53 protein-coding genes and 1 pseudogene (2 of these 54 running past the window's edge) are annotated in these 57,671 nt (G+C 32.6%); 14 read left to right on the top strand and 40 right to left on the bottom strand.

From position 1 onward, the window contains the following. The 3 genes from LQ675_RS04415 to LQ675_RS04425 all read left to right on the top strand — a co-directional run. On the top strand, nucleotides 1-223 hold the 3' portion of the coding sequence (locus LQ675_RS04415; RefSeq protein WP_048541671.1) for an aggregation-promoting factor C-terminal-like domain-containing protein. Its footprint begins 218 nt before the window's first position; the window shows 223 of its 441 coding nt (coding positions 219-441); its start codon lies beyond the left edge, outside the window; the stop codon is at nucleotides 221-223. A gap of 132 nt (nucleotides 224-355) precedes the next feature. Further along, the gene (locus tag LQ675_RS04420; RefSeq protein ID WP_048541669.1) at nucleotides 356-985 is read left to right on the top strand and encodes an NAD(P)-dependent oxidoreductase; all 630 of its coding nucleotides are present in this window, start codon (nucleotides 356-358) and stop codon (nucleotides 983-985) included. 69 nt (nucleotides 986-1,054) lie between these two features. Next, nucleotides 1,055-1,468 (top strand): Rrf2 family transcriptional regulator, encoded by a 414-nt coding sequence (locus LQ675_RS04425; protein ID WP_049319572.1) that lies wholly within the window; start codon nucleotides 1,055-1,057, stop codon nucleotides 1,466-1,468. A 394-nt stretch (nucleotides 1,469-1,862) separates the two neighbouring features. Here LQ675_RS04425 and LQ675_RS04430 read toward each other — a convergent pair whose 3' ends face one another. Beyond that, nucleotides 1,863-2,516, bottom strand: a complete 654-nt coding sequence (locus LQ675_RS04430; RefSeq protein ID WP_119649210.1) for a CPBP family intramembrane glutamic endopeptidase — start codon at nucleotides 2,514-2,516, stop codon at nucleotides 1,863-1,865. A 208-nt stretch (nucleotides 2,517-2,724) separates the two neighbouring features. On the opposite strand from LQ675_RS04430, the gene LQ675_RS04435 reads away from it, so the two are divergent. Continuing rightward, a complete protein-coding gene (locus LQ675_RS04435) occupies nucleotides 2,725-4,227 on the top strand; it encodes a glycosyltransferase (RefSeq protein WP_239726575.1) in 1,503 nt (500 codons plus the stop codon). Between the two features lie 53 nt (nucleotides 4,228-4,280). Here the strand turns inward: LQ675_RS04435 and LQ675_RS04440 are convergent, their stop codons facing one another. The 6 genes from LQ675_RS04440 to LQ675_RS04465 form a co-directional block, all read right to left on the bottom strand. Beyond that, nucleotides 4,281-5,321, bottom strand: coding sequence for a HAMP domain-containing sensor histidine kinase (locus tag LQ675_RS04440; protein ID WP_048541661.1), 1,041 nt, complete (start codon nucleotides 5,319-5,321; stop codon nucleotides 4,281-4,283). Continuing rightward, a complete protein-coding gene (locus tag LQ675_RS04445) occupies nucleotides 5,322-6,002 on the bottom strand; it encodes a response regulator transcription factor (protein WP_239372231.1) in 681 nt (226 codons plus the stop codon). Between the two features lie 5 nt (nucleotides 6,003-6,007). After that, on the bottom strand, nucleotides 6,008-6,445 hold the full coding sequence (locus tag LQ675_RS04450) for a DoxX family protein (RefSeq protein WP_048541657.1): 438 nt from the start codon (nucleotides 6,443-6,445) through the stop codon (nucleotides 6,008-6,010). A 71-nt stretch (nucleotides 6,446-6,516) separates the two neighbouring features. After that, a complete protein-coding gene (locus LQ675_RS04455; protein WP_152291848.1) occupies nucleotides 6,517-6,963 on the bottom strand; it encodes a DM13 domain-containing protein in 447 nt (148 codons plus the stop codon). 92 nt (nucleotides 6,964-7,055) lie between these two features. Further along, nucleotides 7,056-7,763 carry a ribose-5-phosphate isomerase RpiA gene (gene rpiA, locus LQ675_RS04460; RefSeq protein WP_275590016.1) on the bottom strand — a complete coding sequence of 236 codons (708 nt, stop codon included), beginning with the start codon at nucleotides 7,761-7,763 and terminating at the stop codon, nucleotides 7,056-7,058. A gap of 104 nt (nucleotides 7,764-7,867) precedes the next feature. After that, complete coding sequence (locus LQ675_RS04465) at nucleotides 7,868-9,010, bottom strand: NADH-dependent flavin oxidoreductase (protein WP_075577677.1); 1,143 nt, start codon at nucleotides 9,008-9,010, stop codon at nucleotides 7,868-7,870. 317 nt (nucleotides 9,011-9,327) lie between these two features. Between LQ675_RS04465 and LQ675_RS04470 the strand changes: the two genes are divergently transcribed. From LQ675_RS04470 to LQ675_RS04485, 4 genes are read left to right on the top strand one after another with little or no spacing between them, the layout of a single operon-like run. Beyond that, nucleotides 9,328-9,774, top strand: coding sequence for a PTS sugar transporter subunit IIA (locus tag LQ675_RS04470; protein WP_078355076.1), 447 nt, complete (start codon nucleotides 9,328-9,330; stop codon nucleotides 9,772-9,774). A 10-nt stretch (nucleotides 9,775-9,784) separates the two neighbouring features. After that, nucleotides 9,785-11,197, top strand: coding sequence for a PTS fructose transporter subunit IIC (locus LQ675_RS04475; RefSeq protein ID WP_239726574.1), 1,413 nt, complete (start codon nucleotides 9,785-9,787; stop codon nucleotides 11,195-11,197). Further along, entirely contained in the window at nucleotides 11,197-12,060 is an 864-nt protein-coding gene (locus LQ675_RS04480; RefSeq protein ID WP_078355074.1) for a ketose-bisphosphate aldolase, read from the top strand. The genes LQ675_RS04475 and LQ675_RS04480 overlap by 1 nt, the downstream gene beginning before the upstream one ends. Before the next feature lie 23 nt (nucleotides 12,061-12,083). Continuing rightward, a complete protein-coding gene (locus LQ675_RS04485; RefSeq protein ID WP_078355073.1) occupies nucleotides 12,084-12,854 on the top strand; it encodes a DeoR/GlpR family DNA-binding transcription regulator in 771 nt (256 codons plus the stop codon). A 272-nt stretch (nucleotides 12,855-13,126) separates the two neighbouring features. Here the strand turns inward: LQ675_RS04485 and LQ675_RS04490 are convergent, their stop codons facing one another. From LQ675_RS04490 to LQ675_RS04565, 16 genes and pseudogenes are all read right to left on the bottom strand, one after another. Continuing rightward, nucleotides 13,127-14,485, bottom strand: a complete 1,359-nt coding sequence (locus LQ675_RS04490) for a PTS ascorbate transporter subunit IIC (protein WP_239726573.1) — start codon at nucleotides 14,483-14,485, stop codon at nucleotides 13,127-13,129. A gap of 19 nt (nucleotides 14,486-14,504) precedes the next feature. Further along, nucleotides 14,505-14,789, bottom strand: a complete 285-nt coding sequence (locus LQ675_RS04495) for a PTS sugar transporter subunit IIB (protein ID WP_025906341.1) — start codon at nucleotides 14,787-14,789, stop codon at nucleotides 14,505-14,507. A 1-nt stretch (nucleotide 14,790) separates the two neighbouring features. Further along, on the bottom strand, nucleotides 14,791-15,231 hold the full coding sequence (locus LQ675_RS04500; RefSeq protein WP_048541650.1) for a PTS sugar transporter subunit IIA: 441 nt from the start codon (nucleotides 15,229-15,231) through the stop codon (nucleotides 14,791-14,793). A 2-nt stretch (nucleotides 15,232-15,233) separates the two neighbouring features. Continuing rightward, on the bottom strand, nucleotides 15,234-17,177 hold the full coding sequence (locus tag LQ675_RS04505; protein WP_239726572.1) for a BglG family transcription antiterminator: 1,944 nt from the start codon (nucleotides 17,175-17,177) through the stop codon (nucleotides 15,234-15,236). A 193-nt stretch (nucleotides 17,178-17,370) separates the two neighbouring features. Then, nucleotides 17,371-18,825: a glycoside hydrolase family 1 protein gene (locus tag LQ675_RS04510; protein WP_107610777.1), complete on the bottom strand. Its 1,455-nt coding sequence runs from the start codon at nucleotides 18,823-18,825 to the stop codon at nucleotides 17,371-17,373. Nucleotides 18,826-18,852: 27 nt separating this feature from the next. After that, the gene (locus tag LQ675_RS04515; RefSeq protein ID WP_239372236.1) at nucleotides 18,853-20,280 is read right to left on the bottom strand and encodes a 6-phospho-beta-glucosidase; all 1,428 of its coding nucleotides are present in this window, start codon (nucleotides 20,278-20,280) and stop codon (nucleotides 18,853-18,855) included. 13 nt (nucleotides 20,281-20,293) lie between these two features. After that, nucleotides 20,294-22,205 (bottom strand): annotated as a pseudogene (locus tag LQ675_RS04520) (beta-glucoside-specific PTS transporter subunit IIABC). Between the two features lie 188 nt (nucleotides 22,206-22,393). Then, nucleotides 22,394-23,224 carry a BglG family transcription antiterminator LicT gene (gene licT, locus LQ675_RS04525; protein WP_048541640.1) on the bottom strand — a complete coding sequence of 277 codons (831 nt, stop codon included), beginning with the start codon at nucleotides 23,222-23,224 and terminating at the stop codon, nucleotides 22,394-22,396. A gap of 631 nt (nucleotides 23,225-23,855) precedes the next feature. Further along, nucleotides 23,856-24,833: a Delta(5) desaturase DesA gene (gene desA / locus LQ675_RS04530; protein WP_153653649.1), complete on the bottom strand. Its 978-nt coding sequence runs from the start codon at nucleotides 24,831-24,833 to the stop codon at nucleotides 23,856-23,858. Between the two features lie 244 nt (nucleotides 24,834-25,077). Then, nucleotides 25,078-25,635 carry a histidine phosphatase family protein gene (locus tag LQ675_RS04535; protein WP_048541638.1) on the bottom strand — a complete coding sequence of 186 codons (558 nt, stop codon included), beginning with the start codon at nucleotides 25,633-25,635 and terminating at the stop codon, nucleotides 25,078-25,080. 104 nt (nucleotides 25,636-25,739) lie between these two features. Then, nucleotides 25,740-26,816, bottom strand: a complete 1,077-nt coding sequence (locus LQ675_RS04540; RefSeq protein ID WP_239726571.1) for a M42 family metallopeptidase — start codon at nucleotides 26,814-26,816, stop codon at nucleotides 25,740-25,742. 72 nt (nucleotides 26,817-26,888) lie between these two features. Then, a complete protein-coding gene (locus LQ675_RS04545) occupies nucleotides 26,889-27,554 on the bottom strand; it encodes a uridine kinase family protein (RefSeq protein ID WP_239726570.1) in 666 nt (221 codons plus the stop codon). Beyond that, complete coding sequence (locus LQ675_RS04550; RefSeq protein WP_048541632.1) at nucleotides 27,547-28,134, bottom strand: YdeI/OmpD-associated family protein; 588 nt, start codon at nucleotides 28,132-28,134, stop codon at nucleotides 27,547-27,549. The genes LQ675_RS04545 and LQ675_RS04550 overlap by 8 nt, the downstream gene beginning before the upstream one ends. A 118-nt stretch (nucleotides 28,135-28,252) precedes the next feature. Beyond that, nucleotides 28,253-28,993 carry a GTP pyrophosphokinase gene (locus LQ675_RS04555; RefSeq protein WP_048541628.1) on the bottom strand — a complete coding sequence of 247 codons (741 nt, stop codon included), beginning with the start codon at nucleotides 28,991-28,993 and terminating at the stop codon, nucleotides 28,253-28,255. A gap of 184 nt (nucleotides 28,994-29,177) precedes the next feature. Next, nucleotides 29,178-30,503: a 6-phospho-alpha-glucosidase gene (locus LQ675_RS04560; protein ID WP_239726569.1), complete on the bottom strand. Its 1,326-nt coding sequence runs from the start codon at nucleotides 30,501-30,503 to the stop codon at nucleotides 29,178-29,180. A 20-nt stretch (nucleotides 30,504-30,523) separates the two neighbouring features. Continuing rightward, nucleotides 30,524-32,101, bottom strand: a complete 1,578-nt coding sequence (locus tag LQ675_RS04565) for an alpha-glucoside-specific PTS transporter subunit IIBC (RefSeq protein WP_048541624.1) — start codon at nucleotides 32,099-32,101, stop codon at nucleotides 30,524-30,526. Between the two features lie 150 nt (nucleotides 32,102-32,251). Between LQ675_RS04565 and LQ675_RS04570 the strand changes: the two genes are divergently transcribed. Then, nucleotides 32,252-33,001, top strand: coding sequence for a MurR/RpiR family transcriptional regulator (locus LQ675_RS04570; protein ID WP_048541622.1), 750 nt, complete (start codon nucleotides 32,252-32,254; stop codon nucleotides 32,999-33,001). A gap of 48 nt (nucleotides 33,002-33,049) precedes the next feature. After that, nucleotides 33,050-34,006: a 2-hydroxyacid dehydrogenase family protein gene (locus LQ675_RS04575; protein ID WP_152291855.1), complete on the top strand. Its 957-nt coding sequence runs from the start codon at nucleotides 33,050-33,052 to the stop codon at nucleotides 34,004-34,006. 23 nt (nucleotides 34,007-34,029) lie between these two features. Here the strand turns inward: LQ675_RS04575 and LQ675_RS04580 are convergent, their stop codons facing one another. Next, on the bottom strand, nucleotides 34,030-35,469 hold the full coding sequence (locus LQ675_RS04580) for an aminotransferase-like domain-containing protein (RefSeq protein ID WP_239372238.1): 1,440 nt from the start codon (nucleotides 35,467-35,469) through the stop codon (nucleotides 34,030-34,032). Nucleotides 35,470-35,565: 96 nt separating this feature from the next. Between LQ675_RS04580 and LQ675_RS04585 the strand changes: the two genes are divergently transcribed. Beyond that, nucleotides 35,566-36,177, top strand: coding sequence for a LysE/ArgO family amino acid transporter (locus LQ675_RS04585; RefSeq protein ID WP_107602131.1), 612 nt, complete (start codon nucleotides 35,566-35,568; stop codon nucleotides 36,175-36,177). Nucleotides 36,178-36,358: 181 nt separating this feature from the next. Here LQ675_RS04585 and fba read toward each other — a convergent pair whose 3' ends face one another. From fba to LQ675_RS04630, 9 genes are read right to left on the bottom strand one after another with little or no spacing between them, the layout of a single operon-like run. Beyond that, a complete protein-coding gene (gene fba / locus LQ675_RS04590) occupies nucleotides 36,359-37,198 on the bottom strand; it encodes a class II fructose-1,6-bisphosphate aldolase (RefSeq protein WP_152291857.1) in 840 nt (279 codons plus the stop codon). A 24-nt stretch (nucleotides 37,199-37,222) separates the two neighbouring features. Continuing rightward, nucleotides 37,223-38,242, bottom strand: a complete 1,020-nt coding sequence (gene iolG / locus LQ675_RS04595; RefSeq protein WP_048541614.1) for an inositol 2-dehydrogenase — start codon at nucleotides 38,240-38,242, stop codon at nucleotides 37,223-37,225. A 13-nt stretch (nucleotides 38,243-38,255) separates the two neighbouring features. Continuing rightward, on the bottom strand, nucleotides 38,256-39,845 hold the full coding sequence (locus LQ675_RS04600; protein ID WP_048541613.1) for a solute:sodium symporter family transporter: 1,590 nt from the start codon (nucleotides 39,843-39,845) through the stop codon (nucleotides 38,256-38,258). Between the two features lie 54 nt (nucleotides 39,846-39,899). Next, nucleotides 39,900-40,784 (bottom strand): myo-inosose-2 dehydratase, encoded by an 885-nt coding sequence (gene iolE / locus LQ675_RS04605; RefSeq protein ID WP_048541612.1) that lies wholly within the window; start codon nucleotides 40,782-40,784, stop codon nucleotides 39,900-39,902. 10 nt (nucleotides 40,785-40,794) lie between these two features. Further along, nucleotides 40,795-41,814, bottom strand: a complete 1,020-nt coding sequence (locus LQ675_RS04610; RefSeq protein ID WP_075577663.1) for a Gfo/Idh/MocA family protein — start codon at nucleotides 41,812-41,814, stop codon at nucleotides 40,795-40,797. A 16-nt stretch (nucleotides 41,815-41,830) separates the two neighbouring features. Continuing rightward, entirely contained in the window at nucleotides 41,831-43,744 is a 1,914-nt protein-coding gene (gene iolD / locus LQ675_RS04615; protein WP_152291860.1) for a 3D-(3,5/4)-trihydroxycyclohexane-1,2-dione acylhydrolase (decyclizing), read from the bottom strand. Nucleotides 43,745-43,757: 13 nt separating this feature from the next. Continuing rightward, nucleotides 43,758-44,717: a 5-dehydro-2-deoxygluconokinase gene (gene iolC, locus LQ675_RS04620; RefSeq protein ID WP_075577661.1), complete on the bottom strand. Its 960-nt coding sequence runs from the start codon at nucleotides 44,715-44,717 to the stop codon at nucleotides 43,758-43,760. Nucleotides 44,718-44,730: 13 nt separating this feature from the next. Next, nucleotides 44,731-45,549, bottom strand: a complete 819-nt coding sequence (gene iolB / locus LQ675_RS04625) for a 5-deoxy-glucuronate isomerase (protein WP_048541603.1) — start codon at nucleotides 45,547-45,549, stop codon at nucleotides 44,731-44,733. Between the two features lie 16 nt (nucleotides 45,550-45,565). Next, complete coding sequence (locus tag LQ675_RS04630; protein ID WP_048541601.1) at nucleotides 45,566-47,020, bottom strand: CoA-acylating methylmalonate-semialdehyde dehydrogenase; 1,455 nt, start codon at nucleotides 47,018-47,020, stop codon at nucleotides 45,566-45,568. A gap of 204 nt (nucleotides 47,021-47,224) precedes the next feature. On the opposite strand from LQ675_RS04630, the gene LQ675_RS04635 reads away from it, so the two are divergent. Further along, a complete protein-coding gene (locus LQ675_RS04635; RefSeq protein WP_048541599.1) occupies nucleotides 47,225-47,980 on the top strand; it encodes a DeoR/GlpR family DNA-binding transcription regulator in 756 nt (251 codons plus the stop codon). A 174-nt stretch (nucleotides 47,981-48,154) separates the two neighbouring features. Here LQ675_RS04635 and LQ675_RS04640 read toward each other — a convergent pair whose 3' ends face one another. From LQ675_RS04640 to LQ675_RS04670, 7 genes are all read right to left on the bottom strand, one after another. Then, complete coding sequence (locus LQ675_RS04640; protein ID WP_075577659.1) at nucleotides 48,155-49,420, bottom strand: Gfo/Idh/MocA family protein; 1,266 nt, start codon at nucleotides 49,418-49,420, stop codon at nucleotides 48,155-48,157. Between the two features lie 191 nt (nucleotides 49,421-49,611). Continuing rightward, nucleotides 49,612-51,102, bottom strand: coding sequence for an N-acetylglucosamine-specific PTS transporter subunit IIBC (gene nagE, locus LQ675_RS04645; RefSeq protein WP_239726568.1), 1,491 nt, complete (start codon nucleotides 51,100-51,102; stop codon nucleotides 49,612-49,614). Between the two features lie 220 nt (nucleotides 51,103-51,322). Next, entirely contained in the window at nucleotides 51,323-51,679 is a 357-nt protein-coding gene (locus LQ675_RS04650) for a zinc ribbon domain-containing protein YjdM (RefSeq protein ID WP_119649534.1), read from the bottom strand. A gap of 79 nt (nucleotides 51,680-51,758) precedes the next feature. Then, complete coding sequence (locus LQ675_RS04655; RefSeq protein ID WP_239726567.1) at nucleotides 51,759-52,346, bottom strand: helix-hairpin-helix domain-containing protein; 588 nt, start codon at nucleotides 52,344-52,346, stop codon at nucleotides 51,759-51,761. A 16-nt stretch (nucleotides 52,347-52,362) separates the two neighbouring features. Next, nucleotides 52,363-53,955, bottom strand: a complete 1,593-nt coding sequence (locus LQ675_RS04660) for an ABC transporter permease (RefSeq protein ID WP_239726566.1) — start codon at nucleotides 53,953-53,955, stop codon at nucleotides 52,363-52,365. A 1-nt stretch (nucleotide 53,956) separates the two neighbouring features. After that, nucleotides 53,957-54,853, bottom strand: coding sequence for an ABC transporter ATP-binding protein (locus tag LQ675_RS04665; RefSeq protein WP_048541586.1), 897 nt, complete (start codon nucleotides 54,851-54,853; stop codon nucleotides 53,957-53,959). Nucleotide 54,854: 1 nt separating this feature from the next. Then, nucleotides 54,855-55,493, bottom strand: coding sequence for a TetR/AcrR family transcriptional regulator (locus tag LQ675_RS04670; protein WP_075577657.1), 639 nt, complete (start codon nucleotides 55,491-55,493; stop codon nucleotides 54,855-54,857). A gap of 490 nt (nucleotides 55,494-55,983) precedes the next feature. Here LQ675_RS04670 and LQ675_RS04675 point away from each other — a divergent pair, with 490 nt between their 5' ends. Further along, on the top strand, nucleotides 55,984-57,348 hold the full coding sequence (locus LQ675_RS04675) for an amino acid permease (RefSeq protein ID WP_119493660.1): 1,365 nt from the start codon (nucleotides 55,984-55,986) through the stop codon (nucleotides 57,346-57,348). Between the two features lie 219 nt (nucleotides 57,349-57,567). After that, a protein-coding gene (locus LQ675_RS04680) for a hypothetical protein (RefSeq protein WP_048541570.1) crosses the window boundary here: on the top strand, nucleotides 57,568-57,671 show its 5' end (the start). 1,066 nt of this gene lie beyond the right edge of the window; 104 of the gene's 1,170 nt are visible here — the first part of the coding sequence; it begins with the start codon at nucleotides 57,568-57,570; its stop codon lies beyond the right edge, outside the window.

Here is a 57,671-nt window from a genome sequence, read left to right on the forward strand (position 1 = left end):
TGGCGGTACAAAAGCATTATGGGATAACATCGTAATGCCTGAATCTAGTGGTAACCCAAATGCCGTAAATGAACTTGGCTACAGAGGTCTTGGTCAAACTAAAGAATCTTGGGGTACAGGTAGTGTCGCTGAACAAACTAAAGGCATGATCAACTATGCTAAAGAACGTTACGGTTCAATCGAAGCTGCAATTGCTTTCCGTCAAGCTAACAACTGGTGGTAAGATATAAATAAACATCTGCTATGTGGATTTCCACATAGCAGTTTTTTTATACACAAAACCTTTGACAAAACCAGATATACATATTATACTCAACTTGTATCTAAAATAAATACAAGAAAGAGGTTATGTAAAATGAAAATAGGTGTTATAGCAGCAAACGGTAAAGCAGGTAAACTCATTACAGAAGAAGCAATTAACAGAGGATTAGATGTAACAGCCATCGTTCGTAACGAAAATAAAACAGTGGCAACACAATCTATTATTAAAGATATATTTGATTTAACAACTGAAGACTTAACACAATTCGATGTTGTTGTAGATGCTTTCGGTGAAATTAGAGAAGACAAACTTCATTTACACCAAGACTCTATTCAACATTTAAGTGATATTTTATCAAACACAAACACACGATTAATCATTATCGGAGGCGCTGGTAGTTTATTCGTTGATGATCAATTAGAAAATCAACTATTCGATACACCTGATTTTCCAGAAGTATTTAAACCACTTGCAAAAGCTCAAGGAAAAGCACTTGTAGACCTTCGTAAAAGAGATGACGTACGCTGGACATTTATAAGTCCTGCAGCAGAATTCATAGCTGATGGAGAAAGAACTGGAGAATACATTTTAGCTGGGGAAGTCTTCACTTTAAATGATAAAGGTGAAAGTAAAATAAGCTATGCTGATTACGCCATTGCCTTAGTAGATGAAGCAACTGAAGGTAACCATATCCAAGAAAGAATTTCAGTATTATCAAAATAATACACATTTACTATCGCAATTCTCATCTCTCAAAGTTATAATAAATAAGGAATCTAAGAGGTGAAAAGCGTGAATACACAAATATCAGTAGCAATTCATATATTATCATTACTATCTGTTAATAAAGAACCTATATCCAGTAAATTTATAGCAGGTAGCATTAATAGTAACCCTACACTTGTAAGAAAAATATGTAAATATTTAAGAAATGGTAACTTAATCGAAAGCCAACAAGGTAAATCAGGCTATCGACTCGCTCAATCAGCAGATCAAATCTTATTAGGCGACGTTTATAAACTTATTCAAGATGAAGAGCATTTCGCTAAAATTCATCAAGACACAAATCCAGATTGTATTATCGGTCAAAATATACAGTCTGCATTAGATGATGTTTACACACAAGTGGATCAACAAATTATTGATACACTCAATCAAACATCCATATTAGATTTAACATCTAAAATGACCGAAACCGTACAGTAAATTTAATCATATAGAAAAAGCTGGAGACATCTTTAACAACAGATGTCTCCAGCTTTATTTTTTGTATAAAATGAGGAGCGCACGATATCTCTCAGTCTTCGTGCGATACACCCTTATTTTGTGCCTTAGCGCACGATATCTCTCAGTCTTCGTGCGATACACCCCTATTTTGTGCACTAGCGCACGATATCTCTCAGTCTTCGTGCGATACACCCCTATTTTGTGCACTAGCGCACGGTATCTCTCAGTCTTCGTGCGATACGCCCCTATTTTGTGCCTTAGCGCACGATATCTCTCAGTCTTCGTGCGATACACCCCTATTTTGTGCCTTAGCGCACGATATCTCTCAGTCTTCGTGCGATACACCCCTATTTTGTGCCTTAGCGCACGATATCTAATTAAAAAACACCAAATATATAAGAATATGTATGAAATTATTTAATCCATGCGCTACTATGGCTACTTCTAATCGGTTGGTCTTTAAATAAAGTGCACCAAATAATAATCCTAATCCAAAGTAAATGATAAACTCACCTATACTTGATGGTCCATGTAACAATCCAAATAGTACGCTAGATATGATATATCCTATTAATAGATGTCCTTTAAACACCCCTTTTAGAATGAAACCTCGAAATATAAGTTCTTCGAAAAATGGTCCTAGTATCACAAATATAATAATAGAGATGTATAGAGGTAATGTGTTTAAATCTTTATATACTTCCATTTGATTTTGTGGTTGTCCTATTACTGCTGATACAGACCAATACATGATAAGTGCGATACCTAATGTACTAATGGTATAAATGATGTCTGTTTTCTTTAAAGGTTCCAATTTAATGAGTTGTAATTGGAATCTATGTATTAAATAAAATAACAGGCTAAATAATAAACATCCTATAAATACAATGAACCAATTGCTAGCTAACGCAATCGATGTATATGTACCCATACATATTATAATGAGCAAACATGACTTCAAGGTCACATACTTCGCTTGATTTTGAAAAATCGGCTCATTATCTTCGAATATTTGTTTCATACTCATTTATTTATCCTCATTTCAATAAATTAACAGATTATTTTTATAAATAAATGTATTTCATTTATTATAACAAAAATTTCGAACTAATAGCGGTTTATAGTTTCTTTAAAATCGAACTGTTTGTAAATTTTTAACAAACTATACTAACATTACCAAGAAAAATGACGTATATTATATGTATATAAAATTTTATTTTGTAGGTGATTTCAAAGTGAACTATTTTATTGTAAATAATATCAATCATAAAATAACAGGTATTGAAAAGTCTGTCATGAACAGGCTAAAATTATTTAATGATTTCAACTTGGAAGCTAAAATTATCACGTTAGCTTGGAATTCAAGTTTACATAAAAATGCCCATACATTCGGCGTAAGTAAACAAGTCTTTTCAATGTATGATTTTTTCCAGGAATCGATCAACGTTCAAATTAATACGGTTAGAGACTGGATAGCATTTTGGGAAGATGACCTTAATTATGAGATTAAATATGTACCTAATACAAATGATTTAAGAGTTTATCAAAATGGTATAAGAATTATATATGCAAGTTTCCGTGATTCGGACTATAAATTATTAGACTATGTTAACTACTTTGATACGAGAAATGTAAAAATGAAACGAGAATATTACGATTCTAGAGGTTTCTTAAGTCGTGTTAGATATATGCGTACTAAAGAAATGCCTGTATGTGATACGTATTTAACACCGAGCGGAAAAATAAAGCTTGAAATTTACTTCGATCCATATCAAGAAAAAGAAGTTGTCACTCGAATAATGCTCTTTGATTATAACGCAAAAGATTATACATTTGATAATACAAATGAACTAACAGCATTCTTCTATGAACAGTTATACAAAGACGGTGACTTGTTCTTTAGTGATAAGACAGCCATCACTTCTCCACCATTTTTAATCACAGACAAAAAAATACCGGTTATTTCTGTATTACATAGTACACATGTGAAGAATAACAATGATATAGATGGTTCAGATATTAAAAATATTTATAACTGTGTCTTTAATAACTTAGACCGTTTTTCTGGTATTTTAGTATCAACTGTTCAACAAAAGAAAGATGTAGAGAAACGTATTCAATCGAAAATACCTGTCTTTAATATTCCAGTTGGATATGCTCAACAAAAAGAACCGAATTTTACACCTGTTGTGCCTGATGGTCCTCTGAAATTAATGTCCATTGCACGATATGCTCCTGAGAAACAACTTGATCATCAAATTCGACTCGTCAATAAACTGAAAGACGATTTCGACGAAATTGAACTGCATTTATTTGGATTTGGTGGCGAATTGAAAAAACTAAAAGAATTAACTGATTCATTAAATTTAGAAAAACATATTAAATTCCGTGGATTTATACCTAACATTACTAATGAAATGCATCATTTTCATGCAAGCATGATTACAAGTAATATGGAAGGATTTTCGTTGGCATTACTAGAATCTTTATCAAATGGGTTACCTGCAATCAGTTATGACATTCCCTATGGACCTAGCGAACTGATAGTTAATGGTAAAAATGGTTACCTTGTTCCTAGAAATGATGAGGACAAACTTTATGAAACCGTTAAGTCTTATTTAAGTAATCCTGACCTTCAAAAAACATTCCGAGACAACTGTATGACAGAATCACAAAAATATGCACAAAGTGAAATTATTAAGAAATGGGTTCATTTATTAGGTGAAGTGACATCATAAATTCAAATAAGAACCCCCAATTCAGAATGATGAATTGGGGATTCTTGTTTAAGTTATTTCATAGGTACTGTTAAATAAAATGTTGTACCGACGTCCTCTTTACTTTCTACCTTTAGCTGACCATCCATTTGTTCAGCCAAATTCTTCGCAATATATAAACCTAAACCTGATCCACCCGTATCTTTGTTTCTAGATGCTTCAACACGATAAGTTCGGTCAAATATACGATGTAAATGTTGCTCGGCGATACCTGGACCATCATCGGAAACAGCAATGCATATATCACTGTCTTCTTTCGTAACTTTAATTTCAATCCTCGAGCCAAGTTGTGTATATTTAAATGCATTATCTAAAATATTCATGAGTATACGTTCTAATGGTACTTTATATTGTTTGAAGTAAGTAATATCTTCACATAAATTAACGTCTATCGTGCGATTTTCACTAACTATTTGTTGTTCATAAGATTGTAAAAGTGTCACAAAGAGTTTATCTAAATAAATCGTTTCTAATGGATAATTATGTTTGTGATCATGACTAATTTCCATCACACTAGTCAGCTCATCAAACATCATAGAAATTCTTTGAGATTGTTTAATTAGGACACTATATGCTTTTTGTTGTTCATCTGATTGATTGATAATCCCCTCTTTTAAACCTTCTGCATAGGACGCAATACTCGATAATGGTGTCTTTAAGTCATGTGTTAAATTTTGTACCATTTCACTTTTTTCTTGTTGTTCATATTGAACTTGTTGTATTTGCGCTTCAATATTACGAGCCATAGTCTTAAAGGCTTCACTTAACTCTTTCATTTCTTTCGGACTATCTATTTTTATAGCTGTTTCACTATATTGTCTATTGGCTATTAATTTTGTTTGCTTATTCAACAGTCTAATCCGTTTAACTAATGGATTAATAAACAACATACAAATAACTGTCGTTAAACAACTTGAAATGATCGCGCTAATCGTCAAAAGTAATGTTGTATGTGCATCAAACCACATCCATTTATATGCAATTGCTAGAATAATTGTCGTTAATACAATGCTACTGATAAATGCAGTGATAATTTGTGTTCGAATTGTAAGCATTTATTTCGCCCTTTCAAATTTATAACCTAATCCCCAAACGGTTTTAATAACATATTCATCATATTGATGCTGTTCTAACTTTTCTCTTATACGACGTATATGTACATTTACTGTGTTGGCATCTTCGTAATAGTCGTATCCCCATACTTTTTCGAGTAGTTCTGATTTAGAAATAACCATTTTCTCGTGATCTGCTAAATACCAAAGTAAATCAAATTCTTTTACTCTCAATGATACTTCTTGATCATTTACTTTAATGATTTTTTCTTGTTTACATAATTGTAAAGATCCGAATGTTAAGTAATCTTGTTTATGATACTTTTGTGTACGATTTAATAAGTTATGCGCTCTTAGCACGAGTTCACGTGGGCTGAATGGTTTCTTTATATAATCGTCTGCACCTAACGTCAATGCATAGATCGTATCGTGTTCTTGCGTCTTAGCTGTTAAATAGATAAACGGAATGTCTAGTTCCTGTGTTTTCATTTCTTTAACGACATCATAACCGTTTTTTTCAGGCATCATAATATCTAATATCATTAAATCAATTGTGTCATTCAACTGATGAATGGCTTGTTGTCCATCAGATGCTGTCACAACTTGATGCCCTTCATATTCAAAATAAGTCTTACAAATATCTAGAATATCTTGTTCGTCATCTACAATTAATATATGCGCCATAATCTCTATCCCGCTTCCTTCTTCATAAACTTCTTAACAATAGCAGCTGCTGATAATTTACGTAAACTTCTGATATTTAATACAATTAATATAAAACCAACAAGTTGCAGTGGATACGTAAAAATCATATCTGCTAAAATGTAATTTATCATTATAAATATACCAAAAAGTGCTGCGTAATACTCCAGAAATCCGATAATTAAAGCTAATCCTAAAAATATTTCACCTAAAGGAATAACCCATTCCCATAAAGTCGTATAAGGTGCAATAATATGCTCAAAGAACCACTTGTACCACATTGGAGAATCTTGATTCTGAGCGATTACTTGCGTTAATCCTTGTAAACTGAAACCACCAGTTAATTTTTCATAACCTTGCATATAGATTAAATAGCCACTATAAACGCGTATGATTAAACATATGAATGTACATATCTTTGTCATGACATGCTTTCTCCTTCTATAAAGTTTAAGGGAAACTCAGAATTACTGAATTCCCCCTTAGTGAAACGTATTTATTTTAATTTAGCACTACCAAATTCAACATGTGCTTTATCACAATAAATTGTCACTTCATTATATTTAGACGTGTCCATGTCTTTTAAATCAAATGTTTGTTCCATCTTATCGTAGTCTACTTTATCAATTTTCATACCGTTTTTAACATCGCCATCTTTAGTTAAATAAACATGTAAGTCAGGTCCTTTTGATGATTTGAAATCTGATAGCATTAATTTACCATCTTTAATCATTGCTTTACCTTCTACTTTTTCACCATTCATAGATTCAAACATACCAGACATCTCCATGTCTTTCATGTTTTCTTTACTCATGTCTTTATCTTTCATTTCAGTTTTCGTATCCATCTTATCATCTTTATGCATATCATTATTACCACATGCACCTAATAATATACTTGTTGTTAATGCAAATGCTCCAAATGTTGTTTTAGTTAAGTTCATTTAACACATCTCCTCTTTAGTTGATATGTTAAGTTTATGCCCTATGTCATCAATAAACCATTAACTGTTTATTAACTACTATGAACTCATTATTAATTCTCGATTATATCAACACTTTGCGTTTCAGAACGACTCATGAATACTTTTTTCGTCATATTGATAAATAATCCGGTCTCTACAACGCCAATAATAGAAATTAAATCTTGATTTAATTGTTCTGGTTTATGAATCTCTCCAAACTCACAATCTAATATGTAATGATCGTTGTCCGTCATATATACATTTGAATCTTTCATTCGTAATGTCGCTTGGCAACCTAAACTTTCTATTGCACGTGCTGTGATTTCCCATCCAAAAGGCACAACTTCTACTGGTAACTTAAACTTACCTAATGTCTTAACGTATTTCGTTTCATCTACAATCACAATAAAATTATCCGTCGCATTCGCAACAATTTTTTCACGTAGTAGCGCACCACCACCACCTTTAATCAATTGAAGATTTTCATCAACTTCATCAGCACCATCTATAACTAAATCTAGATGGGTCACTTCTGAAAAATCAGTAAGCGGAATATGATGAATACGTGCTAATTCAGCAGTATCTTCAGATGTTGGTACACCTTTAATTTGAAGGCCATTTTTAACACGGTCACCTAACTTCTCAATTGCATAACGCATTGTTGAACCTGTACCAATTCCTATCGTCATACCATCTTGTATATCGTTAATCGCTTCATAAGCAACTTGTCTCTTAAGACCATCTTGATTCACATTGAACACCTCATTCGATTTTTTCAATTATTGTTTCAAGTTTAACACACCAAAAACATATGTTCAGAATACATAAAAAGCTGAGGCAAATTAATGCCCCAGCTTATCAAAACTATATATAAAATTATGGATTATTTAGTTTGAGAAGTTTCTTGATCAGTTCTTGGTAATGGGTAGAAACCTGCTACAAACTGTTTCCATAATGGGTCTGGTAAATCATGTTTATCTGCTCTTTCAGGATCGAATACAGAAACGATTTCGTCTTCTTTTCCTTGTTCGATTTTTGATACGAATTGGTAATCAAGTAATAATTCTCTACCAAGTGCAATGAGTGGTGCACCCGTTTCAAATGCTGATAATGCATCATCAGCAGTAAAGATTGAACCAATTCCTATTAATGGCACGCGACCATTTATCCATTCTAATAATAATTTAATACGTTCTTCACCTTTATATTGACCTTCTCTTGTTGTTGAATGAATATCCATTAATGACACATGTAAGTAATCAAGTGGTTTTTCAGATAAAGCCTTAACAAGTTGTTCTGTTAATTCCATAGAAATACCTGGAGATTCTACTTCTTCAGGAGAGAAGCGATAGCCTACGATAAAGTCAGGTGTTGCATGTTCACGTACAACTTTAAGCACAGCATCAATAACTGCTAAAGGATATTTCAAATGTTCGCCCCATTCATCATCTCTTCTGTTGTAATAAGGTGAGAAGAATTGATGAATTAAATAATGGTTAGCACCATGAATTTCAACACCGTCAAAGCCAGCATCGATTGCTATTTTAGTAGCGTTAGCAAAAGATTCAATAGTATGTTCAATTTCTTCTACAGTTAATGCTCTCGCAACATGTGTTTCTTGTTGTCCAAAGCCCTTCACTTCAACTTCACTAGGAGCAGCTGCTTCACCAGTTGGCGTTAATCCAGGTAATGACATCGCACCACCATGATGGATTTGAATTAAAGCTTTCGCACCATTTTTCTTCATAACTTCAGCTTGTTTCTTAAGCCCAGCAAGATCCGCTTCTTTAGATACAGAAGGCTGTCCAGGAAAAGCTTGGCCAAGCGGTTCAACATAACTCGCAGCAGTAATAGAAATACCTACATCTTGAGAACGTTTTTCTATATATGGAATTTCAATATCAGAAATTGTACCATCTTCATTTGATGAAATATGTGTTAATGGCGCAAGCACAAATCTATTCTTAACTTCCACACCATTCGGCAATTTTAAAGATTTAAATAAAGGTTCATATTTTTTGTTCATTTTCAATAACTCCTCCTTATGAAATAACACTATACCACCATCAGAAAATAACATGCCAATTTAATGCTTATAGAAATGGTATGAAATAGGAAGAATTGAAATATTATTTTAACAGTTGTAGATAACACAATTATATTTCTAGAACTCTTTCTAAAATTCAACATTTATATATGATTGATTTCGTTCATATTTATTAATTATTTGAACAATATTCGTTCTAAATGACATAAACCGTTCAAAGTATTGAACAGTTTGAATACAATTGCTATGCTTGAACACAATAAGTAAGCGCTTACTTATAAAGAGGAGGTGTTATTTTGAATATTACAGACCTTATTGATGAAAATACATTTATTTTTGATAAAAATATTAAAACTAAAGATGAACTCTTTACCTCACTTTCAGAGAGCTTATATCAAAATGGTTATTTAAAGAATAAAAACAAATTTCTAAAAGACTTGTACAAAAGAGAGAAACTAATTTCAACGGGAATTGAGGATGGTTTCGGGATACCTCACACAAAGTCAAAATATATAAAAAAACCTTTAATTACTTTTGCAAAAACGTCTGAATTGCAAGATTACACTGCACTAGATAACTCAAAAATTAACATAGTATTTCTTATTGCGTTACCTAAAAATGCACAAGATTCTCATTTATATTTATTAAGTGAATTAGCGAAGTTATTAATGGATTCTAATTTCAGAGAAAATATTAAGAGAGTTAATAATCCAGATGAAATATTAAACATTTTAACTTTATAGGAGGGATATTATGAATATCGTTGGTATTACTGCATGTCCTACAGGTATTGCTCATACGTATATGGCAGCTGAAAAACTTAACAAGGCTGCTAAAGAAATGGGTCATAACATAAAAATAGAAACTCAAGGTTCAAAGACAGATAATATTTTAACTAATGAAGATATTGAGAATGCAGATTTAATTATTATTGCTGTCGATAAAGAAATCGACTTACGCAGATTTAATGGTAGAAAAATCAAAAAAGTATCTACTGCACAAGCAATAAAAGACCCTAACAATATTATTGATGAAGCCAAAAATAATATTGGCTTAATAAGTGTTGAAACCAAACATGAGAATAATTCCAGAAGTAATAAGTCTGGTATATATAACCATTTCATGAATGGTGTAAATTACATGCTTCCATTCGTAATAGCTGGAGGAATTTTAATAGCAATTAGTTTTGCTTTTGGTATAAATGCTGCTGATCCCGAATCAGATTCATATAATAAGTTTGCTGCTGCACTTTCAAAAATTGGAGGAGATACAGCTTTTCAATTGATGGTTCCTGCTTTGTCTGCTGGTATAGCATCTTCAATTGCCGGTAGAGCAGGATTTGCACCAGGGTTAGTTGCAGGTACATTAGCAACCGTCGATGGATCTGGTTTTTTAGGTGGAATGATTAGTGGTTTAATGGCTGGGTATGTTACAAACGCATTAGCTAATAAAATTAAAATTCCAGCTTCTATTTCTGCACTTTACCAATTAATCATTGTCCCTTTAGTATCAATTTTAATAGTTGGATTAGCCATGATTTTTCTTATAAATACACCAATATCTTGGTTACTTGAGGTATTAACAAATTGGTTAAATAATCTAGGTAAATCTTCAGGTATTTTATTTGGACTTTTAATCGGTGCAATGATGGCAGCAGATATGGGTGGTCCAATAAATAAATCTATTTCTACATTTTCTATAGGTTTGATGTCTGCAGGTGTTAATGCCCCTATAGCAGCATGTATGGTTGCAGGTATGACTCCTCCATTAGGTTTAGCCTTGGCTACTTTGCTATTTAAAAATAAGTTTACTGATGAAGAAAAAACATCTGGAAAATCTTGTTGGATATTAGGTGCATCATATATAACAGAAGGTGCCATTCCATTTGCAGTGGCTGATCCACTAAGAGTAATACCAAGCTTAATAATCGGATCTGCTACTGCAGCTGCTATATCTATGGGCGCAGGTGTTACCTCTCTAGCTCCACACGGTGGAATTTGGATATTATTTATTCCAAATGTCATAAATCATTTAGTTATTTATATAATTGCAATCATTAGCGGAACTATTGTAACAGCGTTATCTGTTGGATTCTTAAAGAAAAGAGTCTCGCTAGAACAGGAAATGAAATCTAAAGAAATTATTAAAAATAAGGTGGAGATATAATGTTATATAATATGAAAAACTTACTAAAAGTCGCAAATGAACAACATTTTGCAGTTCCAGCATTTAATATTTGTAGTTTTGATATGCTTAAATCAATTATGGAAAAAGCAGAAGAGTTAAATTCACCAGTCATTTTGGAAATTCATCCAGATGAAATTCAATATTTAGGTGATAATTTCGTATCTGTAGTGAGAGCATATGCACTGAATAGTAAAGTTCCTGTTGTCATTCATTTAGATCACGGTGGCTCATTATATGATGTTACTAGAGCTATAAAAAATGGATATACCTCTGTTATGATTGATGCATCAACAAAACCTTTTGAGGAAAATATTGAATTAACAAAAAAAATTGTAGAACTAGCACATAATGTTGATGTTTCGGTAGAAGCAGAGTTAGGTACAATAGGTAATAACGGATCATCTGAAGGTGGTACTGATGAAATAATATACACTGACCCAGATCAAGCTGAATACTTTGTTAATGAAACTAATATAGACACTTTAGCTGTAGCAATAGGAACTTCTCATGGTCTATACCCTAAAGGAAAAAAACCTAAATTAAATATAGAGTTATTAAAAGAAATCAATAACCGATTGTCTATTCCAATAGTATTACATGGAGGTTCTGGCAATCCTGATGAAGAAGTAAAAGAATCTATACTGTATGGTGTTGGTAAAGTTAATTTAAGTTCTGATTTAAAAAGTGCCTTTTTTAATGAAGTAAGAAATACACTAAGTAATAATAAAGATTTATATGAACCTAATGAAATTTACCCTATAGCTAATAAAAAATTAAAAGAAGTAGTAGAGTATAAATTAAATCTGTTAAATACTACTGGAAAAGCAAAATTATATAAATAACCACAAAAAAAGGTGGGCATTTCATGTTAAAAATTATTGAAGAACGTCAGCAAATTATAATAAATCATTTAAAAATTGTTCAGTTTGCAAGAATTCAAGAATTAATTGAATTAGTTAAATATAGTGAGGCTACTGTTAAGAGAGACTTAATTGATTTAGAAAAAAAAGGTCTCGTAAGAAGAACACGTGGTGGCGCAATGATCATAGATAATCAAAAAATAGATTTACCTTATTTAATGAAAATTATTAATTTTAATGAACAGGATAATAAACATAAACTTGCCGAATCCGCTAAATCTCTTATTAAAGATGATATGCTAATATTTTTAGATTCAAGTACAACTACTTTACATCTTGTAAAAATGTTATCTAAATTTGAAGGATTACAAATTATTACTAATGGTGTACTTACAGCATCATTATTATCGGAATTCACAGATGCACAAATAAATATAATAGGTGGAACAGTTGTAAAAAAAAGGAACACTATTAATGGTGCCAAAGCATTTAATGATGCTTTAAATTATAATGCTGATATTTCATTTGTTTCATGCAGAGGATTCGATTTCAACAAAGGTGCTAGCGAAACTACCGAAGGAGAAGCACTTATTAAACAAGCTTTCAGAAAAAATTCTAAGCATTTAGTTTTATTAGTAACTGAAGATAAATATAATAATAAATACTTGCATAAAAGCTTATCATTACATGATATTGACACTATTGTCACTGATTATAATCTATCAAATGAAGACAAAAAATTATTTGATAGAAACAATATTAGGATTATAAACTAAATAAAATATAAAGAGACCAAAACTAGGTCTCTTTTTGATTGTCTTTGAATACTGATGATTGATAGACTTTATAGCTCATTTCATTATTGAGATATCTTGTGAGTTTACTACGCCTTTAACTCACATCTTTCGCTATCTCATGAGTTTATTCCAACTTTAACTCACATCTTTAACAATCTCATGAGTTTACTTCGCCTTTAACTCCCAGTACACGAAAAAACTGAACTTAATTTAATAAGTTCAGTTTTTCCTAATATATCCTAAGCCTTTTTCTACTTTTCTTCGGATAGTTTTTTATTTGAACGTTGTTGTAATAATACAGCAACTGCTCCAATGATAACAATGATTGCAATAACACCTGCGATTCCTAGGAATTTCGCGATATAACCGACTACAATTCCGACTGCTAAGAAGTCTGTGTCTGAGAATGTAGTGGATGCTGCGCCTAAATCACCCATGAATGGTAATAGTAATAATGGTAAGAATGTTACTAAGATACCATTTAACGCTGAACCTGCGATTGCACCTTTAATACCACCTCTTGCATTACCGAACACACCTGCTGTTGCACCTAAGAAGAAGTGTGGGACAACGCCTGGTAATATAACGACGCCACCAATTAAGAACATAATAAACATACCGATGACACCTGTAATGAAACTTACAAAGAATCCAATTAATACTGCATTTTGTGCATAAGGAAATACGATAGGACAGTCTAATGCTGGTTTCGTATTTGGTACAAGCTTTTCAGAAATACCTTTAAATGCTGGTACAATTTCAGCTAAGATCAGTCTAACACCTGTTAAAATGATAAACACACCTGCAGCAAATGTCACGCCTTGAATAACAGAGAAGACAATAAAGTTAGTGCCATCACTTAATTCAAAATGAACGAAACTTGGACCTGCAAATAAAGCTGCTATGATATATAGAACAATCATTGTTAGTGAGATACTAATTGTACTTTCTCTTAAGAAACTCAATCCTTTAGGGAAGTTAATATCTTCTGTTGATTTTGATTTCCCAGAAAATAATTTACCAACTTCTCCTGCTGCCCAATAACTAACTGTTCCAAAGTGACCAATTGCTACTTGATCAGAACCTGTAATTTTCTTCATTGTAGATTGACCAAGTGCAGGTAATACAGCCATAATCAATCCTAAAATAATGGATCCCATGACAACTGTCATCGTACCTGTAATGTTACCAACAGTTAGAAGAATCGCTAGAAACGCTGCCATGTAAAATGTATGATGCCCTGTTAAGAAAATGTATTTCAAGTTTGTAAATCTTGCTATAAAGATATTAACTAGCATACCGAACATCATAATTAATGCTGCTGTTGTACCATAATCTTTCAGCGCAATTGATATAATGGCTTCGTTATTTGGCACGACGCCTTGAACACCAAATGCTTCTTGAAACATTTTCCCAAATGGTTCTAGTGAATTTGTTACGACGCCTGCCCCAGCACTTAAGACTAGGAAGCCGAGTATCGTTTTAATTGTGCCTGACGTAATGTCTGCTGCTGATTTCTTTTGTACAATTAAACCGATTAACGCGATAAGCGCTACGAGTATAGCTGGTTGACTAAATACATCTACAAAAAATCCTAAAATTGAATTCATGTTGGTGTCTCCCCTTTGCTTATAATATGTTCAATCCTTTTAATTTTTCTTCTAGTTTGTTTTGTAATTCTTCTTTGTCTAAAATGTTATCTAACACGACTACTTCACCTAAACGTTGCGCATTCTCTTCTAAGTCTCTTCCACAAATAAATATATCTGCCATATCTGGACTAGCTGTCATAATATCACTGTGTTCTACTTCTATATCAGATGGTGCTTGTAAATTCTTCAAAGCTTCTTGTGCATTCATTTCTACCATGAAACTACTTCCTAAACCGTGTCCACATACTACTAAAATTTTCATATTAATCATTCTCCTTAAATATATTGATAATTTCTGATTTACTGTTTGCGTCAATCAATGATTGAACTGTTTCTTTGTCGCTTAAAATAGTTGCTAATTTCCTTAAAATTTCAAGATGTGCTTCGTTATCAATTGCGCTTAAGACAAATATTAACGATGCATAATGGCTATTATCCGAGAAATTAATATGTTCATTTAATTTAAGTAAGCTTAATCCTACTTTATGAACATCATCATTCGGTCTTGCATGTGCAATCGCAATCTCTGGCGCAATAACAATGTATGGTCCCATATCATGCACACTTTGAATCATTGAATTGATATAAGCTTGATTAAAATAACCCACTTCCAATAACGGCTGAGCTGCAATTTGAATACTCTCTTCCCAATTGGATACTTTTTCTTTAATTTGAATGTGTTCTTCTTTTATAATCAAGGTCAAATTTAGACACTCTCCTCACTTTGGCTTGCTTTTTTTATGAGTTGTCGTATTACTGCTTTTTCGCCTTTCATTAATTCTGCCCTTGCGTCTTCATCCATAATGATTTGACTCAACTGACCAAGTGCATTCAAATGTATTTGTGGTTGGCTCGTCGCAAGTGTAATCACAACTTTTACAGGATCAAATCTATCATGTCCGAAGTCTATACCATCCTCGAAATGTGTAATAGCCATGCTGACCGGTACATTTACATTTTCAAAATTCGAATGCAGTAAAGCAATATTCGGACCAATGACCATATACGGTCCAAATTTATCTAAATGCTTCATAATATCGGTACCATATTGAGCATTTACATGTTTAGAATTCACCAGCACTTCAACACTCTTTTGGATGGCTTCATTTCTACTTCCAGCTTTCACGTGTGTTTCGATATGTTCTTCTGGAATGACGTCTTCTAAACTCGGACCGACCGTTTTGAAACTGGATATATATCGTTCTCTATAATCATTAATCATTTCATTGATCTTGTTTCTATCATCTTTATTTAAGAATGGTGACACTTCTATCGTAGGCACTGAAAAACCTTCTACTGGAACAGTTGACAGTATATAATCTACACCGTGAGATTTCAAAAAGCTTTCTGAAATGTCATATATTGAAAAAGCATCTAATATTTCTAACTCTGGGTAAATATTTTTTATCCGACTTTTCAACAATTGTGATGTCCCAACGCCAGAACCACATAATAAGATGACTTTAATATGTGTCGTTTCCTCGTTAGACATGCGTTCTATTGAAGATGCAATATGAAGTGCTAAATATGCAATTTCATCTTCGTTAAATTTAACGTGATAGGCTTCTTCAAATATCCAAACTTGTTGTTTAATCGCTAAAACGACTTCATAATACTCTCGTAATATCTCTTGCTTTAGTGGGTTTTCATGTTGCATATTGAATGACATACGATGAATTGCCGGTTGTAAATGTGTGACGAGGCCAGTGATCAATTTATGATCATGCATTAGTGGAACACCTATTTGAGCACTGACCTTTTGAATAAATAATTTAGATAGTTCCGTAATATTCTGTTGTGATTGTTCTTGATGATACTTGTTTACACGTGCACCTAATAAATGCAAAGTTATAAATGCCGCTTCACTTTTAGGAAATACGATATCAAATAACTTTTCTAACTCGGCAGTTATTTGAATGGCAATTTCAAATGCCTCTGTCTTACGTAGCCGCTTATACTCTTCATCAGGGATTTCAAATACAAATTCTGCTTTGGCACGATGAATGGCGATAATAATGTGATATATTAAGCCATCAATACCAACTTGAACTAATTGAAAATCTTGATTATTAATGGTCGTAATCACAGCTCGTCGTATTTTCTCAAGCTCTTCTTTCGAGAATACTTCAATACCAATTTGTGCAGTAGATTTCTTAAAGTATTCATTCACCACATGCGCATACGCTTCTCTGAGTTGCTTTTCATTACCTTCAATTACAAATCCTTTATTCTTTTTATATTCAAGCATAAGCCCATACGTTTCTAACCAAGCTTGAACACTTTTCAAATCATCTACAACCGTTCGTCGTGATACATTTAACAAATCTGCTAAACTTTGAGAACTGATTGGATGTGTTGATTCAAATAATCTTAGAATAATCTGTTCTTTTCTTTCATTCTTGGAATAATGAATATCTAACTCAACATCAGATGATGCCATGTAGCTTTCTTTATGTGATAATTTGACGCCTAAACTTTTATTTCTTTCAACATCAATATTCAATTTGTCTTTAAAGGATTCGATATATTCTAAATCATATTGAATCGTACGTTCACTCACTTGAAATAAAGATGCCAATTCAGAAATCGTGACGAAGTTGTTCTCAGATGATAAATAAGACAATATATTTCTCTGTCGTTTACTAAGCAATCAAATAACCTCCCTGCATTTATTGTAAGCGTTTACTGATTGTTATAGATGTGTAATCTACTTCGTTATATAATCCGAAACATTTCACATCAATGCAACTGATTGCATTATTGCATAAAAAAACCGCATAATCTGATTGTGGTCAGATTATGCGAATTTTTATTAAATCAGCTATTTAGTTGTTCACACAATTCTATAATTGCGCGCCGTTTGTTAAGATAACCTCTTTGTACCATTCGAAAGAATCTTTTTTAGATCTATTACCCGTTCCGTTACCATCATCATCTTTATCGACATATATAAATCCGTAACGTTTACTCATCTCACTTGTAGACATAGATACTAAATCGATTGGGCCCCATGCTAAGTAACCCATTAAATCTACACCGTCTTGTACGGCTTTTTTCATTTCTTGTATATGTTTTTGTAAATAATCTATTCTATAAGTATCGTGAATGCTTCCGTCTTCTTCTACGACGTCTTTCGCACCTAATCCATTTTCTACGATGAATAATGGTTTATGATATCTATCCCAGAATTCATTTAGCACGATACGGAGTCCTATTGGATCTATTTGCCAACCCCAATCTGATGCTTCTAAGTATGGATTTTTCAAACTATTCAACAAGTTGCCTTCTGTTACTTCTCCTTCTTCACTGTTTGCGGATAGTAACGACATATAATAACTAAATGAAATATAATCAACTGTATATGCTTTAAGTATTTCTAAGTCACCATCTTCAATTTTTAATGAAAAATCATTTTCTTTTAAAAATTGTTTATAGTAGTTCGGATATTCTCCTAACGCGTGAACATCTGTATAAAGTAGATTCATTTGATCTTCTTGCATAGCTTTTAATACATCTTCTGGATTACATGTATATGGATAATGTTTCATTCTCGCTAACATACAACCAATTTGTGCATCTGCATCAATTTCTCTAAGAGCTTTTGTTGCTAAACTAGATGCTAATAATTGATGATGTAGCGCTTGATAAGATGCTTCTGTCGGATTCTCTAATTTATCTGAAATGATACCGCCACCTGTAAATGGTGAAATATTAATAATATTGATTTCGTTAAATGTCATCCAATATTTAACTAAACCTTTATATCGATTAAACACAGTCTTAGCATAATGCTCGAAGTGTCCAACAACTGCGCGATCTACCCATCCATTATATCGCTCTGTTAAACCATATGGCGTTTCATAGTGACTCAAAGTGACAACAGGTTCGATATTATATGATTTTAATGTTTTGAACACTTTCTCATAAAATGCTAATCCCGCTTCATTTGGTTCTGCTTCATATCCTTTAGGGAAAATTCTAGACCAATGAATAGATAATCTAAATGCTTTAAATCCCATTTCAGCTAATAATTGAATATCTTCTTCATAACGGTGATAAAAATCAATACCTTCTCTTTTAGGGAATCGACCGGTATGTTCACCACTCAACACTTTCTGAATATGTTCAGTTGTCACTTCCATATGATTATCTTTCGTTCTTTGATCTTTCGGAATATACTCTACAAAGTCCGCGCTTGATAAACCTTTACCATCTTCATCAAATGCACCTTCTATTTGATTGGCTGCAGTTGCGCCACCCCATAAAAAGCCATCTTTAAATCCAGTGTTCGTCTCCATATTCATTACTCCTTTGATAGTTAATATTTAATAACTTAAGTCTTCACCATTTGTTTGAATCACTTTTTGATACCAATAGAATGAATCTTTAGGTGTACGGTCTAAAGTACCGTTACCTCGATTATCACGATCAACATAGATAAAGCCATAACGTTTCTTCATTTCTCCGCTACCTGCTGAAACAAGGTCAATACAACCCCAAGATGTATAGCCTAATAATTCAACACCGTCTTTAACGGCTTCAATCATTTGATCTAAATGTTCACTTAAATATTTAATTCGATATTCATCATGAATCTTACCGTCTTCAGTTACTTCATCTTTCGCACCAAGTCCATTTTCTACAATAAATAATGGTTTTTGGTAGCGATCATAAATTTGATTCATTGTAACGCGTAATCCTACTGGGTCAATTTGCCAACCCCAATCTGATGCTTCTAAGTAAGGGTTCTTTAATGATGCAAATGCGTTGCCGGCACCTTTTTGTTTATTAACTTCTTCATCTCCACTTTCTAATCTACTTGAATAGTACGAGAATGAAATAAAATCGACAGTATGTGCTTTTAATATTTCTGCATCGCCTTGTTTTTGTTGAATATCTACACCTAATTCTTCAAACATGCGTTTACTATAACTTGGATATTCACCTCTTGATTGCACATCAATAAAGATATATTGTTCCCTATTTTTCTGAAGTGCTGCTAACATATCTTGTGGATGACAAGTATTCGGATAAACTTCTCCAGCGGCTAACATACAACCAATTTGAAAATCTGGATTAATTTCTTTACCGATTTTAGTAGCAAGACTTGAACCAACTAATAAATGATGTGCAGCTTGATATTTAATTTGTTCAGCATTTGCATCATCTTCAATAATGAGCCCACCACCAATATAAGGTATGTGTAAAATCATGTTGATCTCGTTATGTGTTAACCAATATTTCACTTTATCTTTGTAACGTTCAAATACAACTCGACTGTAGTTCACGAAGAAATCAATCGTTTTTCTGTTATACCATCCACCGTATTCTTGAGCTAAATAAAGTGGTGTATCAAAATGATTTAATGTTACTAAAGGTTCAATGTCGTAAGCTTTTAAAGTGTCGAACACTTTATCATAAAAAGCTAAGCCTTGTTCATTCGGTTCAACTTCGTCACCTTTCGGGAAAATTCTTGGCCATGAAATTGACATTCTCAACACTTTATAGCCCATTTCTGCAAATAGTTTAATATCTTCTTCATAACGATGATAAAAATCAATCGATTCATGACTTGGATAGTAATCGAATGTTTCTTTTAAACCTTTTGCTGGATTGAATAATGGAATTTGTCTTTCTTCTCCTGCTGGTAGTACATCCACTAAACTTAATCCTTTACCATCTACATCATAGGCACCTTCACATTGATTGGCTGCTACTGCGCCACCCCATAAGAAATCTTTACTTAAACTCATTTCAAATCCTCCTCTATAAAATAACCGTTAATATATGTTTACCTGTTTCAATCGTTTTGTGATCTTCAAGAACGACATCTTTTGCTAAATTAGAATTTGTAACAACAACCGGAATAACTGTATCGTATCCTTCTTGCTTAATTGCTTCTCTATCGAATTCAATTAAAGGTTGTCCGATTTCAACTGTTTCTCCTTGTGATACAAGCGGTTTAAAATACTTGCCTTCTAATTTAACTGTATCAATTCCAATATGAATCAATACTTCAGCACCGTTGTCTGATTTTAATCCAATTGCATGACCAGTCGGGAATAAACTTTCGACAACACCATTAAATGGTGCCACAACAACATTGCTATCCGGTTCAATCGCAATACCTTTACCCATTGCTAAAGATGAAAAGACTGGATCTTGAATCGTTGTTAAATCTACAACATTACCTGATACTGGCGATTCTACTAATACATCATTTACGACTGATTCTTGTGCTGTTTCTCCAGCGTTAGCACCTTTATCAATTGTTGCTTCTTTCTTATCACTATGCGTTAAATAACCGACAATTAAACCAAGTATCACTGCTGAACCCGTTGCGATTAATGACATCCAGAATGCCATATCTAAACCTGCTTTGCCTATAAATGTTGTATATCCGAAAATACCAAGTCCACCCATAAAGAACATTTTCGTACCTGCCCAACCGATCATAGCGCCAGTTATACCTGCCACTATACAGCTATAAATAAATGGTTTCTTTCTAGGTAAAGTAATACCATAAATAGCAGGCTCTGTTACGCCAAAGATACCTGACACAAATGCTGGAATACTTAAAGATTTAAGTTGTTTATTCTTTGTTCTAAAGAATATACCTAACACAATACCTGTTTGAGCAAATGAAGCTGCAAATGTTAAAGGTATAATAATATCGAAACCTGATGTTGAAATATTATTAATGGCAATGGCTACTAGCCCCCAATGTAAACCGAAGATAACAAGTACTTGCCAGAATGCACCTAACAATAATCCAGCAAATAATGGACTAAAGTTATATAAACCTATTGCACCTGCACCAATTAAATTGGCTGCCCATGAAGAGATAGGTCCAATAATTAAGAACGTTAATGGCACAATAATAATTAATGTAAAGAATGGTACTAAGAACGTCTTCACGACATCTGGTATAACTTTCTTCAAGAATTTCTCTAATTTAGATGCGAAGAATACTGAGAACACAATTGGAATAACACTTTGTGTATAAGTCATTGATATGACTGGAATGCCTAAAAATGTTAAAGCACTTTCTGATTCAAAGAATGTCCCACTAAAGAGCATTGTTGCATTTTCATTACCTAACGCCATTGCACTTACAAGCGTTGGATAAACAAGTGCTGCACCTAATGCCATACCAATAAAACTGATTAGAGCCAAATTTTTTCGCTGCTGTTAAACCTAAGAATATTGGGAAGAAGTAGAATAATGCATCACCAATTGCATGCATAATTTGATATGTTCCCGACTTCTCTGTAAGCCAACCAACTGCTAAAAATAATGCTGCAAAACCTTTGATCATCCCCGCTGCAGCTAACACGCCTAAAATTGGTTGGAATATACCTGAAATCAAATCAATAAAGCGATTAAATAATGATCCGTTACTTGATGAACTACTACTAGAAGTACCATCACTAATATTCGCTTCTTTACGAACTGCATCGTACACATCTGGAACGTGATTACCAATTACAACTTGATATTGGCCACCTGATTCCATAACCGTCACAATACCTTCCTTATTCTTTAAATATTCTGTATCAGCTTTTCCCGTATCTTTCAGCTGAAATCTTAATCTTGTAATACAATGTGTTAAAGAATTGATATTTTCTTTGCCACCGACTTTCTCTACGATATCTTTTGCTAACGCTTCATACTTCATTTAAATCCCTCCATTTTCATAGAAAAAAACCCAGAATAATACATACGAATCCCAATGTTCGTTATGCATTACTCTGGGTTTTGCCTACTTAAAGTTACAATCCCAAACAGCAAATTCACTTGCCGTTTAAAGTAATTGTTTATTAATTTAAACTTATTATAACGCTTACATTTTATTTGTCAACGCTTTCATGAAGATTTTAATAATCTTGCGATATGTAAAATAAGATAAACACGTTCGTCATTAGATAAATCATGATTATAATTTCTTTTTAAAAAATCACCAATTTTATCGACACAACGATTGGATTCACTATATTTTTTCTGTAACGATGACAATAAAGATATATCCATCACTTCTTCTAAACTTTCAGAATTAATTAATCTCTGACTGAAGAATTTTAAATGTGTTATAAAACGCGCGTAGCTTAATTCTTCTTCAGAGATATCTAAATTAAAGTGATATCTTACTAAATTTACAATACTCTGGGTGATTTTTGTAATTTCATAAACGTTTGAGATAGACTCGTTCATATTCGCATTGACAATATGCATCGCGATAAAGCCAGCTTCGTCTTTAGGCATATCAAGATTAAAATGTTTAGCTACTCTATCAATACCGAACAAACCAATTTTATATTCATCTGGATATAATCGCTTAATTTCGTAAAGCAAAGGATTATTAATAACAGTACCTTCTTTATGACGTTTAATTGCATAATTAATATGATCCGTTAACGCAATATAAATAGATTCAGACAGTGGTTCCTTATAAAGTTTATTCGCTTCAACAATAATTTCCTGAGAAATTAGTAACACATCATCATCTAATTCTTTAATTAAAGTAAGCATTCTTTCTTGTTCATCACTCGTCATTCTAAAAATCTTATCAATTTTATCTTTCTCAATAGCCTGGCCATTCTTCTTCCCAAAAGCAATACCAGCCCCCATAACAATACGCTCTTCCCCATTAATCTTGGAAATCACAACATTGTTATTTAAGATTTTCGTAATCTTCACGACATTCACCCTTCCAATAAATGTACTGATTTTTCAATTAATTATCATTATAACAAGAATTAAAAATAATGAAATAATTTATATAGTTGTTTTAATTCAGTTCTTATATTTTTTTGTGAGTCGGAAGTTTATGGCATGGGGAGTTGTAGAGCCTTCGTAGTGAACACTTTCATCCAAACTTGTTCATAACGGGGGTGTTAGTTACAAAACTCGGTCGAAGTGTTACTATGGACCGCCTTAATTACAAAACTCGGTCGAAATGTTACTATGGACCGCCTTAATTACAAAACTCGTCTGAAATGTTACTATGGACCGCCTTAATTACAAAACTCGGTCGAAGTGTTACTATGGACCACCTTAATTACAAAACTCGTCTGAAATGTTACTATGGACCGCCTTAATTACAAAACTCGGTCGAAGTGTTACTATGGACCGCCTTAATTACAAAACTCGGTCGAAGTGTTACTAACACACTCGTTATTTGCACCTTCAGCCCAAACTGCTAATAACGGTATCAGTATTTGCACTTCTCATCAAAACTGCTAATAACGGTATCAGTATTTGCACTTCTAGCCAAACTTGCTCATAAAAAAACAGGACATGCTCAATGTCCCGTTTCAATTATTAACTTTTACGCATGTGTTCTCTTAAATCTTAAAGTATATTCTTTAAAAGTAATGAAGCATTTATTTTTCTCGTCATATAATTTATATTTCAGAGATTCTAAACTTTCTTTAATTGTTATGGTTGTTGCGTGATGTAATGGTGGTGTCTTTTCATGTGCTTGTTCTAATTGATAGTTTGGAATTCTTGGACTTAAATGATGAACATGATGATACCCGATGTTCCCTGTCATCCATTGAAATACTTTTGGTAATTTATAATATGAACTGCCTTCTATAGCGGCTTTCACATAATCCCACTCTGATGATTCTTCGAAATATGAATCTTCAAATGTATGTTGAATATAAAATAACCAAATACCTAACATACCTGCAATAAATAACATTGGTAGAAATACAAGTACAAATGGAACTGCACCTACAATAAAGAAAATACCTACATAAAGAACTAGCAATATTATATTATGCAACCAAGTGTTACGTTTTTCTTTAGCTTTTGCATCTTTAGCATTCATTCTGTTTGAAATAAACATAAGGAATATTGGTCCTAATATAAACATCACAAACGGGTGTCTATACATTCTATATTTAAATTGAGTGAATTTTGAAGCTTCATGATATTCTTCAATAGTCATGACCCAAATATCACCAATACCACGTTTTTCTAAATTTCCGCTACTTGTATGATGAATAATATGCTCTCTTCTCCATTTTTCATATGGAAAGAATGTTAATAGCCCAGTTATATTTCCTAATAAATCATTGTTCTTTTTCTTACTCAAAAATGATCCGTGGCAACAATCGTGAAAAATAATAAATGTTCTAATAATGAAACCGGATGCCAATACACCACATAGGATCGATAATGACCAATGTAATTGATAACTTACCAAGCCACCAACAATAAGCGCAATTAATGGGATGATTGTGTTTATAATTTGAATTGTACTTTTCTTCAAGTTGTTATTTTCAAATGGTTTAACCATTTTTCGAAGTAACTTTTTCTTTTCTTTTTCGATGATTTACACTTCCTTTTTATTCAATAAATATAAAAAAAGAAGCACTTGAATGAATCAAGTACTTCCATCTCTATTAACCATGATAAAGCATATTTATAAGCTTTACAAACAAAAAACAAACCTAATAAAACGATTACTATACTACTAAAATTTATTTTATTATAATAACAAATTATAACTTGGTCATAACAGTTGACAACAATGACTTTTACTAAAAATTCATTTCTACTTTTTTGAAAGAAATATTATTTTGATGGTCATAATCAAATTGATAAATGTCAGGCATTTTCATGTTTTTCCAATCTTCATATGTAAATGATCCAGTTAATTCATTAAATAATACTGCTAAAGCTGTACCATGACCTGTTATGATCAAATTACCTTCATATTGACTCAACACTTTTTGATAAGAAGGTACTATACGGTTTCTAACATCTTCAAGACTTTCTCCGTTTGGTAACCTATAATCTGTTTGACTCCATTGTCTCAAAGAAAATTCATCAAAATTTTCTACCCATTCACCTATTATTCGTTCTTTAAATGGCTCGATTTCTTTAATTTTAAGATTCAATAGCTCAGCAGTAGGTTTAATTGTATCAATCGTCCGTTTATAAGGACTTGATAATATATGTTGAATATTTTTATATTGAAAGAATCCCGACATCTGCATTGCATACTGTTTACCTAATTCAGTAAGAGGTGCTGATTCATCCTCTTTTATACGAGTATCCCTGATAGAATGCCTCACAAAATAAATTGTTCTATTCAAAATTTCACCTCATTCACTACGTAAACAAGAGACAAACCAAATTGTTATTCAACTTGATTTATCTCTTGTTTAAGTCATATTTTTTTAATCATTTTTTCGATTTCTTACCACATAATATTTTTAACTGTTTCATCGTTTAATGCTTTTACGATTTCAGCTACTAATTTTACTGCGTTTAAGTAGTCTTCTTTATGAAGGATTGATACGTTTGAGTGCATATAACGTAATGGAACGCCGATTGAGATTGTTGGTGTACCTTCGTTTGCTACGTGAATACTACCTGCATCTGTTCCGCCACCTGTTATATTATCCCATTGAACATCAATGCCTTTATCTTTTGCTACGTTTTTGATGAATTTTCTAAATCCAACGTGACCGATATTCGTACCGTCCATTAACAATACAAGTGGTCCATTACCTAATTTCGTTTCGTGATCTTGCCCTTTCATACCTGGTGTATCATAAGCAATACCGACATCCACTGCGATAGATAAATCTGGCTTAATTTTGTTTGCAGCAACTTTCGCACCACGTAAACCTACTTCTTCTTGTACAGTCGCACCTGAAACCAAGTTAATACCAAGCTCATCGTTTTTAAGTTCGTTTAATACATCAACACTTAACGCACAACCGAATCTGTTATCGAATGCTTTTGCAGTTAAGTAGTTACCGTCACCTAAAGTTTCAAACTCAGAATAAGGTGTCACCATATTTCCGATTTCAATACCTAGACCTTCAACCGCTTCTTTATTATCAACACCTATATCAATAAACATCTCTTTAACGTCGACAGGTTTTTTACGTTCTTCTGGACTTAACACATGAGGAGGTTTAGAACCAATAATACCTCTAATTTCTTTGCCTTCATCTGTTGTAATGGTTACTTTTTGTGAAAGCATAACTTGGTTCCACCATCCACCAATTGTTGTGAATTTGATGTAACCATCTTCATCGATACGTGTAACCATAAATCCGATTTCATCTAAGTGACCCGCTATTAAAATTGTTTTAGAACCATTTCTAGCGTTCTTTTTCCCGAAAATACCACCTAGATTATCTTCAATAATTTCATCACTTACAGGTTCTAAGTATTCTTTCATTTTAGATTTAACATTATACTCAAATCCCGAAATACCATTAATATCTGTAAGTGTTTTTAATAATTTTACTGAATCTGCCACAAAAAATCCCCCTTAAAATTAATTAACACTTTTACTATATCATTCTATTTCCAAAATGTATCAAACAAAGGTTTAATTTAATTGATTTTTCAGTATTTTAAACAAATCATTTGAATGATCAATGACAATATCAAAATTTTCAAGAAGAGGATGCATGAATAATTCATATTGAATACGTCTTTCATCTTGAGATGTATTTAAATATTCTATATCTATTCCTCTTACATGAACATCACGATCAAATCTTCTTTGCAACTCAGTTTCATTATCCGTATAGATGTAGATAGATAAATCAATCCATTTTGAATCTATAAATGTGGTAGTCATACCTTCTAAAATCGTGACTTTCTTTGTGGCGTCTAAACGTTCAGATTGTTGCCATGGTGTTTCAATAGTCATGATATCTATACCATTATGTAAAGCACGTATATCGCGTTCTAGAATATCAACATTATGCGCTTCAGGCATACAAGCAGTTACTTTCGCTTCGTGCTCTATTCCGTTATACATATATTTCGCCTTTGTATGTTTTCTTAAATTCGAATTTACTATATAAGTATCTGTGCTGATCATGTTGTAGTCTTTTGGATCTAGACATTTTATTAATTCCTGACAAAATGTACTTTTCCCTGAACCACCGTGTCCACCAATTCTAATCATGATTTGATGGTTAGAACGCTTAATAAAATCCACGATTTCTTCAATCACAGCATTCATATTTTCATTACCTTCACTCATCATTTAACCCTTTGCCGTCCAATATATGATCAATATATTTTTCTACTCGACTAACGCGTGTTGCTGGGCGCTTTGCTTGGCTAATATAGTAAATATATTGTCGTTGTCTTCCTGGCGTCAAATTATAAAAAGCTTCTTTTAAGTTACTATTTTGATCTAGTTGTTCTTGTAGTTCAACTGGCATTTCATATTCTTCTGTTTTCTTTAATTCTACTTTAGCACCTGACTTTTCAAGCTCGATTGCTTCTTCAACATATGCTTTAATAATATCTCGTTGTTCTTTTATTTGATCTACATTGGTGAATCTCAATTGTCTTGCTGCTTGAACATTTTTCGTTTGTTGAATGAGTAATTTTTCAGGATCTTTAAGTAATGAACCTTTATGAAATAAAAGTGCACAATATTCTTTAAATCCATGTATCAATACAACATTTTTACCTTTCAATGTATAACATGGGTGCATCCATTTATAATCTTCTTCTAAATCACATTCATGTATAATTTCTCTTAATAGTTCAAATTCATCTTTCCACTTTTTTTCACGTTGCATAAAAGCTTCAACTTTAAGGTTTTTCTCCATTTTTTCACTCCTCAATATTATTACCTGAATGATTTTAATTTATTATATACTAAATCATTAAAAAAGAGCAGATATCCTTAAATCTAAGAAATTTCTGCTCTACTTTGTGCCTAATGTATTAATTTTCGTCTACTTTTATCATACTTTTATTCGTGTCATGATAAATTTCATCATTCATTTCTTGCATTTTACGTTCTACATTTGTTATTTCTATTGAACATTCTTTTAACTTTTCTTCATATTGTTCTGTAGATACATGGGAATTCTTATATCTTAATTTATGTTCTAAACTCGCCCACATATCCATTCCAATTGTTCGAATTTGAATTTCAACAGGTATTACTTGAACACTTTCTGCTAAAAATACAGGAATAGATACAACTAAATGTAAACTTTTATATCCATTCATTTTAGGATTTTCTATATAGTCTTTTCTTTTTAATAATTTTACGTCAGCTTGTCTAAGTAATAATTTTTCAATTGTATAGACATCTTCTAGATAATTACAAATAACTCTTATTCCCGCGATATCTTGAATATTCTCTTTTGCTGAGTTCGCATTTAAAGGAAATCCTTTTCGTCTTAATTTCTTAATGAGACTTGGAAATTCTTTAACACGCTTTTCCATATGATGAATTGGATTATGTTTATAAGCAACTTGGAATTCATCGTCCAATATTTTCAACTTTGTCCCGATTTCTTCTAATGCTGCAGCATATTGATGTTGTAGTTCTACAAAATTAAACAACTCTTCTAGCGCTTGTTCAGAAGACTGCGCATATTCAATTTCACCTAAATTATTCGTAAATTCCTTCTTTAATTCTGCTAAATTGATTGTTGGTTTTCTTTCTATATACATAGATATGCTCCCTTATATTTTTAAATAAAAAATATATATCATTTCAGCTAATTATATCATTTAAAAGTTTGCGATTAAAGAAAGTCGATATACGATATATTGTTCTTAAACAGATATAAGACAAAGAAAAACGTGCAAGGCTCGTAAGCCTTGCACGCTTATAAATAGTAATTCAATTATCATTCTACTTCAATTCTGGCCAGTATTCTTTATTTGCTTCAATGAGGTCATCTAATATATTTTTAGCTACTGATGCACTCGGAACTGTGCGAGATAACGTTAGTGCTTGCCATAGTTTTTGATAAGATTGGTCTTCATAAGCTTCAACTGTTAATTTCTCAACACCCACTTGTTGTTCCATTAAACTTTTTTGGAATCTTGGTATTTCACCAACTGATAAAGGTTCTGGTCCTTCGCTACCAACTAAACATGGAATTTCAACCATCGCTGTTGGTTCAAAGTTTAAAATGGCACCATTATTCTCAACAATCATTAACATTCTTTCTTTCGTATTAAAAGCAATGGCTCTTGCTAAGTCTACGATATAAGATGCATGTTCATCTATTGTTAATTCCGTTCCTTCAGCAGTACCTTGATCAATGATTTTTTGACATTCACCGAACACAAATTTTTCTCGTCCTGCCATCACTTCATTCGCTCTTGTATAGTCCTTATTCGAATGTTCCACAACGTAATCAGGGAAGAAGTAATATTTTAAATATGTGTTAGGTAATGTATCTTTATCAAGTGCTTGTACATCACGCGCTTTCTTGAACGTATCATTCCAACTTGCTTCCTGTTCAATATCACTGCCCGTGTCAGTAGAATACCCAAATTGTTCAACGTGTTTAATGATACTTGGCATTAAATCATTACCAGACTTATCTCTTATATCTGTCCACCAACCGAAGTGATTCAAACCATAATATTTAACGACCATTTCTTTTCTAGATTTCAGCCCAATATTTGTTGCCATTAGTTCTTCAATACCAATAGGCATATCGCAAATATTTAAAATTTTAGAATGAGGTCTTAATTTTCGAGTTGCTTCAGCTACAATTGCAGCAGGATTTGAATAATTTAACATCCAAGCATCTGGTGAATATTGTTCCATGTAATCTACAATTTCTAGTACGCCTGTAATAGAACGCATACCATATGATATACCACCAGGTCCACACGTTTCTTGTCCAACGACACCGTGTTTCAACGGGATCTTCTCGTCTTGTTCTCTCATCGCATATTTACCAACACGTATGTGTGCCATAACGAAATCTACATTTTCAAAAGCTGTTTTAGGGTCCGTACTCGCCTGTAACTTAACACCAGGCGCTCTTTCATGAAGTAATATTTCACAAGCATCCGCAATGGTTTGTTGTCTATCACCATCATTGTCGTATAGTTTAATCGTATCAATCGGAAAATCTTCTAAATGATCCAGTAACATTAATATAATGCCTGGCGTAAATGTACTTCCGCCACCTGCTATTGTTATGTTAAATTTCTTCATTATTTATGACCTCCATATTTTTATATCATCGTTTCAAATGAATCTCTTACTTGAGGTACACTAAGTCCCACAATTACTTGAACATTTGTACCACTTTTCGCTACACCATGTGCCATTTGATTATGTGTGAAATAGTCGTTATCTTTCACTAAACTTGGATCTTTAACCGTTACTCTTAATCGTGTCGCACAATTTGTAACGTCTTTAATATTGTCTTTACCACCTAATCCTTCTAAGAAATAAATAGCTTTCGTATCATATTCTGATGCATTGTCATCCATTTGTGTATCAGCACTTGCTTTCTTAGACTTATAATCTTGTTTCGTATAAAGCTTAGCATCGCCATCATCAGCTACACGTCCAGGTAATGGTACATTAAACTTCTCAATAATAAACTTAAATACAAAGAAGTAAATCACAACAAAGATGATACCAATGATAAATTGTGCAACGTAAGTCATACCGTGATTAGAGAATAATGGAATCCAGTTTATTGCCGCGATTTCTATCGCGCCACCACCTTGAATACCTACTACTCCAAATAGGTACATAATTGTAACCATTGTTGCACCTAATAATGCATGAATTAAGAATAAGTAAGGTGCGATAAATAAGAATGTAAATTCTAATGGTTCTGTAATACCTGCGAAAATTGCTGTTAATCCTGCTGGTAATACTAATGCTAATACCTTTTTCTTGTTCTCTTTTGGTGTTGAAGCGTACATCGCTAACGCAATACCTAAACAACCAAATATTTTAATGTTACCTTGTAACAAGAATCCATATGGATAAAGGTCTTTAAGAGATTTAGCAGAATTAGAGAATTCTGTTAAGTGTTGAATCCAATAAGGTTTCAATCCACCATTGACCGCTGCAGGTCCATATTCAAATGGTGTGTATATGAAATGATGTAATCCTGTAGGAATCAATATTCTTTCTAAGAAGTGGAATAGCCAAACTCCTACAAATCCTGATTTCAACATGACACCTTGTAATGAACCGATACCTGCTTGTACTGTTGGCCATACCGCACATACGATAAAAGCGATTGGGATCATAACAAAGAATCCAATGATAACAACGTATGGTAGACCTTGGAAAATCCCGACCATTTCAGGTAATTTCTTATCATAGAAACGATTATGTATCCAAATAACGATTGCTGATATGAAGATTGCACCAATGATACTTGTGTCTAATGTTGGAATACCAGCTATTTCTTTTACGCCCGTTAAATTTTCAACACCCTTTGATAAATCTACTCCGAACGTCTTTGGCCAAAGGGTTAAAATTGCATTAATAAAATTGTTAAATACTAAATAAATCATTAAAGCTGCTAGTGTTGCTCTACCTTGAGCTTTTTTAGCAAGTGAGATTGGAAGTCCAATCACAAACGCTAGTTCCATATGGTTGAATATTGTCCAACCACCCGCTTCAATTAAACTCCAAATTTTAAACCACATTGTGCCATCTTCAGCTATTGAACCCATAATATTTGGATTTTTAAATAATGTTGCAAATCCTACAACAATACCGAAAAATGCAAATAGTAATACCGGAACAATCATAGCACTACCAAATCGTTTAATTGCATTCATATTTTAACCCCTTTTCCTCATCAATTTATCTTCACAATATAGGAAGCGCTTACATTTGCCAATAGGTTTGACGTAAATAGAAATCACATAGTAAACTTAGATTATATTTTCATAACATGAAAATTTTTTCACTTCGAATGGAGGATTATAATGATTTTGGATAAACTGATTAATGAACATTATCAACAACTTAATGACAATGATATACATATCATACAAATGATTAATCAAAATATTCACTTGATTCATCGATTAAAAATACAAGAAATAGCCGATATATCACACACTTCAATTTCTTCTATTCACCGACTCGCTCGTAAACTTGGCTTTGATGGTTATAGTGATTTTAAAGCATACATTAAATTAAATAGACAAACATCTAACCCATCGACAGATATCATTGAAAGTTTAGAGCAAGATTTACAACAAACTATGAAACATTTAAAAATGATCGACTATGACTATATAAGTGAACAAATCAATCAAGCGCCTTACATCTACATATATGGTACAGGTGTCGCTCAACTAAACGTCGCCCGTGATGCTCAACGACACTTTCTTTCTATCAATAAAAGAGTAATGGTTATTAACGACGAGAATGAACTTAAAATCGCTATGAATCAAATGAATAAAGACGATTTAATTTTCATCATTTCATTATCAGGCGAAACATCACACTTAAGAGAGAACGTCGAGATTATGCATACACGAAATATTAGTTATATTTCTATTACAACATTGAAAGATAACTATTTAGCTCAGAATGCAAGCTACAATATATACGTTAATAGTTCACCGATAGAACTATTTAACCAAACTTCTTATTCCAGCTTCTTACCGTATCACATTGCTTTTGAAGTCATCGTACGTAAATTCAGTGAATGGAAACTTGCTCATTAGGGTATAATTATCATATAAACGATTAAAAGTTTTATAGGAGGTTACATCATGAATAAAGTATTCATAACTGGAGAAATTCCAACAGAAGGATTAGAAATGTTACAAGAACATTTTGAAGTAGAAGTCTTTGAAGGGGATCAATTAATTACGAAAGATACTTTACTTCAAAAAGTAACAGATGTAGATGCGATTATTAGTCCACTATCTACAAATATCGATAAAGAAATTATTGATCAAGCACCAAACTTAAAAATCATTGCAAATTATGGTGCTGGTTTCAATAACATTGATGTTAAATATGCTAGAGAAAAAGGGATTGATGTTACAAATACACCGAAAGCATCGACAAATGCTACAGCAGATTTAACGATTGGCATATTACTTGCCGTATCTAGAAGAATTGCTGAAGGCGACCAGCTTTGTAGAACAACAGGATTCAACGGTTGGGCACCATTATTCTTTAGAGGTAGGGAAGTCTCCGGTAAGACTATCGGCATAGTTGGACTTGGTGAAATAGGTTCTGCTGTTGCTAGACGTGCCAAAGGTTTCGACATGAACATCCTATATACCGGACCACATAGAAAGCCAGAACAAGAAGCTTCATTAGGGGCTACTTATGTCAGTCTTGATGAGATGTTAGAACAAGCAGATTTCATTACAATTAATGCTGCCTATTCTGATGATTTACATCATTTATTCAATAAAGAAAATTTTGAAAAAATGAAAGATACTGCATATATTATTAACGCATCTCGCGGACCTATTGTAGATGAACAAGCTTTAGTTGAAGCTTTACAATCTAAAACAATCGAAGGTGCTGCATTAGATGTATTTGAATTTGAACCAGAAATTACAGATGCACTTAAAACAATGGATAATGTCGTGATAACACCGCACATCGGAAATGCTACATTTGAAGCACGTGATGAAATGGCAAGAATCGTCGCAAATAATACGATTAAGAAACTACAAGGTGATACACCGAGCTATATTGTGAACAAATAATAAAATCAATCCTCGCACTCATATTAAGAGTTCGAGGATTTTCTTTTATTTAACAAGTTTTCTCTATCGATAATCGTTCTTAATTTATAAATACTTTCCTTTATATCATGTTCATCAATATATGAATAAGAAAATCTTAAACTATGCTTTTCTTTTTCTGAATATATCTCCCCTGGATGAATGAGCAACCCTTCCTCTAAAGCAAGTTTGAATAACCTTTTTAAATCAATACTTTCATTAAATCTGAACCAAATATAGAAAGACCCTTCTACTTTAGACCATCTACCAATATCTGAGAAAGATTCTGTTAAAGCATCTTCCATCATATCTTTGCGCCTTTTTAAATTGCGTTTAATTTCTCCAATATGCGTTTCATGGTAATGTGCCAACCATTTAGTAGCTATAAATTGAGAAATCGAACTTGCACCATAGTCATTTTGCATTTTTAAGTCTGCTAAATGATTAATGACTCGTTCGTTACCAATTAACCAGCCTATTCTGAGACCCGGACTAACTGTTTTAGATAGACTTCCTAAATACAGCACATTATGACTTGTATCAAGCTCTTTCATAGATTTAGGAATCGGACCTTCAAACCACAGCTCACTATAAATATCATCTTCCACAACAGGAATACCCTTCGCTTTACATTGTTCAAGAATTTGCTCCTTCTCTTTCAATGTATATGTGTGTGATGTAGGATTATGCAAAGTAGGATTACAATAAAATATGCTATTACTGTAATCTTCATCTTCTTTAAAAATCGCATGAATATTATTCCTTATATAATCAATTGATAAAGGTATCATTTTGGAATGGATTTTGTGCCAAGTTCTAATTGAATTAATATAAGAAGGTGTTTCAACGATAATTTTGGATTTGGGGATTAATAATCCATCAGCTATCAACTTCAAACCTTGTAACGCACCAGAAGTGATACAAATTTCTTCTACACTACACTCAATACCTCTTTTTTTAACAAGTTCTTTAACTTGTTGTCTCAACTGAATATTTCCTTTAGGTGCTTCATAATTTGAAGTCAATTGACGGCTTAAATCTTTAGAAATAATTTCATGAAATGCATCATTAGGTATTAATTTTGGCGAAAGTTCGCCCGTCCCTAATCTCACCATATCAGGTATAAATTCGCATCTATTAATTTCTCTAATATAATATTGGTTGTTCTGGTTAATACTATTCCCTATATAATCTTGCCAATTTAAATTATTACTCACATACTCATTCCATTTATTTTTCGAAACGTATATCCCTTTTCTTTCCTTACTTTCAAGCACGCCATAACTTTTCAAAATATCAATGACATGTACAATTGTTGATCTATTCACACCATACTTTTGCGTTAAAGCTCTTTGCGAAGGTATTTTCATACCAACTTCTAAATGACCATTATTAATATCTCTTAACATATCATCTATAATTTTTTGGTAGATAGGTTTTTCCATAAATGTAACTCCAATCTGGTTGGGCATAAATTTAATTCTGGATGATTTCATTGTAGCTTATTTCTTTTATACTATACAAAAAGGAGGTTAAATCAAATGTTTCAAGCAGTCATCCACGGTCTTTTATTAGCACTCGGTTTAATTTTACCATTAGGTGCTCAAAATATATTTGTTTTTAATCAAGGCGCAAATCATAAAAGCTTAAATAAAGCTTTACCCGTTGTTATTACAGCTAGTCTATGTGACACATTACTTATATTACTTGCAGTGTTTGGCGTATCACTTATCTTAAATCACTATCCATCACTGCAATTAATCATATATATCGTCGGATTAATTTTTCTATTGTATATGGCTTGGACGTTATGGAACGAAAAATCATCAAGCAATGGTTCAGACTTAGCAATATCAGCTAAAAAACAAATCAGCTTTGCACTATCTGTATCATTACTGAATCCACACGCCATTATGGATACAGTCGGTGTTATCGGTACAAGTGCATCACTATATTCAGGGTACGAAAAAGTCGGATTTACAGTAGCAACAATCTTTATCTCTTGGTTCTGGTTCTTCGGTCTCGCTATAGCCGGTAAGCAAGTTGGTATGTTTGATAAATCAGGTAAATTTATCATCATATTGAATAGAGTATCAAGTATCATCATCTTATTCGTCGCAGCACTCATTATTAAAAATATAATCAATATGTAGAATGAGGTAAAAATGTTTTGGTTGGGATTTAAGTTGGATTTTGGGGCGCTAACGATCTTGTTTTCGACTCTTGAGCGTTAGAAGCAAGTGCACATCTCTCATCTCAATCTTTTAAATTACAAAAAGCTAGGACGATTGATTATTCACGTCCTAGCTTCTTACTAATATTGTATTTTATTAACTATGCTTTGCCGTTGGATTGGCATTTATAAATAATTGATTCGACAGTTTGTTCGATTGCTTTTTTACTTGGGTTCAAGATTTGCTGTGGATTAAATAAACTCGTATCATTAGTTAATACTTCTCTAAGTTCATTACTCCACGCAATATTAATTTCGGTATTAAAATTAATTTTTGCGTGACCTAATTTTATGGCTTTTACTAAATCTTCGTCTGATATACCTGATGCACCGTGTAATACTAAAGGTATATCAATCGTTTCTTGAATTTCTTTCATTTCTTCAAATCCTAAATTAGGTTCACCTTTATATTTACCGTGTACTGACCCGAGTGCTGGTGCCAATGTGTCTATATGTGCTTTTTGTGCTAAGTTTATACAATCATCTAACTTCGCATATTGTACTTGTCCTATGACACCGTCTTCGTTTCCACCAATTGCTCCAACTTCACCTTCTACAATCACATTATTTTTATGTGCATAATCTACTACTTGTTTGGTAAGTTCTATATTTTCTTCAATTGGTAATTTAGACCCATCAAACATAACTGAATCATAACCAGCATCTACTGCTTTCTTACATCCTTCAACAGTTAAACCGTGATCTAGATGTATAATTACTGGTACTGTTATATTCATTGACTCTATTTTATTTCTGATTGTTTTACAGATAAAATCATACCCACCTAAAAAGTCTATAATTTTATCTGTCGTTCCTAAAATAATGGGGGAACGTGTTTTCTCAGCAACTTTTAAAATACATTCAATCCATATTAATCCGTTAATATTAATTTGTGGAATAGCATAATGTTCTATCTTTGCTTTGTGTATAAATGTATTCATTCTATAACGTTCCACCTTCCTTTTTTAAAGTGTCTTTGATTGTTTATTTACTAATGACTTAGGTTCATTCGAAAGTAGGGACTCTTTACATTTCACAGCAATTTCTTGAGCTTTATAGCCGTCTTCTATTGAGCAAATTACATCAGTGTCATTTAAGATAGCTTCAATAAATCCATCCATTTCTACTTTATAAGCGTCACTATAACGTTCTAAGAAGAAATATGGCGGATTGTCTTTAGATATTCCTTCAGCTCGATGATAATTTAATGTTGTCGTTTGTTCATTACCTACATCAATTGCACCTTTATCACCCAATACTTCAACTCGTTGATCATATCCATATACACTTCTTCTACAGTTTTCAATCATGGCCATTGAGCCATTTTCAAATTTAAGGGTTACAAGTGCTGTATCGATATCATCATATTGAGCAATGTCTGGATTTACCAGCGCTCCACCAGTTGCATACACTTCTGTTATTTCAGATTGCATTAAATATCTTGCCATATCAAAGTCATGAATCATCATATCCATGAAAAGTCCACCTGAACGTTTAATATATTCTACTGGTGGTGGCTCTGGGTCTCTTGAAGTAATCCTTAAAGTTTGAATATTACCGAGTTCACCTTTATTTAAAATATTTCTCAATTCTTTGAAGTTTTTATCAAAGCGTCTATTAAAGCCCATTTGCAGTTTCACATTTGCTTCTTTTACCGCTTCTAATGCAATTTTCGCTTCATCAATAGATAAACTAATCGGTTTCTCGCAGAAGATATGCTTTCCTTTTGCACAAGCTTCTTTAATGATATCTACATGCGTATCGGTAGGTGAACATATTACTACTACATCTACCTCAGGATCATTAATAATATCCATATGGTCCTTAGTTTTATTTTCTATTCCTGCTTTTTTAATCCAATCTTCCATCTTGTCGCAATATAAGTCTGAAATCCACTTAATCTTTACATCTTTATGTGTTCTTAAATAGTTTATATGTAATTGGCCAATTCTACCTGCTCCAATTACGCCAAATGTTAGTGTCATATCTTTCTTCCTCCTATGCTAATCCAAGTGGTGAGAATAATACGTAAGTGCCTATAACTACAAGTACGATAATACCACCTACTAAATATCTATGTTTCCAAGGTGTGATATCTACTTTTGCGTAATTTACACTGAAATCAAACTCATCAGATGGTTTCCATTTATTGAATAACATTACTATAAGTAAATCTACAAAGAATAGTACACTTAATACATATAAGAAATGTATTTCTGTAATTAATACTTTTGAAAGCGCATACAATAAAATGTGTAAAATAAACATCACTTTAGCGCCAAGCTGTGATGTACGTTTAACAAAAAATCCTACAAGTACAAGTACTAAAAGTGGCATATTATAAATACCATTAAACTCTTGTACAACTGCATATAAACCTTGTGGGAACAATGAAATCATTGGTGCAATTATTACAACAATTACACCTACTAATACTGTTACCAATCTACCAATTCTAGATACTTGTTTATTGCTTGCTTCTTTATTGATAATTGATTTATAAAAGTCCAGTGAGAACAATGTTGCTGTACTATTTAAAGATCCAACAAATGAACTTAGAATAGCACCAAAAATAACTGCTCCAAATAAACCATATGCCCATTCTGGTAATACTTCATTAACAAGCATTGGATAAGCATTATCAGGATTTGTAACTTTATCTCCTAACATATTGAATGCCAACACACCTGGAAATACTAAGAATAAAGCACCAAAAATTTTAAATGTACCAACATACATAGCACCTTTTTGTGCTTCTTTTAAATTTTTACCAGCAAGTGCTTTTTGAACAATCATTTGGTTAGTACACCAGAAGAATAAATTATTGAAGAACATACCAAAGAATAACGTTGGCCATGGTACTATTTTAGAATCAATTGCACCTAGTGAATTAAGCTTTTCTGGCGTGTTCTGAACGACTTTATCAAATCCATGTAAGAAGCTTCCATCTCCGAAAATAATGAGACCTAATGTGGGTATAGCAAGTCCACCTACAATTAAACCGACACCATAGATAGAATCACTATGTGCACTTAAAGATAACCCGCCTATGAACAAATATATAATTCCTACAAGACCTATGACTGTTGATATTAAAATAACTGCAGTCATATCACTTATATTTAACATTTCACTTACGTTGAAAATTTTATTAAATACAAGTGCACCAGAATATAATACAACTGGTAAGAATGAAACTACATAAGTAAATATGAATAATAAAGATACGAGTCGTTTCGTGAATGTATCAAATCTCATTTCAATAAAATCTGATATTGTATCAACACCATACCTAAAATATCTAGGTAAAAAGACAAGTGCTAATATAACAATAGCTACTGATGAGGTTACTTCCCATGCCATAACTTCCATACCTGCAACGAAACTTTGACCATTTTGACCAACTATTTGTTCAGTAGATAAATTGGTCATGATAATTGTAGAAGCAATTGTAAAACCAGTTAAACTTCTACCACCCATAAAGAAACCGTCGGAATTTTGAGTATCGATTTTTCTACTCCGTAAGTAAGCATATACACCTACACATATAACAACTAAAATAAATGAAATTGCTGCAAACATACTCATGATAATTCTCTCCCTTTAGGAGCCCTTAACTCCTATACCATTTTGTTTTAAATTTTATTGATATTGTGCAATATACTCTTTTGCTTTTTTAGCATATATAAATGGATTTGCAATCGCTGGATCTTGTTCAGCTTCAACTACAATCCATCCACTGTAATCAGATTTATAAATTAAATCTAAGATAGGTTTAAAATCTATTACACCGTCTCCAGGTACTGTGAACATACCTTTTTTCACACCATCCAAGAAGCAACTACATTCTTTATCTACTGCTTCTTTTACATCTTGTCTAACATCTTTAAAGTGAATATGTTTTATCCTACCTTCATGTCTTTTAAATATGTCAATCGGGTCTTCGCCTGAAAGGACAAGGTGTCCTGTATCAAATAAGAGAGAAACATTATCTTTGTTTGTTCTTTCCATTAACTCGTCTATTTCTTTTGTCGTTTGTACACCTGTACCCATGTGATGGTGGTATACGATTTCCATATCTTTTTCGTGTGCTAATTGCCCTAACTTCTCTAAACCATCTACTAATAATTGCCATTCTTGTTCTGTAAATATAGGTTTTTCTTTAAATAATGCTTTCGTTAAATCCCCTTGAATACTATTGCCTTGTTCTGAAACAACAATAACTTTTGCGCCTAATTCATATAAAAAATCTCTATGTTTTATAAACGCTTCTTCTGTTACTTCATATGGTTCCGAAGTTAAATATAAACTCAACCATGCACTTGCGACAGATAATCCTCTTGGTTCCAAATATGATTTCAAGACTTCAGGATCTTTCGGGTACTTGTTACCTATTTCTGTACCTTCATACCCAGAGAGTGCCATTTCACTAATACATTGTTCAAATGAATTTTCACGCCCTAGTTCTGGCAAATCATCATTTGTCCAAGCTATCGGTGCACATGCGTATCGAATATTTTTAGTCATTTACTTCACCTCATAACGTAATGATTGTTTTCTTCTCATACGATTCTTGCATTGCAATTGCAACTTCTGTACTTTTTAATCCATCAATACCTGTTATTGATGAAGGAACATTATTATTGATAGATTCTATAAATGCATTAATTTCATTAATAAATGCTAATTTAAAGCGTTCAGGAAAATGACCTGAAGTCGGTCTAACAACACCATTTTTGTCATAAACTGTAACTAAGTTTTTCTCAGGTGCATTTCCGATTCTTATCATTCCTTCAGTTCCTATAATTTCTGTTTCAACATGATATCCATGTTGAGCATTTCTTCCAGCTAATAAATATGCAATTGTGCCATCTTCTAATTCTGCCAGACATGCACCTGTTTCCAATTCTTCACATTCGGTTAATTCAGGTGCTGCTATGTTATTACCAAGTGAATAAACAGTTTTAAATTCTGAATCAGTAAACCAACGTACAAGATCAATATCATGAATAGACATATCTAAAAATATGCCCCCACTTGCACTATTCTTTGCAAATTGAATAAAGCTATCTAAGCCTGCACTAGGATCAATTCCATAACATCTCATTGCTGTAATTTTGCCCAATTCACCATTCTGAACAACTTTTTTAGCAAATTGATAAGAATCATCAAATCTACGCATAAAGCCTAATTGAAATACTTTGTCTGAGTAACTATTTATTTTTTCAACAACTTGTTTAATATTGTCTAACTCAAGTCCAATAGGTTTTTCTGAAAAGACATGTAAACCTTTATCTAATGCTTGTGAAATTTGAACTGCATGAAATCCACTCGGTGAAACAATTACAACTGCATCAAGCTCATCGTTTTCTATCATCTCTGAATAGGATGTATAACAATTTTTTACTCCTAATTCTTCTTTGGCATATGCTAATTCTTGCTCAACAACACTTGCAACAGCGAATAATTCTGCACCCTTTACATGGTTAACAATGTTTTCTGCATGCACTTTTCCTAATCTACCTAAACCAACTTGACCAATTTTTATTTTTGCCATGTTATGAATCTCCTCTTTAATATTGTTTTGCTTTTTTCAAAGCTTGAACCTTTTCTTGATAAGATGTTTTTATATCTGGTTTTTCACTATGTTCGGATACACCAACATTCCAGAAAGATTCATATCCGTCAGTCATCGTTTTAGGTAAAGTTTTTATTTCTATTAATGTTGATTTTGTTTCTTTTTTAGCATCTTTAATTGCATCTTCTAACGCTTGAAGACTATTAACTTTGTAAGAAACTGCACCATATCCTTCTGCAATTTTCTTATAATCTACATTCATGACTTCACCGTTATAATCATTAAATTCAGTACAGAAACTTTCACTACCATTACCCATCTGTAAATTATTGATACAACCAAATCCACTGTTATCAAATAATACAATGTTGATTTTATAGTTATATTGCAACGCTGTTAGCAATTCAGTGTGCAACATTAAGAAACTTCCATCACCAACTAATGCATATACTTCTTTTTCGGGGTTTGCTATTTTCGCACCAAGTGCAGCTGCAATTTCGTAACCCATCGTAGAATAACCATATTCCATATTGTAAGTATTAAATATGTCGGTCTCCCACAATCTTTCTAAGTCTCCTGGCAATGAACCCGCTGCAGCTACAATAATCGCTTCATCATCAATTGTTTCATTAACTTTAATCACTGCATTTGTCTGAGGTAATTCCGTTTCTAATGCTTCAATATATTGATTAAGTTTTTCTTTACTAAAATGACCTGATATTTCAGCTTCAAAATCATTTTTATTAATATCTACATGAGATAATCTTTCTCTTTCTTCAGACCATCGATTCTTTAAATTTTTTACTTGATCTAATGTATTAAATTGACATTCACTTAATGCTTTATCCAATAAACTAATTGATATTTTTGCGTCTCCAACTACTTGTATCGCATCTAATTTATAAGCATCAACTCTATTAACATTAATGTTTATAAATTTCGCATTATCAAAGTTTGCTACTGTCTTTGAGCTTGTTGTAAAGTCTGAATATCTTGTTCCAATACCAATAATGACATCAGCTTCTTTTGCATATAAATTGGCTGCTAAATTTCCTGTAACGCCAAGACCACCAAGATTCAGTGGATGAGAGGCTTCTATTGTCGATTTACCTGCTTGAGTTTCTGCAATAGGAATATTCGTTTTTTCTATAAATGATTTTATAGAATCTTGAGCTACCGAATACTTAGCACCACCACCAACAATTAATAGTGGTTTTTTAGCTGTCTTCAATAGTTCGACTGCTACATCTATTGATCTGTTCGAAGGTTGAAGTCTATCAACATAATGTACACGCTTTTCAAAAAACGATTCTGGGAAATCATATGACTCTCCTTGAACATCTTGACTCAATGCTAATGTCACAGGACCCGCTGTTTGAGGATTTGTCATGACCTCAAATGCACGAATTAAGGCTGACATGATTTGCTCAGGTCTTGTTATGCGATCAAAATATCTCGAAATTGGTTTTAACGCATCATTTGTAGTAATACCAATACTTTGAGGATTTTCAATCTGTTGTAATACTGGATCTGGTTGACGAGTCGCAAATGTATCTCCTGGTAGTAATAATACTGGTATATGATTTGCTGCCGCTGTACCTGCAGCCGTTACAAGGTTAGCAGCACCTGGACCGACAGATGTTGTCACTGCAAATACTTTTTTTCGTAAACTTTGTTTACTAAAGCCAATCGCTGTATGCGCCATACCTTGTTCATTTTTACCTTGGATTATTTTTAATTCATTCTGATAATTTGATAGACCTTCTCCTAAACCAAGCACATTACCATGACCAAAAATATTCATGACACCTTCAACAAATCTTGTCTCTTTTCCATCAATAGAAATATATTGTTTAGTCAAAAATCTAACAATTGCTTCTCCAGTTGTTAACTTCACTGTATTAACCATGTTTAATACCACCTTAAGATTGTTCTTTAATTAAATTCTCTATTTTATCAACTGTAGGCATCGCTTCAGATGAACTATGACTACTTACAACAATCGCTGCTGAAGCTGCACCATATTTCAATGCTTCTTCAACTGATTTACCTTTAACTAATGCATAAATAAATGCGGCTGCATATGAATCTCCTGCACCAAATGTTTTAACGACATTCGCTTTAAATGCTTTACCTTCATAAGTGTTTCCTTCTTTATCAAATGCATTTGAACCTTGCACACCGTGTTTAATGACAACTAAATGTGGATTAGCTTTAAATAATAGTTCACTAATTTCTTTGTCTGATAATGCTTTATATCTTTCGACCATATCAAATTCATCACGTGTTCCAATGACGACATCAGCTTGTTCAGCGACTAACTCATAGTAAATAGATGTTTCTTCTTCGTCTGTCCAACTATACGGTCTATAATCGAGCTCAAAGATTACTTGTACATTATGTTTTTTTGCTAGTAACAGTGCTTTTAATACTGCCTCTCTTGATGGAGATTTAGCTAATGCTGTTCCTGAAATAAGCAAATATTCTGAATTTTTAACATATGATTCATCTACATGTTCAGGCGCTAAATATAGATCTGCTACTTCTTCTCTATACATTAATATGCTTGATTCACTCGGACTTTTAATTTCTGTAAACGTTAAACCGATTTTATGTCCATCTTCATCTACATGTATTTGAGACGTATCAACGCCTACTTCTTCAAAGTAATTCGTAATAAATCTTCCATGTTGATCATCTGATACATTAGCAATCATACCCACATCTAATCCTAACTTTGCCGTACCAATCATGATATTAGCTGGTGAGCCACCAACATATTTGCGAAATGATTCTGTTTCTTCCATTGGTCTATTAATTTCTATTGAGTTCAAATCTATTGCAGCACGACCTATTGCTATAATTTGTTTTTTATTAGACATTCACGTACACCCCTTATTCTCTATCAATAATCCATTCATGATCTGGTTGGTTATAAAATTTCCAAACTTTTTTAGGTCCTGCCATAACATTTAAATAATAACCATCGTAACCATCAGGTACAGCTACTGGATGATAGCCTTTAGGCACTACAACAACATCACTATTCTCTACTGTCATCGTTTCATCTATTGAAAGGTCGTCTGTAAACACACGTTGAAAGACGAAACCTTTACTCGGATTCATTTCATGATAGTAAGTTTCTTCAAGTAATGATTCATTTGGTAAGTTATCAACGTCATGTTTATGTGGTGGATAGCTCGACCAATTACCTTGATCTGTATACACTTCAACGACAAGTAATTTTTCACTCGCTGTATGTGTATCAGGTAAAATATTATGAACATGTCGTTTATTTGAATATTTACCTCTATCTTCTACTGAGTTCTCAGATGCTGGGATTAATTGTGTTGCTCTTTCTTCATCTGCTGGCGAATAACAAAGCACAACTCTTGAATCTTTATTCGCTTTAATTGTCACTTCATGATTTTTAGAAATATATATACTGTCTGTTGGTATTTTTTCAAATACAGATTCTCTTGTTCCTAAATCTTCATAAGAACTTTCTCCATCTGACACATCGATGTTGCCAGTTAAAGCGACAATACATAGTTCAAAATCACCCGTTGATTCTGTGTAAGTACCTTGTGATTTTATGTCTAGCACTTTAAATCCGATATAAGCTAAATCAATATCTTCAGGTTTCAAATCATGTATCACTTGTACATCATCACTTAATGGATGATGTACAGGTTTATTTAATAATCGAGCCATCTCTATTTTTCACTCCTTAAAATTGTGGATTACCATGTCTAGCAGTTACGACCTTACGGTGTGTATAGAAATCAATACTATCTTTACCGTTCGCATGTAATGAACCATAGAATGATGATTTCCATCCAGAGAATGGGAAGATTGCCATTGGTGCTGGTACACCTAAATTAATACCTAACATACCTGCATCAATATACTCTCTGAAGTATCTAATGGATGATGCACTGTCTGTAAATAAACATGCACCGTTCGCAAATTCAGATTGATTCGCTAATTGAATGCCTTCTTTTAAATCTTTTACTTTAACAAGTGATAACACCGGTGCGAATATTTCATCTTGCCATAGTTTCATATCAGTTGTAACATCTTCGAAAATAGTCGGTTTTACGAAGAAACCATCTTTGTTGTTGTCTTCTCTACCATCTAATACAAGTTTGGCACCTTCTTCGACACCTTGATCAACGTAATTTAATGTACGTTCAACATTTTCTTCTCTAATAACTGGACCTAAGAAAACATTATCTTCTAATCCATTACCGATAACGATATCTTTAGAAGCTTGTACAAGTTTTTCTTTAAATTCGTCATAAACACCTTCTTGAACAGCTACTACTGCTGCTGCCATACAACGTTCACCTGCTGATCCAAATGCTGCACCAATTACATCTTTAACTGCGCCATCAATGTTCGCATCATTTAAAATGATTGTATGGTTTTTAGCACCTGTTAAACATTGCGCACGTTTTAAGTTTTCAGTTGCTTTTTTATAAACATATTCACCTACTGGTTTAGAACCAACGAATGATACAGCTTTTATATGTTCATTTTCACAAATACCATTCACAACATCATGTGCACCATGTACAACATTGAATACACCTTTTGGGAAACCTGCTTCTTCAATTAACTCTGCAAGTTTATTAACAAGTAATGGTGTCTTTTCAGAAGGTTTAATCACAAATGTATTACCTAATGAGATTGCCATTGGGAACATCCAACAAGGCACCATCATTGGGAAGTTAAATGGTGTGATACCACCTACAACACCTACTGGGTATCTATAGCTTGTTCCTTCTATATTTGTTGCGATACTTGAAAGTGAGTCACCCATCATTAAAGATGGTGTCCCTGCAGCAAATTCAACATTCTCAATACCTCTTTGTACTTCTCCTAAAGCTTCTGTCGTATTCTTACCATTTTCTTTCGTAATAATTTCAGCTAATACTTCTCTATTGTCTGTTAATAATTGTTGAAGTTTGAATAAAAGTCGAGCACGTTTAGGCACAGCAACTTCTTTCCATTCTTGAAACGCTTCATGTGCAATTTTTGCCGCTTCATCTAATTCTTCTCTTGTTGAAACAGGTACTTTAGCAATCACTTCTTTAGTAGCTGGATTGTATACATCTATTGTTTCCTTACTTTTTGACGCTTGCCATTGTCCGTTAACGTAATTCTTTAAGATTTCTACCATTTACATATCCTCCAGTTATAAATATTAAAGTAACCGCTTTCATAATCTTTTAAAAAATGAGTATATATTGATTAACTATTGGTTACTTATTGAGATAATATTATAATAACGAGTATAATATGTCAACTTTTGAGTAACTTATATTTTTTATAGTTGTTATATAAGTAAATTTTGGGTATATTGTAAGAAATGGGGGAATCGTATATGAAATCTAAACGAATTTATGAAATAGAATCTTTCATAAAAAAAAACAAAACGGCTTCAATTGATGAATTGAAGGATATATTTAATGTATCTGTAAATACAATAAGGCGTGATATCAATCTTTTAGTAGATATGAATGTAGTTAAAAAAGTTTATGGTGGCATTGAAGTTATCGAAGATGAATATAAAGCAGTTGATTACCAAAAAAGGAATGTGGAGAATTATCAATCAAAAAAACACATTGGAAAATTAGCTGCTGCACATATCGAAACTAACGACATTATTTATATTGATACAGGAACAACAACAATACATGTATTAGATTATGTCGACAAAAAATTATCATTTACAATTATTACAAACAGTCTTGATATCATGAATAAAGCTTCACAATTTGAAAATGTAACTTTATTTATAATTGGCGAGAAATACAAACCACGTACTCGATCATTTATAGGTATAGATTCTAATATTTTATTGAATAAATTTAATATTAATAAATGCTTTATGGCAGCTACTGGTGTCAATATTCCAAATGGTCTATCTAACTCAGAGATGGAAGAAAACTTAATCAAACAACTTATAACAAAAAAAGCACGGCAAACATATGTGTTAGCTGATAATAGTAAGATAGGACATTCAACATTACTAACATACTGCAATCTAAGTGACGTAGACAAAATAATTACTAATAAAATACTCCCACAAGAAATACAACAATTCTGCGATGAAAATGATATTAGGGTATTATTTTAGTTAATAAATTTAACATGCGTTGATTCGTGCGCTAACGATCTTGTTTCGCTTTCTTGGACGTTAGAATTTCTAACGATCTTGTTTGCGACTCTTGAGCGTTAGCGCTATTTTCACGCACAAAAAAGACGTGATACTGCTATTTTCTAGCGGTATCACGTCTTTATTTATCTTATATTATGAAGTTAAGGCTATTTCATTATAGAATTCGTCTATATTTATGGATTGGCCGTGGTTCAGTCTTGATTCTTCTGCTGCAAATGCCATTAAGTGACTGATTAAGGATTTACTTGCTATGGATTTAGATTCATTTTGATCTGAGCTATTAATTGCATCTATAAAATCTCTCATAATACCTTCGTCTCCTCCTCCATGTCCACTGCTCACTTCTGGGAATTTGACAATTTTTTCTTCTCTTGTTAAAAAGTCAAAAATGCTTATTTCATTTGTTTCCATATTCCCTCTAATTTCACCTTTTGTTCCCATTATTTGAACAATTCTTGTTTGTTCTCTTGTAAATGCGCTCATACTAAATGTTGCTGTTGCACCATTTTCAAATTCCATATTCACAACTTGATGATCGACAACGTCATTATCTGATTGGAAGACGCATTTCCCATAATCCGTATGATTCAATCTTTCTATGATCGCTTCGTTAGAATTTTCTTCTGTAAATTTCATCGCCCATCCTCTACCGATACCTAAATAATACCTTCCAGCATGAAATGGACATTCATTTTCTACTGGGCATCCGTCTAGACATCTTAATGGTGCGCCTTCTGGTTTGTTTGCTTCATTAAAATACATCAATGAACCAAAGGAATTGATTCTTTTACAATCTTGATCCATGATATAACTGATAATATCCATGTCATGGCAAGATTTAGCTAATATCATTGGACTTGATTGTTCTTTACTTTTCCAATTACCTCTTACAAAACTATGTGACATATGCATATATTCTACATTTTCATTAAGTTGAATAGATGCAATCTGACCAATATCTCCGTTTTGAACGATAGATTTTATCCTACTCCAGAATGGTGTATATCTTAATACGTGACAAATCGTTAATGTTCTATCCATTTCTTTCGCTTTTTCTACCATTTTAATACACTCTTTAGGAGTAGGAGACATCGGTTTTTCAAGCAACACGTGATATCCTAAATCTAATGCTTTCATTGTTGGTTCAAAATGCGCTTTATCTTGTGTACATATGATTGCTATATCAGCTTCTGGCTTCATGTCCAATAATGCTTTCCAAGACGCTTGTACATATTGTTCATCTAAACTATGATGACTACTTATGCGCTCTCTTCTTTCTTTAACAGGTTCCGCTACCCCAATTAATTTAATTTTATGAGGCAAAGACTTTATCAAATTCGCATAAACTCTTCCCCCTCGATCACCTGCACCTAACAAAATCGCTTTTTTTATACCCATTGAATCGTCCCCCTTTATCATTCAATAGTTTCATATTACTACTATAAAAGTAAAAAATCACACATTTACCATTATTTTTTGTTCATATTTGTTCAAAAATGTTATTATTATAAATAAAATTAAAGATAAAAAAACAGTAGGCTTTCAAATTATAAAATGAATGTCTACTGTTTAACTATTGATATATTCAATTACTGACCTTGATTTTGTTGCATTTGCATGAGTTCATCTGCTGTAAATTGTACATCAGTTCCAATAATAATTTGGATATTTTTATCACTAATCACTTTGTTTCCTAATGCGCCAGATTGTTTGATTTTTTCTTGATCAACAACACTTGTATCTTTTAAAGTTAGTCGTAGTCTTGTTGCACAGTGATCGATAACTTCTATATTATCATTACCACCAATTGCTTCATATATAAGCTTTGTCTTATTAGATACTTTCACACCACTATTGTTTGTTAAAGTACCTGCTTCATCTTCTTCAAGACTAGGATCTTGCTTTGCCGCTTCTTCCATTAAACCATCTCGACCTGGTGTCTTAAGATTAAATGTACGAATCGCAAAATCAAATACGACGAAGTATACGACACCCATAATCAAACCAAGTACAAGTAACATTAATGGTTTATTCGCAATCGGAATACTTAGACTTAATAAATAATCTATTAATCCTGCGCTAAATGTAAATCCTGCAGTCCAATGGAATGTTGCTGCAATAAATAATGAAATACCTGTTAATAACGCGTGAATACCAAATAACATTGGTGCTGCTACTAAGAATGAGAATTCTAATGGTTCTGTGATCCCTGTTACAAAGGAAGCAATCGCTGCTGTAACCATTAAAGAACCTACTACTTTTCTATTACGCTTCTCAGCATTTTTCCAAATCGCTAATGCTGCAGCTGGCAAACCAAACATCATAATTGGGAATAATCCTGCTTGGTAACGACCTGTTATACCCGCTTCACCTTTACTAGACCAGAAGTTTGCAATATCATTAATACCCGCAATATCAAACCAGAATACTTGGTTTAATGCGTGATGCAATCCAAATGGTAATAATAAACGGTTAAAGAATCCATATAACCCGGCACCAAGAGGTCCAAGTTTAGAAATCATTTCACCAAATGACACTAAGCCGTTATATACTGGCGGCCAAATAAACATAAGTGCGATAGAAATGACTAACATTGCCGCTGCTGATAATATCGGCACAAGACGTTTACCACTAAAGAAAGCAAACGCTGTTGGTAATTTCGTATCTTTAAATCTATTGTAAATTGCTGCTGTAACTAAACCACAAATAATCCCGATAAATACATTACTAATACCCGTAAATGCGATATCAACTTTATCCTCAGCAACATGCAATACTTTCGCCATTGCTTCTGGCTTTAATACTTGTGTAACCACTAAAAATGATACAAGTCCACTAAGTGCTGCTGCACCATTTTTATCTTTAGACATACCGAATGCTAAACCTACTGCAAAGAGTATTGGTAAATTATTAATAACTGCTAAACCACCATTTGCTAAAAAGTTTGCAACGCTATTTCCTTCCCCGTTAATTGCACCTGAATCAATAAAAGATGCGATACCTAAAAGTAACCCAGCTACCGGTAAAATCGAAATAGGTAGCATTAGAGACTGTGCAAATTTTTGCATATAAGCCTTCATATTTTTCTCCCCTTATATATTTGTTGGAAACGTAATCTCTATTACATATTTACCATAAAAAACATTTGATGTATATAACGAATTAATATTTCAAAAACTTAAAATAATCAATTAATTATTTTTAACAAAAAATAATAAGTACTTAGCTAATATTTATATCAACATACTTTCTAAAAATTAAGAGCCTGCAACAATTTTCATGTTTCAGACTCTTTCTTACTTACTTATTCACTTTTTTTACAACTGATGACTTCAATCCGATTTGTCCAAAGCCAGGTATTTTACAATCAATGTCGTGACCATCTTCTGGGTCCACTAATTTGATACCTTTAACTTTAGTGCCTTGTTTAATAGAATTAGATGATCCTTTTACTTTTAAATCTTTAATGACCGTTACAGTATCTCCATCATTTAATTCAACACCATTTACATCTTTAATAACTGTGTTTTCTTCCTTTGATGCATCTTCGTCGTTTATAGACCATTCATGATTACACATTGGACAAATATAAAGTTGTCCATCCTCGTAAGTATATTCTGAATCACATTTAGGGCAATTTGGTAATGTTGCTTCCATCTTTCAACCTCCGAAAGTTTATCATAACCTCTATAATTTATCACATTTTCATAAATACTGGTATTGGATTTTCATAAATTTAAGGTTTCATGATGATATATGACGTAATCTCTTTCACTTTAGCGTCTTTTTTATGATTTTCAAATTTATACATTTCAGCAAAATGAATTTCCTCACCAGAATTCAATATAATTATGCCATGTATAGAACCTTCTTTACCGTGCGTAAGCATTGATTTAATTTCAAGGCTAGATACTTTTTGCAAGTGCTCGTTAATTTCATCTAAAAATGCTTTTCTACCCTTTAATTCAAAAGAACCTGGTACTTTCCATACTAAATCATCTGTTAGCCATTCATTAAGATACTTTTCATCTCCAACGAGTGAAGCAATCACAATATCTCTGATAATTCTTCTTTTTGGTGCGTTATCACATTTTAAATCTCCTAGTACTGTGAATTTCACATTCTTTAAATCATCATCTAATTGACTAAATGCTAACCCTTGTTCTGAAAATGCTTCTTTCAAAATGCCTATTGCTTTTGGTCCCATACCATGAAGTTTCGCCAAATTATGTTCATCTAATTGAGCAGCCTGTTCTAACGTCGTAACATTGATCTTGTTCAAAGCATTTGTTGCTGGTTTCCCTATTTTCGGTAAATTTGTCATCCGAACACAGCTCCCTTTATGAAATGTCTTTTCGTTTAAACCCTATAAATCCAATTATGATAAGCACGACAGATAAGATGATTAATATACTTATACCCGAATAATTCATATCTTCAACAGGTATTTCAGGAATATGATGAAATGGCGTTATATCTTTTAACCAGTCTTTAATATTTAACAATTGTCCTAAATAAACGACGAAAAACGTATAAGTTAAATACAGATAAACGATAAAGTGTCCTTTATTAAACCATCCTAAAAGTACAACGCCAAGTGCTACGAAAGATATAATGGCAGGTATATGCACAATTCCAGACTTTATAATTGTCCAAAAACTAAATGGATCATTTAACACAGATGCTTGGGCAACATACAAACCGAATGCAGCTATAAAAATCATAAAGATAGCATTAAATAATGAAACAACTAAATAACTACTCAACAATTTAATTCTTGAAATAGGTCGAGACATTATAAGTTCTATTCGATGAGTATCTAATTCGTTTTTTATTTTGTATAAACTTAATAGTGGAGGTATTGTTGATACTATAGCCATTATAATCATTAAAGTCGGTAAGAATGCTTCTATATAATGATCACCTTTCCCAGCTACCATTTGCTGCAACATTTCGTTATCTTTAATAAAATCATCTAACTCACCAAATATTGATCCATATGAAGCGCCAAATACAAACATCCCTATTGCCCAGGAAATAAGCCCTACTTTATACAATTTAAGTTGTAAACCTAGTGGAGATAACCATATTTTATGTGCTGTTCTTTTACCTGGTTTAGAAGGCAGTAAGCCAGACTCTATATCCCTTCTAAAATAAAGTATCATCGCTACCATTAAGAAAATAATAGCCGTTATTAAAGTTATGACGATTGGCCACCAATTATTTTCAGAATAAGCAAACGTTCTTGTAATCCATCCTAGAGGTGAAACCATAGAAATATCTTCATTTATGACGTCACCAACAGCTCTCACTAAATAGCTTAAGAGCAATACTGTAATGCTATAGCCAGTAACACTACTACTTGTTTCAGTTAACTGTGAAAATATAGCTGTCATCATACCAAATAGAATCCCAATTGATCCTAATGAAACTGCATAAACAATTGAACCTTGCCAATCCACACTATTAATATTCATTAAAGGTAATATAATCATAATCAAAATGGTTATCATGACATTCACAATTATCATCTCAATAAGTGCACTTATGAGTTGCGATACTTTTCCAACTGGCAATGCTCGAATCATTTCAATACGACCTGCAGATTCATCTCCTCTAGTACTCTTTGAAACAAGTAAAATACTCATTATTGCAACGAGAATACTTGTAAATAGCAACATCTCGTGCGTAAATAACACGCCAACTGATACATGTTCAAATTGTCCTGGTCCTAACATTGCTTCCATTGCAGGATTTTTAGAAGTTTCAACAATTGGTTGCATATCTGATTGGTGTGGATACATACTTTTAAATGTTGGTGGTATGATAACTGTTAAAACTACGATACCTAATATCCAAAACAGCATTTTCCATTTATGTGTCTTAAGGTAAAATAACGTTAATTGTCCAACACCGTTAAAGAGATTATTCATATTACTCACCTCTTTCAATATTCACACCATAATGTCTCATAAATAAATCTTCTAATGTAGGTGGCATACTTTCTAATTTCAACAACTCAAACCGACTTAAATATTTAATAATATTAGAAACCTTCTCTGAATCCACTTGAAAATGATATGTCTCTCCTTCTTTAGAAATATCATGTACACCATCTTGCTCGTCTAAATCTGTTAGAGCTTCTTTAGACTGAACGACGAAATGCATTCTCGTTAAATGTCTCAAATCATCCAACGTTCCCATTTCTACGATTTCACCTTTTCTAATAATGCCGACTCTGTCACATAATTTTTCTACTTCACTTAATATATGACTCGATAATAGAACACTTTTGCCCTCTTTTTTCTTTTCTAATACACATGCTTGGAATACTTGTTCCATTAAAGGATCCAATCCAGATGTCGGTTCATCTAATATAAGAAGTTGTGCATCTGTTGTAAATGCAGCGATAAGTGCAACTTTCTGTCTATTACCTTTAGAATATGACCCACATTTTTTAGTAGGGTCTAAATCAAATTTTTTAATCAGTTCATCTCTTTTTTCATCATTTCGAGTCCCACTTAATTTCAAGAATAAATCTATCACTTCTCCACCTGTTAAGTTTGGCCACAAATTAACATCACCTGGAACATAGGCAATTTGTTTATGAATTCGAACTGCATCTTTCCAAGCATCTTTATCAAATGCCTCAATAGTACCTGAATCTGGTTTAAGCATGCCTAAAATTGCTTTAATGGTCGTAGATTTCCCAGAACCATTTGGACCGATAAAACCAAATATTTCTCCTTCTTCAACAGTGAAATTCACACCGTTTAAAGCTTTAAATTTACCAAACGTCTTCGTAACATTATTTACTTTTAACAATGTCATATTAATCACGATCCTTATAGAAGATTTTACGCATTTCCTTTATATATAAATCGAATTCATCATAAAAGCTTTGATAATCATTCTGCTCGATCATTTGATGTGTTATTCGTGTCTTCATAGATTCTGCTAAACCGTCAATCGAGTACTTTATAATATTGATAGACATTTCAACATTTAAATTATTTTTAAAAAGATCCTTATCTAAATCTTCAAATAGTGCATTTTGAACTTTACTTTGTAATTGTTTAATATGTTGGTCTTGTTCTTCAGATATATAATGATGTCCAGATTCCTCCAGAACAATTTTCGTTAAAAACTTCGACATATGAGGATGAATCGTCATTAAATTAGATTTAATCTTCGCTTGTTTAACTAATCTATTAAAAACATCCTTCTCAGAAGTATCAATCTGTTTAAAATAATATTCCTCAATGAAATCTAATGAATAATCCACTAGAAATTTAAATAATCCTTTTTTATTTATAAAGTAATAAAAAAGCATCCCTTTACCAATACCAGCATTTTCAACAATACGATTCGTAGAACTTTGTTGATAGCCATAATTAGAGAACTCCATCAGCCCTGAATTGATTATTTTTTGACGCTTTTCTTCATCTAAATTATAGAATGCATCATTCATCATATACACCTTCCAAAACATATTAGACCAGTTCGGTCGACTACATCATAACGCTATCGACCATATTGGTCAATTATTGTTACTAAATAGAAAAGCCACCAATTCGCAAAATACGAATTGGTGGCTTATTTAGTACTTACAGCACTATGTACTGACCCCTTTGTTTGCATATCAAAATAAATCAAATTCAAATTAAAGACCTAAAGCTGTAATCAAATCTACGATTGGTTGTAAAATACTTGTTAACATAAGAAATCTCCTCCTTTGTTTAAGTTATTCTTATTCTATATCAAATAATTATAAGTATAAAAAATGAGTAAAGTTACATTACTCATCGTGTTATATATCCTCACCTTTCGCTTACATTTAAAAACATTTATTTATATTAATATGCAAAATACAAATAATCGTAGTATAATGCTTTTTATATTGTTTTATAAATCTTATTGTTTACATATGTTTTATTGTGTTTAAGGAGAGCGAATTAAAAATGGAAAATCATGAGTTACAAAGAAGTATGTCAAATCGGCATATTCAGTTAATTGCTATTGGTGGCGCGATTGGTACCGGTCTTTTTCTTGGGGCTGGTAAGAGTATTTCACTAGCGGGTCCATCTATTTTATTAGTTTATATTATTATTGGTTTTTTCTTATTTATTATGATGAGAGCCTTAGGGGAATTATTACTTTCAAATAGTAACTACAATTCTTTCATTGATATTGCTGAACATTATTTAGGTCCTTTATTCGGATTTTTAACTGGATGGACGTATTGGTTTTGTTGGGTTGCAACGGGGATAGCGGATATTACGGCTGTGGCTAAGTATATTCAGTTTTGGTATCCTGATGTTCCTGCATATGTTTCTGCAATTGCAACAGTTGTTATTCTATTAGGTTTAAATCTTATGACTGTTAAATTATTTGGTGAGGTCGAATTTTGGTTTGCACTTATTAAAATTATCGCCATTATATTATTAATTGTCATTGGTTTATGGATGATATTTAATGGTTTTAAATCTAGCACAGGTATTCAATCTGGATTTAATAATTTATATAGCCATAATGGTTTCTTCCCAAATGGTGCTATGGGCTTCTTACTGGCTTTCCAAATGGCAGTATTTAGCTTTGTAGGAATTGAACTTGTAGGTGTTACAGCTCGTGAGACGAAAAATCCTGAAAAGAATTTACCTAAAGCGGTTAATTCTATCGGTATTCGTATTTTAATTTTCTATGTATTAAGTTTATTAATCATTATGAGTATCACACCATGGAATAAAATTGATCCTGCTGAAAGTCCTTTTGTTAATTTATTTGTATTAGCTGGTATTCCAGCTGCTGCGGGTATAGTTAACTTTGTCGTGTTAACTTCAGCTGCAAGTGCTGCAAACAGTGGATTATTCAGTAATAGTCGTATGGTTTATGGTTTAGGTCAAACGGGTCATGCGCCTGAAGGGTTAAGCAAGACAAATAAACGTGGTGTACCTTATCCAGCATTGATATTCTCAGGTGTTGTATTATTCTTCGCTGCGATATTAAATTATTTTATACCAGATGACGTATTTACACTCGTTACGACATTAGCTACAATATTCTTTATTTTTATTTGGTCTATCATTTTAATTTGTTATATCAAATTTAGAAAAGAAGACAAATCTTTACACGAAAAATCTAAATTCAAAAATCCATTCGGTGTGATTGGATCATATCTTGCATTAATATTCTTTGTATTTGTATTAGTTATTTTGTTCTTTGCAAATGATACACGTACAGCATTAATGTACTCACCTTTATGGATTGTACTATTGCTTGTTGTTTATTATATAAATCGTCGCAAGCATTCTACTTCAAATGAATAAATTTTAAAAACAGTAAACATCGTCATATGACATGTTTACTGTTTTTTATTGAATAAATGTAATATACCATAGAATAATATTTAAATTCTTGTTATATATTGAATGCAATTAATAGTGTAATATTTATCTATATATTCTAAATTTTTAGAAAATACTATTAACTTCTTGATTTAGATATGCTAAAGTTTGACTATTAACTTTAAAAAGGAGGGAATGCTAATGGTTAGTGAACCGCTTATTTCAGCAACAATACTATTCGCATTAATCGTTCTCGGGGAAATTATTTCTTATCTTACAAAGGCTCGTGTACCAATGTTATTAAC

Origin of the sequence: Mammaliicoccus sp. D-M19 (assembly GCF_022386695.1) — a bacterium.
In the GTDB taxonomy this organism is placed as follows: domain Bacteria; phylum Bacillota; class Bacilli; order Staphylococcales; family Staphylococcaceae; genus Mammaliicoccus; species Mammaliicoccus sciuri.

Bases quoted from the DNA above. Each gene is read 5' to 3' on its own strand.
- LQ675_RS04665 (WP_048541586.1), bottom strand. From the start codon at position 54,853: ATGACATTGTTAAAAGTAAATAATGTTACGAAGACGTTTGGTAAATTT.
- LQ675_RS04630 (WP_048541601.1), bottom strand. From the start codon at position 47,020: ATGGTAGAAATCTTAAAGAATTACGTTAACGGACAATGGCAAGCGTCA.
- LQ675_RS04515 (WP_239372236.1), bottom strand. From the start codon at position 20,280: ATGAGTTTAAGTAAAGATTTCTTATGGGGTGGCGCAGTAGCAGCCAAT.
- LQ675_RS04565 (WP_048541624.1), bottom strand. From the start codon at position 32,101: ATGAATGCAATTAAACGATTTGGTAGTGCTATGATTGTTCCGGTATTA.
- iolB (WP_048541603.1), bottom strand. From the start codon at position 45,549: ATGGCTCGATTATTAAATAAACCTGTACATCATCCATTAAGTGATGAT.
- iolC (WP_075577661.1), bottom strand. From the start codon at position 44,717: ATGTCTAATAAAAAACAAATTATAGCAATAGGTCGTGCTGCAATAGAT.
- LQ675_RS04670 (WP_075577657.1), bottom strand. From the start codon at position 55,493: ATGAATGATGCATTCTATAATTTAGATGAAGAAAAGCGTCAAAAAATA.
- LQ675_RS04600 (WP_048541613.1), bottom strand. From the start codon at position 39,845: ATGAGTATGTTTGCAGCAATTTCATTTATTTTAGTTGTTATATGTGTA.
- LQ675_RS04610 (WP_075577663.1), bottom strand. From the start codon at position 41,814: ATGGCAAAAATAAAAATTGGTCAAGTTGGTTTAGGTAGATTAGGAAAA.
- iolG (WP_048541614.1), bottom strand. From the start codon at position 38,242: ATGACACTAACATTTGGCGTAATTGGAGCAGGTAGAATTGGCCAATTA.
- LQ675_RS04555 (WP_048541628.1), bottom strand. From the start codon at position 28,993: ATGTATATAGAAAGAAAACCAACAATCAATTTAGCAGAATTAAAGAAG.
- LQ675_RS04655 (WP_239726567.1), bottom strand. From the start codon at position 52,346: ATGACAAATTTACCGAAAATAGGGAAACCAGCAACAAATGCTTTGAAC.
- LQ675_RS04660 (WP_239726566.1), bottom strand. From the start codon at position 53,955: ATGAATAATCTCTTTAACGGTGTTGGACAATTAACGTTATTTTACCTT.
- LQ675_RS04560 (WP_239726569.1), bottom strand. From the start codon at position 30,503: ATGAAGAAATTTAACATAACAATAGCAGGTGGCGGAAGTACATTTACG.
- fba (WP_152291857.1), bottom strand. From the start codon at position 37,198: ATGAATACATTTATACACAAAGCAAAGATAGAACATTATGCTATTCCA.
- LQ675_RS04635 (WP_048541599.1), top strand. From the start codon at position 47,225: ATGAAATCTAAACGAATTTATGAAATAGAATCTTTCATAAAAAAAAAC.
- LQ675_RS04485 (WP_078355073.1), top strand. From the start codon at position 12,084: ATGTTAAAAATTATTGAAGAACGTCAGCAAATTATAATAAATCATTTA.
- LQ675_RS04675 (WP_119493660.1), top strand. From the start codon at position 55,984: ATGGAAAATCATGAGTTACAAAGAAGTATGTCAAATCGGCATATTCAG.
- LQ675_RS04510 (WP_107610777.1), bottom strand. From the start codon at position 18,825: ATGGAGACGAACACTGGATTTAAAGATGGCTTTTTATGGGGTGGCGCA.
- LQ675_RS04490 (WP_239726573.1), bottom strand. From the start codon at position 14,485: ATGAATTCAATTTTAGGATTTTTTGTAGATGTATTTAGTCAACCAGCT.
- LQ675_RS04585 (WP_107602131.1), top strand. From the start codon at position 35,566: ATGTTTCAAGCAGTCATCCACGGTCTTTTATTAGCACTCGGTTTAATT.
- LQ675_RS04455 (WP_152291848.1), bottom strand. From the start codon at position 6,963: ATGAACTTAACTAAAACAACATTTGGAGCATTTGCATTAACAACAAGT.
- LQ675_RS04475 (WP_239726574.1), top strand. From the start codon at position 9,785: ATGAATATCGTTGGTATTACTGCATGTCCTACAGGTATTGCTCATACG.
- iolE (WP_048541612.1), bottom strand. From the start codon at position 40,784: ATGACTAAAAATATTCGATACGCATGTGCACCGATAGCTTGGACAAAT.
- LQ675_RS04440 (WP_048541661.1), bottom strand. From the start codon at position 5,321: ATGCTTACAATTCGAACACAAATTATCACTGCATTTATCAGTAGCATT.
- LQ675_RS04545 (WP_239726570.1), bottom strand. From the start codon at position 27,554: ATGAGTGAAGGTAATGAAAATATGAATGCTGTGATTGAAGAAATCGTG.
- LQ675_RS04650 (WP_119649534.1), bottom strand. From the start codon at position 51,679: ATGGAAGCAACATTACCAAATTGCCCTAAATGTGATTCAGAATATACT.
- LQ675_RS04580 (WP_239372238.1), bottom strand. From the start codon at position 35,469: ATGGAAAAACCTATCTACCAAAAAATTATAGATGATATGTTAAGAGAT.
- LQ675_RS04570 (WP_048541622.1), top strand. From the start codon at position 32,252: ATGATTTTGGATAAACTGATTAATGAACATTATCAACAACTTAATGAC.
- nagE (WP_239726568.1), bottom strand. From the start codon at position 51,102: ATGAAGGCTTATATGCAAAAATTTGCACAGTCTCTAATGCTACCTATT.
- LQ675_RS04420 (WP_048541669.1), top strand. From the start codon at position 356: ATGAAAATAGGTGTTATAGCAGCAAACGGTAAAGCAGGTAAACTCATT.
- LQ675_RS04550 (WP_048541632.1), bottom strand. From the start codon at position 28,134: ATGGAGAAAAACCTTAAAGTTGAAGCTTTTATGCAACGTGAAAAAAAG.
- LQ675_RS04495 (WP_025906341.1), bottom strand. From the start codon at position 14,789: ATGAAAATTTTAGTAGTATGTGGACACGGTTTAGGAAGTAGTTTCATG.
- LQ675_RS04575 (WP_152291855.1), top strand. From the start codon at position 33,050: ATGAATAAAGTATTCATAACTGGAGAAATTCCAACAGAAGGATTAGAA.
- LQ675_RS04480 (WP_078355074.1), top strand. From the start codon at position 11,197: ATGTTATATAATATGAAAAACTTACTAAAAGTCGCAAATGAACAACAT.
- LQ675_RS04430 (WP_119649210.1), bottom strand. From the start codon at position 2,516: ATGAGTATGAAACAAATATTCGAAGATAATGAGCCGATTTTTCAAAAT.
- LQ675_RS04445 (WP_239372231.1), bottom strand. From the start codon at position 6,002: ATGGCGCATATATTAATTGTAGATGACGAACAAGATATTCTAGATATT.
- desA (WP_153653649.1), bottom strand. From the start codon at position 24,833: ATGGTTAAACCATTTGAAAATAACAACTTGAAGAAAAGTACAATTCAA.
- iolD (WP_152291860.1), bottom strand. From the start codon at position 43,744: ATGGTTAATACAGTGAAGTTAACAACTGGAGAAGCAATTGTTAGATTT.
- LQ675_RS04465 (WP_075577677.1), bottom strand. From the start codon at position 9,010: ATGAACAAAAAATATGAACCTTTATTTAAATCTTTAAAATTGCCGAAT.
- LQ675_RS04640 (WP_075577659.1), bottom strand. From the start codon at position 49,420: ATGGGTATAAAAAAAGCGATTTTGTTAGGTGCAGGTGATCGAGGGGGA.
- LQ675_RS04450 (WP_048541657.1), bottom strand. From the start codon at position 6,445: ATGACAAAGATATGTACATTCATATGTTTAATCATACGCGTTTATAGT.